We start from the raw sequence: 55,221 nt of genomic DNA, 5'->3' as shown, positions 1-55,221 counted from the left end.
CCCGAGCCTGTGCCTTCCTCGCACCGGCACACGCTGGCTCGCTCAATCGGCCCCATGGCCCACCCCACCGCATGACAGCGCGGGCAAGGACATCCATGAAACAACAACCAAGAATTGGCAACTGGATGGCGCGCAGATAACGCCTCCGTATTGAGGAAACACCGCAACATGAAAACCGAACTGGGATTACCAAAGTTTGTCACCCTTGCATGGGTTCTTTGGCCGGCCATTCTGACGTTGATTCTCCCGAATGCAACCAGAGAATTCTTTTGGCATGCCATAGATCAGTACATATATCGCCCGCCGTCAGTCAGAAACATAACCTCCTACTGGCTCAAAGACTCTTCCGCCTGGAGGCGAATCTACATTGAACTCTGGTTCTTAAACAGTATTTTCATTGCATTGATTTACATAAAATGGATGAAGAATAATGCAGATGATTTAAATAAAATCGACAATGGCATGACCTTTAAAAAACTCCTTCTTCTAGGCTTCACCGGCCTCGTAATAAGCCTAACCTTTTACTCTCCAATAACATTCGACCCACGCCGTGAGTTGACCGAGAAGCTGAGGTTTTTGATATTCAATGATTTGGGATTAACCATACTCACTCCATCACTATTTATTGGCGCATCCTGCTCTTCCATCATAGCCTTCAGTTACCTCTTAGCCGCAGGACAGCGAATCATCAAACCCACAAAAATAACTTGAGATGGATCGCAATACAGAGATTGAAACTACAAAAATAATGGACACCCTATTTACGGCCTCTGAAAACACATATAGATCAGCAATTAAAAGCGCGAATGTCATCAAAAAAAGTGATAAATCCTCAACTTAAAGGAATCATCTTGGACTACACAAAAATTCAATGGTGGGATCGCAACTCGTTTTTCCGCAGCATTGCCACATTTGTTGTCGTGCTAATTGGCTTACTGGGATGGGTTGAGCACATCAAGCCTCCCGAAGAAAAGCCATTTGAACGGCTTCCCATGATTTCCGGCATCTACAAATGCTGTGAAGCAGGTGGACGGTACAGTGCAAGTTGGGTAGGAAGTTCGCAAATCGTATGCGGCCCAACCAGCTACTGGGGAGTTATTGGAACACCCAGAAATGATTGCGGACTGAAGGCCGCCCTTGACGATGAAAGAGTAGAGGTTGAAAGAGTTTTTACCCCACTTGCTTTCGGACCCAATATTTTAGTCAAAAGGATCCGATCGAATTCCAATACATTCTACGAAATTAGCGATCACGAATTACATAGGCGATGGATAAATGAATCACGCAGAGAAGCTTTTAGCATATCAACCATCATCTTTATAGCCATCTATTTTTTCAACCGAATCATCTCAAAAAATAAATAGAGCGAGCTCAAAAATCCACAAAAGACGCACGCCACAGCATAGCCACCCACACGAGTAGTTGAGCATCTGTACGAGTCAACTATCGGGCCTTTATCCCGATGCCGACAAGATATCTTTGCTCAAACCAAGTAATGCAACAACACTCTTCCGAAGCTCCCACGACCTGCATCTGGCGCCTCCTCAGGCTGTGCCTATTGACCTGCCTATTGGTACTACAGGCCTGCACAAACAATCCCCAACTGGTCTACCACAACTTCTCATTTGACGGTCGAAAAGATGGCTGGTACTCAGGACCGGACAGCAACGTGCAACTCCAAGAGTACAGCTATGGTGACCAATACCACATGGTCAGGGCCAAAGTAAAGGCGGATAAAGCCTTTCTTCCACCAGCCACCCACATTTCAGCACCAATGCCGGTGGGTGAATTTCTTTATGTTCGCTGGCGCCTAAAAGATACGGGAGAGATGATCGAGCATCGGGTCGATTTGCGGGGGCGCTTACCCAAGAACATGAGCCTGCAGACTTTGACTTTTGTTATTGAAGGAAAGAATTTGTATGTCTATCTCGTCACCGACAAACCCAAGAAATACTGGGGAGAGCCACCCATCTTAAAAACCTATCGCTCAGAGCCAAATATCACCTACGAAATCTATCCAAAACCTCACCCATTTGACTAAATAAGGCTAAATCACGGGAGCAAGCAATGGCACGGCAGCTATCGGTTAATTTAGGAACATCTACACAACATCCGATGCTGCGGGTGTTGTGCAAACGCTCCCTAGCGCCGATTCTCCTGACGCACTGATGAAAATATCTGAAGATTGGCAGCATGAACATTAAGCTCAATGCAAAAGGAATTTCCGTCATCACACTGGCCATTTGGCCGGCAATCTTTACCTTTTTGCTCCCTCAAAAAATAGGCGAATTAATTTGGCACGCCGCAAATCAATACATACACAACCCTCCATCCATCTGAAACATAATCTTTTTTTGGCTAGCAGAGGAGCCCATCTCAAAGCGAATCTGCATCGAACTATGGTTCCTGAACAGCATATTCATTGCCCTAATATATGCCAGATGGTTGATAAACCATCCAGAGTATCTTATAGAGATGGATGAAAATTCATCTCTATTGAAATCCCTATCCTTAAGCATTGCAGCACTTATATTTTCAATATCCTTGTACTCAGAAATAAGCTTCAGCCCCACGCGGCAACTCTCAGAAAAGGTCGAACTCCTAATAGTAACTAACGCTGGATTATTCGGATTTTTGCCAGCCATATTGATTGGTGCCGCATGCGCACCAGTTGGCGCAATTTGCAGCCTAATAGTTGCGAATAGAAAGGTCAACAGATTATTTAATAAGCATCAAAAATAGGCAACATAAACGCCATCTACAACACAAAATAATGGATATCACATTCACCGTTCCAGGTGGTGTGCATGGCTTCGTCAAAGACAAAGTAAGCAATCTTTACACCATAGGTATCCTACAAGGCGGGCCTCCGAAAGAAGCACTCCTCGCAGGCATCGCATTTGAAACAGCGCTTGGCGCGACATCCACAGATTGGAGAGCGCGAACAGCATGTGCAACTGCAATGAGTTTTTGTTCTGATGCATCCAGGGGTCCCATTGCACGTCCTGCTTCCTGAGCGAGCTGGGTACAGCTATCAAGGCGGTATCCACCACCGTGCCCTGCTTGAACATCAGGCTCTTGGCCGCTAAGCGTGCTGTTGAGCGCCGCGAGGATGCGAATACTCAACCCGTCGACTTCGAGCAAGTGACGAAAGCGCGGGATGGCGCTCTCGCCAGGCAGTCAGTTCGTGCCTACGTCCAGCCCCACGAACTGCTGGAGCAGCGGCATGTCGCACAGCGCCCCTCCAAAACGCAGACGCCCCACACAAGGCAAGCCCAAAACCACAGCCTCGGCGCCCCTGGAACAGAAGGAGCGCCCTGAACGGCGACAGGACTCAGGCGTCTACCGCAGCCTTGAGCAGCATAAAAGTAACTTCAAGAGGCCATTTTTGTCTTATACAAGACAGATATTAGTACTTTGGATTTATAAACACACCACGACAAACATGCGGCATGTGTACCGCACACAGGGGGCAAAACATGGGCATCCACCCACCATCTTCGCGGCAAAGGCCATCAAAACCGCTGGCCTCTCGGGTTTCCAGACGGACGAACGGGCCATCCGGAGAAGCAGTCGACGGCAAAAACAACCGCACCGGCAAGCAGGCTGGGTCCGAGCCTGTGCCTTCCTCGCACCGGCACACGCTGGCTCGCTCAATCGGCCCCATGACCCACCCCACCGCATGACAGCGCGGGCAAGGGCATCCATGAATTCCGGAGCTCTCATGACCTGCATTTGGCGCCTCCTCAGACTGAGCCTATTGACTTTCTTATTGGCGCTGCAGGCGTGTGCCAGCAACCCTCAACTGGTCTATCACCGATTTGCATTCGATGGTTACAACGACCGCTGGTTTTCCGGCCCTAACAGCAACATTGAGCTGCAGGAATACGACTATGGCGGTCAATTCAGCATGGTTCATAGAAAGGCAATGCCTGGTGCCCTCAGACTACCCTCAAACACCAGCATCAATGCGTCCATGCCAGTTGGCGAATTTCTTTATGTGCGTTGGCTATTGAAAGATACGGGAGAAATGGTCGAGCATCGGGTCGATTTGCGTGGGCGCTTACCCAAGAACATGAGCCTGCAGACCTTGACTTTTGTTATTGAAGGAAAGAATTTGTATGTCTATCTGGTTACCGACAAACCCAAGAAATACTGGGGAGAACCACCCATCTTAAGAACCTATCGCTCAGAGCTCTATGTCACCTACGAAATCTACCCAACACCTCACCCATTTGACTAAAGGAAGCATAAATCATGGGAGCAAGCAATGGTACGGCAGTTATCGGTTCATTAACAATCCAACAGCTGCAAGCCGAAGCAGCAAAACAGCAACAAATGGCAGATGCCGGCAGCAAGGTACCTATTGCAGAACGAGGATTTCAGTACTTTGTGGCCTTCGATGGCACAAACAACGATAAGGACAATCTACCTAAAAGCTCCTTCCAAACCAATGTTGCCAATCTTTTTGATCAAGCAGAGGCAGCAAGTCATGCTAGCGCCGAGATACTAAAAGCCAAATATTATCAAGGTATTGGCACAGGCGAGAAGATGGGTTACTTGGTTGAAGCAGGGGTAGCACCCACAACGCCTGCAGAATTCGCCGCCAACTTGGCATACCAAGAATTCGCTTCAGAAGCAATACATTATTTGAAGAACCATCCTGACGCCACCGCAGCCGACATTGGCGTCGCGGCAGTGGGTTTCAGCCGAGGCTCTCCTACCGCTATTCGTTTCGCACAACTGTTGGACGAGCGTGGCATTCAGGACGATACGGGTAAGGTCTGGGCACCTCCCGGAAGCGTTGCAGTGGATGCACTTGCCATCATCGATCCCGTCAACCGTTTCATGACGCAAAACTCGGGTATTCCAGGAAACGTCCGGAACGTTCTGCAGCTCAGCGCACTGGATGAAAACCGCTCCGATTTCCGGGTATTGGACTACGACGCCGACAGCCGGGTAACCGAGGTTTGGCTGCGGGGCAACCATTGCGGCATTGGAGGTGGCTACGATGAGCATGGTACCGCGGCCAATGCATTGGAGGGACTTACCGCCTATTTTCAGAAAAGCGGCTTCGCCATTGAGGATGTCCCCGCAAACAAGCGCTTTGACACCAGTCAACCCGCACTCCTTTACACTGAAATTTACCGGCTTGCCGCCAACGGTGACATATTGGAAGATGAAAATGGTCGGCCGCTCACCCGTTGGATGGTCGACACAGGTCCGAGGCAGACCAAAGTGGCAGACCAGTGGAAAGACCTCGCTAGCGGCGTACAGGAACTGCGCAGCGACACGAACGGCGACAACGTCCTGGACCGCACCACCCTGAACATTGGCAGCGTGAGCTACGACCTGGCCAGCCAGTGGCAGCGGCTGGAGGCCGAGCGGCAGTTGAGGGACATGTACGCCCAAGGCACGCTGGGCAGTGCGCAGTGGCAGGCGTTCACGGCGGAGACGACCCGCGAGCTCATGAACGGCGGTTCGGGCCTGTTGCCGGGTGGCGGGTATGGCTTGCAGGCACCCGCTGGTGGCGCGGGCTGGAGCAACCCGATCGGGGCCTTCTACGAGAGCAGGAACAACAGCCTGGACACTGCGGCGTCGATCGCGGGCAAGACCTTTCGCGTGGTCAACAGCGCGGGCGTGGGCCTGACGGCCGCGCAATTGGCGGCGCTGGACGCCAACAACGATGGGCGGCTCAGCGGCAACGAGTTGAATGGGCTCAACGCCTGGGGCGACCTGAACGAAGACGGTGTGCTCAACCAGGGCGGCACGCCCGCCACCAATGAGCTGACCACGCTGAGCGCGGCGCTGGCGGCGGCCGGCCTCGTGCAACTGCGCGCCGGCGACTACGCCACCTACACCGCAGGCAACGCCGTTTCCCGAACCACGGCACAGAACAACCTGCTGGCGCCTGTGGCGAACCGGGTGGCACCTGCCTCCCCCGCCGCCCTGGCCAGCAACTACGCCGTGCTTCGCGCCACGGACAACCGCTTCACCGTGGCCCCGGGGCTCTGGATCGACTGGAGCGCCTCGCAGATCAAGATTTCGAGCAATACCCTGAACATGGTGGGTACCGAGGGCAACGACAACTTCGACATCAACTACTACCAAGCCTACAACGGCAAGTACTTCAACCTGGCGCTGGTGCAAAACTTCTATGCCGGCGGGGGCAACGATGTCATGGGCGGCAGCACCCGCAACGACAACCTGTGGGGCGGCACGGGCAACGACACGCTGTACGGGTACGCCGGCGCGGACAAGCTCTTTGGCGAAGAAGGCAATGACGTGCTGTCGGGCGATGCCGGCGCGGACACGCTGGACGGAGGTGCGGGTGACGACCTGCTGTTCGGCATGGACGACAACGACATCCTGGTCGGAGGCCTGGGCAACGACGAGCTGCAGGGCGGCGCGGGCAGCGACCAGCTCGATGGCGGAGCAGGCCAGGACAAGCTCTTCGGCCAGGTGGGCAACGACACGCTGGTGGGCGGCGATGGCAACGACATCCTGATGGGGTTCACCGCCAGCAACGACACCAAGCAGACGCTGCTGGCCGGGGAGACCGACAACGACGTCTTGCTGGGCGGGGCGGGGGCGGACCAGATGTACGGCGGCCTGGGCGACGACTACCTCGATGGAGGCGCCGACGACGACCTGCTCAGTGGGGGTGATGGCATGGACACGCTGTTGGGCGCGGCCGGCAACGATGAGGTCTCGGGTGGCGCCGGCAACGACGCTATCGATGGCGGGGCGGGGGCGGACAAGCTCTTTGGCCAGGTGGGCGATGACCAGATCTGGGGTGGGGACGGCGACGACATCCTGGTGGGCTTCACGGCAACCAACGAGGCCAAGCAGTCGCTCCTGGCGGGAGAGACGGACAACGACACGCTGTGGGGTGGCGCGGGCAACGACCTGATCGTCGGGGGCCTGGGCGACGACCAGGCGTGGGGGGGAACCGGCAACGACGAACTGCAAGGCGGTGCAGGCAATGACGCCCTGTACGGCGAGAGCGGCAACGACCGGCTCTTTGGCGGCGTGGGCAACGACCTCCTCTACGGTGGCGACGGAGACGACATCATCGTCGGGTTCACCGCGGCCAACGAGACCAAGCAAAGCCTGAGCGCGGGCGAAACCGACAACGACTTCCTCTACGGCGGGGCCGGACGGGACACCTTGCTCGGCGGGCTGGGCAACGACTACCTCGACGGCGGGGCCGGCGCCGACAGCATGGAAGGCGGCAAGGGCGACGACACCTACGTGGTCAACAGCGTCAACGACGTGATCCTCGAACAGCGCAATGAAGGTTACGACACCGTCATCAGCAGCGCCAACTACATCCTGAACGCCAACATCGAGGAACTCCGCCTGGTCGAAGGCTTCAACATCCACGGCACGGGCAACAGCCTGAACAACCGCATACTGGGCAACAGCCAGGACAACATCCTGGACGGCGTCACCGGCGCGGACACCATGCTGGGCGGCGCCGGCAACGACATCTACTACGTGGACAACGTGGCTGACCAGGTGGTGGAGCTGGCCTCGGAGGGCATCGACACGGTCAAGGCGAGCATCAGCTATGCCCTGGGTGCCCAGGTCGAGAACCTGACCTTGCTGGACTTTTCCAAGGCGGAGAAGGGCCTGGCGGATGGCGTGGACATTCTGGTGTACGGGTACCCCAAGGCGTTCGAACTCGACTACATGCAGGGCGATGCGGTGGCGGGCTACCAGGGCACCTGCGCCCTGACGGCGATTGCCAACCTCAGCACCCAGGCGAACCAGGCGGTGTCTGAAGCGCAGGTGGTGCAGAAGGCCATCGACAACCAGTGGTGCGTGACCGACCCCACGAAAACGGCGTACCAGCGCGGCGGCTCCAACTACATGGGGCAGCAGGCTCTGCTCAACAGCTACGGCATTCGCAACGATGTGCTTCTGGGCTACAACGAGCAAGCCATCGCCAACCTGATCAAGGGAGGCCGGGGCGTGATCATCGGCGTGAACGCCGGCAAGCTCTGGGGTGCCGGCCATCGCGGTGGGTCGCGATGGCGGTTTCTTTCTGCTCGGCAAGGTGGACGCGAGCGCACCCCAGTTGCGGGCGCTGGTGCAACTGCCAGGCCAGCCACCCGCCATCAAGGACCTGGCCAGCCTGCAGGTCCACTGGTCGGGCGAGCTGATCTACTTCACCAGCCAGGCGAGTTTCGCCGCTGAACTGACGAAGTTCGATTTCACCTGGTTCATTCCCGCCATCGTCAAGTACCGCAAGGCCCTTGGCGAGGTGCTTCTGATTTCCCTTGTCTTGCAAATACTGGGCCTCGTCACGCCGATGTTCTTCCAGGTCGTGATGGACAAGGTGCTGGTGAACCAGGCGATGACCACGCTGAATGTGGTCGCCATCGGTCTCGTCGCGGCGACCGTATTCGAAGCCTTGCTCTCAGGCATTCGCACCGCGGTGTTCGCCGGCACCAGCAGCAAGATCGACGTCGAGTTGGGCGCCCGCCTGTTCGGGCACCTGCTGAGCCTGCCCATCAGCTACTTTCAGGCAAGGCGGGCCGGTGATTCGGTGGCGCGCATCCGGGAGTTGGAGAACATCAGGAACTTTCTCACCAGCAACGCCATGACGCTGGTCCTGGACCTGGTGTTCTCCGGACTGTTTCTGGCCGTCATGTTCTGGTACAGCGTGACCTTGACGTGGATCGTGCTGGGTTCGATTCCGGTCTACCTGGTGCTGTCGCTGGTTTTCACCCCCATCCTGCGCAACAGGCTCAACGAGAAGTTCAACAAGGGCGCCGAGAACCAATCGTTCCTGGTGGAGAGTCTGGGCGGAATGGACACCATCAAGTCCATGGCCCTGGAACCCCGTTGGCAGCGCAAGTGGGACCAGCAACTCGCGGCCTATGTGGCCGCGAGCCTCTCAACCACCCATATTTCGCTGGTGGCCAGCGCAAGCGTGACGCTGGTGAGCAAGCTGGTCACGGTGTGCATCATGTGGCTCGGCGCGCTGCTGGTCATCGACAACCAGTTGACGGTGGGGGAACTGGTCGCCTTCAACATGCTGGCGGCGCAGGTCTCGTCCCCCATTCTTCGCATGGCCCAGTTGTGGAACGACTTCCAGCAAGTGGGCATCTCCATGAGCCGGCTGGGCGACATCCTGAATACGCACACGGAATCTGCGTCCAGCAGGAGCCGCATGCCGAGGGTGGCTGGAGCGATCGAGTTCGATCAGGTGTCGTTTCGCTACCAGCCCGATGCGCAAGATGTCATCCGATCGGTTTCCTTGAAGGTTCGTCCGGGCGAAGTCATTGGCATCGTGGGGCGCTCCGGCTCCGGCAAGAGCACGTTGACCAAGCTGGTTCAACGGTTGCACGTTCCCAGCCGTGGGCGGATCTGCATCGACGGACATGACATCGCGGTAACGGACACCGCTTCACTCAGGCAGCAGATCGGGGTGGTTCTCCAGGAAAGCACTCTGTTTTCCTGCTCGGTGCGAGACAACATTGCTTTGAGCGATCCGTCGCTGCCACTGGAATCGATCATGGCCGTGGCCCAACTGGCTGGTGCCCACGACTTCATCTGCGAACTGCCTCAGGGTTACGACACCTGGATAGGCGAAAACGGAACCGGCCTTTCTGGTGGACAGCGACAGCGCATCGCCATTGCACGCGCACTGGTGTCGAACCCGCGCATTCTGATTCTCGACGAGGCCACCAGCGCGCTGGACTACGAGTCCGAACGCATCATCCAGGACAACATGAGCCGCATCGCGGCAGGGCGCACCGTGCTGATCATCGCCCACCGCCTGAGCGCGGTGCGAGACGCCGACCGCATCGTCGTCATGGAAAAAGGGCAGATCGTGGAGGATGGCCACCATGCCGAACTGCTGAAGAACGCCCATGGCATCTACAGCCACCTGAATCGGCTCCAGAGCGGGGAAGGCAAGAACCACCGGTTGGCCGAGGGCATGGCGACATGAACCTGTTTCCACGCTTTCGTGCCTGGATGGAGCTGGTCATGAAGTACGTCGCCCGCTTCTCCTACTTCTGGGGGCAACGGCACACCCTGAAGACCGGGTTCTTCAACCAGGACGAGGCCGAGTTCCTGCCGGCCAGGCTCGCGCTGCAAGAGGCGCCTGCGTCGGCAGGTCTGCGTTGGTCCGGGCGCATCCTCATGGCCTTGGTGCTTGTCGCGCTGCTCTGGGCCATCCTTGGAAAGGTGGACATCATCGTGAGCGCCACTGGCCGGATCATTCCTTCGTCTCGAACCAAGACGATTGGCTCGGTGGACGTTGCCAGCGTGCGGGCGCTGCACGTGACGGAGGGGCAGCGTGTGAAGGCGGGCGACGTCCTGATCGAACTGGACTCCAGCGCCAGCGACGCCGAGAACGACAAGGCAGCGGAAGCCGTGACACAGGCCAGGCTGCAGGTGGCCCGCTCGCAAGCGATGGTGCACGCTGTCGAACAGATGCGCCCACCCACCCTGCCGCCGGTACCGGAGCTTTCCACCGAGGCCAGGCAAGCGGCCGCCTTGCAGTTGCGGGCCCACTTCGAGGATTTCAGGGCCAGGCTGGAACGGCTGGAGGGTGAGATCGCCCGGTACAGCGAGGCCATGCCACTGGCCACACGGCGGGCGGATGATCTGAAATCCCTGCTGGAAGGCAACACGGTGTCTCATCACGCCTGGCTGGAAGCCGAACAGAGTCGTCTCGACACCGCTGGCAGGCTCCTGGATGCCAGGAACCAGCGCGCCGCACTGATCGCCCAGACTCGCAAGGACGCCCTGGATGCGATGACGGAGGGCAATCACATCATTGCCGCTGCGCGACAGGACCAGCGGCGCGCCCAGGCACACAGCCGCCTTCTGAAGCTCACGGCCCCCGTGGACGGCACCGTGCAGCAGCTCACGGTGCACACCGTGGGAGGCGTGGTGCCAGCCGCGCAGCCGCTGATGCAGATCGTTCCACTGGACAACGCCGTGGAAGTCGAGGCACTTGTCGACAACAAAGACATCGGCTTCGTCAGCGAGGGACAAGCTGCCGCCGTCAAGGTCGAAGCCTTCGACTACACGAAGTACGGAACGATCGCTTCAACGGTCCGGCATGTCTCGCAAGATGCTGTACAGGACGAGACGCGGGGCCCCGTCTACACCGCCAGGGTCGTCCTGGATCAGAGCACGATCGCCATCGAGGGCAAGTCGATGCCCTTGTCTGCCGGACTGTCGGTGCAAGTGGACATCAAGACCGGCAAGCGCAGGGTGATCGAGTACGTTCTCTCTCCCGTGATGCGTCACACCAGGGAGGCCCTGCATGAGCGCTGAACACCTGGTCCGCGCGGTGCGATGGGGTTTCTTCGCAGCGGTTGGGCTGGCCTTGTTGGGCGCGGCGCAGGCACAGACCTGGACGGAACGGGTGATCACCCCCTTTCAGGACCCCTTGCTTGCCATGCCGCCACTGTTGAATGGCGCCCAGATGCTCCCGGGAGACGCGGCTCCCTATGAATGCACCGACCCGCCGCCCGTTGCCAAGCTGACACTGACCCAGGCGATTCAGCTGGCCTTGTGTCAGCAGCCACAGATCCGGATCGCTGCGGCGTCCATCACGCGGCAGGCGGCTCAACTCGGAGAAGCCCGCGCCGCCTACCTGCCCTCCCTGAACATCGGCGCCAGTTCCCAACGCCAGATCACACAGCAACCGGAGTCACAGTTCACCTTGCGATCAGACCGGAGAAACACATCACAGTTCGCCACACTCACCTGGCGCCTGCTGGATGGAGGTGGCCGCAACGCCAGCCAGAGCATGGCGCAATCGCTGCTGGGCGCAGCCATGGCCACGCACGATGCCGAACTGCAACGCATCTTCTCGGCGGTCACCGCCGCCTACTTCGAGGCACAGACCGCGGGCGCCAGTCATGCGTTCAGACGAACCAGCGAAGGGCTGGCCAGACAGACTCTGGATATATCGAAACGACTGGAATCCAAAGGCATCGGCTCACAGTCCCAGACACTTCAGGCCCGGGTCGCACTGGCCAAAGCAGAACTGGACAGGGTCGGTGCCGAAGGCCAACATGAGACTGCGATGCTTGCCCTGCAAGCGATCATCTCGCTACCTGCCTCCCAATGGTCAGCCCGGGGTTGGGAACTCGAAGATGAATCGGATGATTCAATTGCTTCAAACGCCGAGCTGCAACAGGGTCTGTCGGAATGGCTGTCCCTGGCGATGCAGCAGCATCCTTCTCTGCGAGCCGCCCGCCTGGAAGCGGAGGCCGCCAGAGACCGGCTTCGTGTCGTTCAGTCCGAAGGACTGCCTACCCTGGAGTTCACGCAGGGTCACTACATCAATGGACGCCCCAACCAGGGTTTGCCGAGTGCCCGCTCAAGAGAATCCGTGACCGGCATCACGTTGAACATCCCCTTGTTCGAAGGGTTTTCCCGAACGTACAAGATGCAGGCGGCACGCGCACAGGTCAGCATCCAAGAAGCCGAGGCCGCGCGGATGGAAGCGCAGGTGCTCAGTGAGATCGCCAAGGCGCATGTGCAAGCCGGTGTCGCCCTGAGAAAACTGGGGTACGCCAAGGCTCTGCTGGAGGCCGCTCAGGAAGCGCTTTCCAGCGTGAAGCGCAAGTTTGAAGCGGGCGTATCCGATGTCTCGGAGATGCTCCAGGCCCAGGCCTCCCTGGCAGACGCCCAGCAGGAATGGGTGCGCACCGCATCCGAGTGGAAGTCCGCACGGCTGCGTTTGCTGGCCCATGCGGGCGTGGCGGGTCTGAAGGACCGTTGACCGTGCGCTGGATCGCCCTGACGCGTGAACAAGACCAGGCCACGAAGCCCCCTCGGACCGCCATGGGGAACTCATGCGACAATACGGGCTGCCGGGCACTTCAGTTGGCTTGGCACCAGCGCTTCGCTGGGGTGCGCGCAACCGCTTGCAGGCACCACTTTCCTGAATCCTCATCGGCCCGTGACTGACCGGGCGTCGTTGCCGCAACCCTGGCAGCGCCTCCGAAGGACCGATGACCCCAGCGCCTCGGAAAGGCGCCTCTTCGCAACATGACCTTTGAAGAACTGAAACTGGCCCCGGCCATCGTGCAAGCCGTGCGCGAGCACGGCTATGAAACACCCACCCCCATCCAGGTCGAGGCCATCCCCGCCGTTCTGGCCGGGCGCGACCTGCTCGGCGGCGCCCAGACCGGTACCGGCAAGACCGCTGCCTTCACCCTACCCATGCTGGACCGCCTGGCCAGTGGCGAACGCGCCAGCAGCCGCTTTGGCGGCGTGGGTATCCGGGCCCTGGTGCTCACCCCCACACGCGAGCTCGCGGCCCAGGTGGAAGAGTCGGTGCGTGTCTATGGCAAGCACCTTTCGCTCACGTCCACCGTGGTGTTCGGCGGTGTCGGCATGAACCCCCAGATCAATGCCATGAAGCGCGGCGTGGACATCCTCGTGGCCACGCCCGGACGCCTGCTGGACCTGCAGCAGCAGGGTTTCCTGGACCTGTCCACCGTGCAGGTGCTGGTGCTCGACGAAGCCGACCGCATGCTGGACATGGGCTTCATCCACGACGTGAAGAAGGTGCTGGCGCTGCTGCCCCAGAACAAGCAGAGCCTGCTGTTCTCCGCCACTTTCAGCGACGAGATCCGCGACCTGGCCAGCAACCTGCTCAAGGACCCGCTGCACATCCAGGTGACGCCGCGCAACAGCACGGTGCAACGCATCACCCAGGTGATCCACCCGGTGGGCCGGGGCAAGAAGAAGGCGCTGCTGGTGCACATCATCAACCAGCACAACTGGAGCCAGGTGCTGGTGTTCACCCGGACCAAGTTCGGCGCCAACAACGTGGCCGAGTACCTCACCAAGAACGGCATCAGCGCGATGGCGCTGCACGGCAACAAGAGCCAGGGCGCGCGCACGCAGGCGCTGGCCGGCTTCAAGAGCGGCGAGATCCGCGCGCTGGTGGCCACCGACATCGCGGCGCGCGGCATCGACATCGACGAGCTGCCGCACGTGGTGAACTACGAGATTCCCAACGTCTGCGAAGACTATGTGCACCGCATCGGCCGCACCGGCCGCGCCGGCAACAGCGGCGAGGCGGTCAACCTCGTGAGCCTGGACGAAGAAGGTTTCATGATGGAGATCGAGCGCTTCACCAAGCAGCAGATCCCGGTGCAGATCTTCCCCGAGTTCATGCCCGAACCCGGCGAAAAGGCGGAGCCCATCGCCATGGGCCGTCAGACCATCTGGGGCGGTGCGGGCAAGCCTCCCAGCCGCGAGGTCATGGCCGCTGCGGCCAAGGCCGCCCGCCAGGAGATGATGCAGCGCATCCGCGAGAAAAAGACCACCGAGGGTCAGGGCCGCGGGCAAGGTGGCGGCCAGCCGCAGCGCCAGCAGCGCTCTGCCCACTCGGGTGACGGCGGCGGCCAGCACACCGAAGGCTCGCGGGGCGGTGAAGGCCGCCGTGGTGGCCAGCGTGGCAACCCCAATGGCCAGCAGCAGCGTCAGCGCAATGGCGGCCAGCAAGGTCAGCCGCGCCAGGAGCGCGGCCCGCGTGAAGACCGCGAGTTCGGTGCCGAGCGCCAGCCTGGCCCCAACGCCCACCTGGGCAGCCTGCGCATCCGCGAGCCGCGTCCGCGCACGGCCAACCCCGGTGGCCAGCCGGACCCGTTGCGCACCAGCATCGATGCCATGCGCACCGGCCGCCGAGGCGGCAAGGGCAAGCGTGGAGGTGGTGGCGGTGGTAGTGGTGGTGGTGGCGGCGGTCAGGCCGATCCGCTGCGCACCAGCTATGGCCGCATCGGCTGACCCCGTGCCGCGCTGACGCGGCGATACCCAATACAGTACGGTCATGACCGCTGACCGTACCGCCCCGAACGACGCCCCGTCCGCCCTGCCCGGCAACGGGGCGTTGCCACGTTATGCCACGCTGATGGTGGCGACCTGCAATGTGCTCAACCTGGCCCAAGCCGGTCGCCATTTCTATGAAGGACAGGCGCCCTACAGCCAGAGCGAGTTCGAGCGCAAGGTGGACTGGCTGGGCGAGCGCTTGCGCACGCTCAACGCCGATGTGGTCGCGGTGCAGGAGGTCTGGGACGAGCTGGCGCTGCGGGCGGCGGTCTCGCGCAGCGGTCTGCAGTACGGCACCGTCAGCGTACCGGGGGCGGAGAACGGCGCGGGCCAGCATGGCGCCCAGGGAACGCCGCGCGTGGGCATCGTCACGCGGCTCAAGGTGGAGTCGGTGCAGTCGCTGACGGATTTTCCGGCGGCGGCCGTGGTGCAGGTGCCTGGCCTGGGCGCGCACGCGAAATTCGAGCGCCCTCCGCTGCTGGCTACCCTGCGGCTGAAGCACGGTCAACCGGTGTGCGTGGTCACCGCGCACCTCAAGAGCAAGCGGCCCAAGTTCCTGGAGGACGCCAGCGGCGCCACCATCGAGGACACCGCCGACCCGGCGGTACAGGCCTTGGGCAGCCTGCGCTCGCTCATCATGCGTGCCAGCGAGGCGATGGCGCTGCGGCTAAAAGTGGTGGAACTGCTGCACCGCACGCGGCTGCCGCTGATCCTCATGGGCGATCTCAATGACGGCCCCCACAGCGTCACCACACAGCTCATTGCCGCGACCTCACAGACCGCGTACGACAAGGGTGCGCTCGATCATGCGCTGTTCAGTGCCTGGGACGTGCAAGGCGAGGCCGCGCTGCGGCGCGACGTGGCCTACTCCCACATCCACCAGGGCTACCCGGAGGTGCTGGACCAGGTATTGGTCAGCGAGGAGTTCGTGGCAACCAGCCGGCGCGCCATCGGTGACGTCCGGCGCGTGGAGGTGTTCAATGACCACCTGCACGAGGGCCGTGACCGCAGCCGCAGCGACCACGGCTTCGTGCGCGCGCTGCTGCGCCTGCGCCTGCCCGACTTACCGGCCTCAGGCCGCTGAAGCGGGAGGGGTGCCCTTGCCGTCCGCCTCGCGGATGCGCTGGGCCAGGTGTGCCAAAGCCTCTTCCACCTGATCGACCAGGATCAGGCAGAGGTCTCCAGGCTGCAGGCGCTGCAGCGCGGTGTCGATGGCGACGAACTCGCCACGGATCTCGGCCACCTCGCGCGTGCGGCTGGCCCCCTCCAGGCCTTGGCGCAGCAGCGCCAGCACCTCGCCGTCCTCGCGTCCGCGCTGGCAGGCATCCTGGAACAGCAGCACTTCGTCGAACGCAGCCCCCAGGATCGCCGTCTGCTCCCGGATGTCCTCGTCGCGGCGGTCGCCGGCCCCACTGATGACCACCATGCGTCGGCGCGCCGGCATGGCCGTGACCGCGTCCACCAGAGCGCGCATGGCATCGGGGTTGTGGCCGTAGTCGGCGATCACGGTGGCGCCCCGGTAGTCCATCACGTTGAAGCGGCCAGGGGCGTTGTCCGCATCGTTGGAGAACGTGGCCAGTCCACGCGCAATCGTGTCCCAGTCCAGACCCGCGCACCAGGCGGCGCCGATGGCGGCCATCACGTTGTCCTTCTGGAAGCCGATGGTGCCGCCGCGCGTGATGGGCACGCCTTGCAGCGGGATCTGTACACGCCAGCTGCCCTCGGTAACCAGGATGCGGTCGCCATCGATGCAGATGGTGCGCTTGCCTTGCACACGGTGTGCGGCCAGCACAGGATGGTCGTGGTCCTGTGCGAAGAACACCACGCCACCAGGGCATTTGGGTGCCATCGCCGCGACGATGGGGTCGGCCGCATTGAGCACCGCATGGCCGGTGGGGGCCACGTTCATCACGATCACGCGTTTGAGGACCGCCAGGTCTTCCACCGTGGTGATGTAGTTCAGCCCCAGGTGGTCGCCCGCGCCGACGTTGGTGACCACAGCCACCTGGCATTGGTCGAAGCCCAGGCCTTCACGCAGCATGCCGCCGCGCGCGGTCTCCAGCACGGCGGCCTCCACGTCCGGGTGCATGAGCACATTGCGCGCGCTGCGCGGACCGGAACAATCCCCACTGTCGATCTGCCGACCGTCGACGTACACGCCGTCGGTGTTGGTCATGCCCACGCACATGCCGCTGGTGGCCATGAGGTGCGCAATGAGACGGGTGGTGGTGGTCTTGCCGTTGGTACCCGTCACGGCAACCACGGGAATGCGGCCGTCGTCCTCGGGCTCGAACATGTGCGACACCACCGCCTCGCCCACCGCGCGGCTCTTGCCGTACGACGGCGACAGGTGCATGCGCAGGCCCGGCGCTGCGTTGACCTCGACCACGCCGCCGTGCTGCTTTTCCAGCGGCACATGCACGCTCTCGCACACCACGTCCACGCCGCAGATGTGCAGGCCCACGGTCTGCGCCGCCGCAACGGCGCGCGCGGCGACGTCCGGGTGCAGGTCGTCGGTGACATCGGTGGCGGTGCCACCGGTGCTCAGGTTGGCGTTGTTGCGCAGCACGACGCGTCGCCCCATTTCGGGCACCGACTCGGGTGAGAGTCCCTGCACGCTCAGGCGCGCCAGGGCGATGTCGTCGAAACGGATCTTGGTGAGCGACGTGGCATGGCCGTCGCCGCGCCGCGGATCGGCATTGACCGCGTCGACCAGTTCACGCACGGTGTGCTCGCCATCGCCGATCACGTGCGGCGGATCGCGGCGCGAGGCAGCCACCACGCGGTCGCCGACCACCAGCAGCCGGAAGTCGCTGCCGGGCAGGTACTTCTCCACCATCACGTCGCCGTACTCGGCCGCGGCCCGGTAGCCCAGTTCCAGGTGCTTGCGCGAGACGATGTTGACCGTCACGCCCTTGCCCTGGTTGCCGTCCTGCGGCTTGACGACCACCGGCAGGCCAATTTCCTGCGCGGCCGCCCAGGCGTCCTCGATGTCGCGCACCGGGCGGCCTTCGGGCACCGGCACGCCAGCCGCCGAAAGCAACGCCTTGGTCAGGTCCTTGTCCTGTGCGATGGACTCGGACACGGCGCTGGTGCTGTCGATCTCCGCGGCCCAGATGCGCCGCTGCCTGGAGCCCCAGCCCAGTTGCACCAGGCTGCCGGCGGTGAGGCGGCGGTAGGGAATGTTGCGCGCCACGGCGGCATCGACGATGCAGCCGGTGCTCGGACCCAGCCGCACTTCTTCGTCGAGCGAGCGCAGCCGCGCGATGGCCTCATCGACATCGAAGGCTTTCGGTTCGGCGGCACCGGCGGCTTCGAGCAGCTCGCGCGCTAGGTCAAAGGCCAGGCGTCCCACGACCTCTTCGCTGTACTGCACCACCACCTGGGAAACCCCGGTTTCGGGCGTGCGGGCAAGCCGGCTGAAGGTGACCGGACAACCGGCCTGTGCCTGCAGCGCGAGGACCGCGTCCTTGAGGACGTGCGCCATGGACAGCGGCTCCTGCGGGTTGCCCGTCTGCAGCGGGCCGACGGCGGGGAAAAGTTCGCGCAGGCGGCGCTCGAAGCCGGGCATCTGCCGCAGGTCGCGCTCCTGCGGCTCGCAGGTCACGACGGCCTCGATACAGGTGTGGCGGCTCCACAGGTTGGGCCCCCGCAGGGGTCGGATACGGGAAACGTCCATGACGGCGTGGGTGATAGGTATTCGGTTCGTTGCGGGCCCGCCTCAGGCGGCCGTCGCGGAAGAAGTGGCGGTGTCGGCGGACGCTGCGCCCAGGTCCAGGCCGCTCGTTTCCAGACCGGCAGCGATCAACTCGGGCGAAACCGCCAGCGCCCAGGCAGCGGCGGCCACCGCCATCAACGTGTGCGGGCCCAGGACCTGGGTCAGCCGTTGGGCGATCGGTGCGTCCAGGCGCACCCGGTGCGTCTTGCGCGAGCCCTCGGCCAGCACCAGGGTGCCCGCTTCGCCCAGCGACACCGTGCGGTGGCCGGCTGCAAGGTGCTGCTTCAAAGGCTCGGACTGGCCGTCCATGCCGTAGAGAATCACGTCGCCATCGCACAGCGCGGCCATCTGCACCACGCCTTCGTCGTCGGCGTTGAGCACGGCCACGCCATCGGGCAGCACCACGTCGACCTGCGTGCGCAGCACGCGGTAGAGGTGGTCCACGTCGTGCACATCGTGGTGCTTGAGGCCGTCTACGCCGTCCAGGTCGGTCACGATGCCCACCGCGCAGCGGTCATAGGGCAGTCCGTCTTCCAGGATGGCCTCGGCCCCGCTCTCCACCACGATGGCATCGACCTCGCGGTTCATCAGCAGGCGCTGACCGGCCTCCCAGTTGGCGCACGGCCGCGAGTCGACGTGGCGGTTGCCCAGGAACAGGCCGTCACGGCAGGCCAGGCCCACCTGGCGCCCGCTGAGGTGCAGCAGCCAGCCCAGGAGGCGCGCGATGGCGTTGCCATGGCGCGAACCCGCCACGCCCACGATGGGCACGCGGCCCTGGCCGTTTTCGTCGAACAGGTGGTCCACGATGGCCCGGCCAACCGGGCGCGAGAGTCCGGTGGCCGGCTTGAGGTGCATGAGCAGGCCGGGGCCGGCATTGACCTCCACGATGGCACCACCCTGGGCTTCCAACGGTTGGCCGATGTCGCGCGCCACCAGATCCACACCCGCGATGTCCAGGCCCACCACGCGGGCCGCCAGCGTCACGGCGTGAGCCACCTCGGGGTGCACCTCGTCGGTGCAGTCGATTGCGACGTTGCCACTGCGCTGGATGAGCACGCGCCGGCCGGCCGCCGGCACCGACTCTCCGCTCATGCCCTGCCGTTCCAGCAGCAGGCGCATGACGGGCTCGCGTTCCAGGCGGATGGTCTCCAGCGGAAACTCCTCTGCATCCCCGCGTCGTGGGTCGCTGTTGAGCTGGACGTCGATGAGCTGCGCCACGGTTGCGTGGCCGTCACCCACCACCGAGAGGCTCTCGCCACGGGCCGCGGCCACCACCCGGTTGCCCACCACCAGAAGGCGATGTTCGTCCCCCGGGATGAAGCGCTCGACGATGACCTCGCTGCCCTCGGCATCCGCCACGGCAAAGGCCTTTTCAATGTCTTCGCGCTGGCTCAGGTCCAGACTGACGCCGCGCGCATGGTTCGCGTCGGAGGGCTTGACCGCCACCGGCAGACCGATGTCCTGAGCCGCTTCCCAGGCATCTTCCGGATCGGCCACGACACGCCCTTCGGGCACGGGCACGCCACAGGCCTTGAGCAAAGTCTTGGTGAGGTCCTTGTCGCTGGCGATGTTGCCGGCAATGGCGCTGGTGCGGTCCGTCTCGGCCGTCCAGATGCGGTGCTGGCGTCGGCCATGGCCGAGTTGCACCAGATTGCCGCCGTTCAGCCTCAGGTGCGGAATGCCCCGGTCTGTCGCGGCCGAGACAATGGAGGCGGTGCTCGGCCCCAGGTAGCTGCGGTCGATCTGCTCGGTGATGCGCGCCACGGCGGCGCCCACGTCGAAGGCCACGTCGCCTTCGCGGAACCGGATGGCTGCCAGCAGCAGGGCATGCGCCTCGGCCAGCGCGGCGCGTGCCACCGCCTCGTCGCGGGCGCGGAACACCATGCGGTAGACGCCGCTGCGGGTGGTCTCCCGGGTCTGGCCAAAGGCGGTGGGCATGCCGGCGAGGTTGAGCAGCTCGATGACGACGTGCTCCAGGATGTGGCCGGCCCAGGTGCCTTCGCGCAGGCGTTCGATGAAGCCGCCCCGTGCGCCGACGCCGCAGTGGTGCTCTTCGAGCGCGGGCAGCCACTGCAGCAGACGGTCCGTCAGCCCGGGCAGCTTGTTCGAGGGAAAGTTCTCGAGGTCGCCGAGGTCCAGCCAGACCTCGAGGACGGGACGGTAAGTCCAGATGTTGGGGCCGCGCAGGTAATTGACGCGCAGCAGCGTGATGTCGTGTTGAGAGCTCATGTCTCCAGCGGGACGCCTGTTACGGAGACCGCCACAAAGGCCGGTCGGATAGTCACGGTGAGTTCGATGCCTTCAGCGATCGTGGGCCCGACATCGGTGAAAATGCGAGGCTCCCGTGTGGGAGCATGCCCGTTCTCGCGGTCGACGCCACGCAGCCATCTTCACCATGCTTTCGCACTTTCCAGCTGAACCTTCAGCTCCAGGGGCCGGCCCTGCACAGGACGCCCCGCGGCCCGCATCAACCCGACTGGGGGGCGATGATAGCGCTGCCGCCACCTTGGTGCTGGACTTGGACGAGCAGTTACATTTCCGCCCCCGCACCCTGTTGTTAAGCCGCCATACCCTCTCCCTCGGGGAACAGGTCTGGCATCTGGCCCCGGACATGGCCTTGCGCCTGAGTGACCATGCCGGCGTCGGGGTTCTGGAACTGGTGGATGGAAAGGGGCGTCTGGCCGTCTGGCACTTCACCATGGGTCTGCACGCGCGCGCCGCGCGGATGGTGGATCTGTTCGGGCGCATGGTCGCCGCGCTGGCGCAGGGCGGTGACGCGCCGGCAGGGCAAGGCCCGCGCACCTGCCCGGACTGCCAGGCGGTGCTGCCGGCCGATACCGAGGACTGTCCCGACTGTGCGCAGGACGCCCCCGAAGAAGCTCCCCCCTCCACCTGGGTGCTGCTGCGGCTGTGGCGGTTCGCGCGGCCGTACCGCTGGCAACTGCTGGCGGGGCTGGCGCTCACCATGGCGTCCACCGCCGCCACACTGGTGCCGCCCTACCTCACCATTCCGCTGATGGACCGCGTGCTGATTCCGTTCCAGAACGGCCAGCGCATCGACACCACCCTGGTCGCCCTGCTGCTGGGCGGTCTGCTGGGCTCGGCGCTGCTGGCCTGGGCGCTGGGCTGGGCGCGCACATGGCTGCTGGCGCTGGTGTCCGAGCGCATCAGCGCCGACCTGCGCACCACCACCTTCGACCACCTGCTCAAGCTGTCGCTGGACTATTTCGGCAGCAAGCGCACGGGCGACCTCATCGCGCGCATCGGCAGCGAGACCGACCGCATCAGCGTCTTTCTCTCGCTGCACGCGCTGGATTTCGCCACCGACGTGCTGATGATCGGCATGACCGCCGCGATCCTGTTTTCCATCAACCCCTGGCTGGCGCTGGTGACGCTGCTGCCCCTGCCCTTCATCGGCTGGCTGATCCACCTGGTGCGCGACCGCCTGCGCACCGGCTTCGAGAAGATCGACCGCGTCTGGGGCGAGGTCACCAACGTGCTGGCGGACACCATTCCCGGCATCCGCGTGGTCAAGGCCTTTGCCCAGGAGCACCGCGAGTCGGGGCGCTTTCGCCGCGCCAACGAGCACAACCTCGCGGTCAACGACCGGCTCAACAAGACCTGGTCGCTGTTCACCCCGACCGTGGCCCTGCTGACCGAGGTGGGCTTGCTGGTGGTCTGGGCCTTCGGCATCTGGCTGATCGCACGGAACCAGATCACCGTGGGTGTGCTGACCGCCTTCATCGCCTACATCGGGCGCTTCTACGGCCGGCTGGATTCCATGAGCCGCATCGTCTCGGTCACGCAGAAGGCGGCGTCGGGCGCCAAGCGCATCTTCGACATCCTCGACCACGTCTCCAACGTGCCCGAGCCGGCCCAGCCCGTGCCGCTGCCCGAGGTGCGCGGCGGACTGCAGATGGAGGGGGTGAGCTTCCGCTATGGCAACCGCGCCGTGATCCGCGACCTCAGCCTGGACATCCGCCCAGGCGAGATGATCGGCCTGGTGGGCCACAGCGGCTCGGGCAAGAGCACGCTGGTGAACCTGCTCTGCCGCTTCTACGACGTGAGCGAGGGCAGCATCCGGGTCGATGGCGTCGACGTGCGCCGCGTCGGCGTGGCCGATTTCCGCCGCCACATCGGCCTGGTGCTGCAGGAGCCCTTCCTGTTCTTCGGCACCATCGCCGAGAACATCGCCTATGGGCGGCCGGACGCCACGCGCGCGGACATCGTGACGGCGGCCCGTGCGGCGCACGCGCACGAGTTCATCCTGCGCCTGCCCCACGGTTACGACTCGCTGGTCGGTGAACGTGGCCAGGGTCTCTCCGGCGGCGAGCGCCAGCGCATCAGCATCGCGCGCGCGCTGCTCATCGACCCGCGCATCCTGATCCTCGACGAGGCCACGTCCGCCGTCGACACCGAAACCGAGAAGGAGATCCAGCGCGCGCTGGACAACCTGGTGCAAGGCCGCACGACGATTGCCATCGCACACCGGCTGTCCACGTTGCGCAAGGCCGACCGCCTGGTGGTGATGGACCGGGGGCGCATCGTGGAAATCGGGTCGCACGACGACCTCATCGCGCGGCGTGGCGCCTATTGGCGGCTGTACGAAGCCCAGGCACGCAAGGAACAGGAGGCCGCAGCGCTGCTCGACGAAGGCCGCACGGACGGAGACCGCGCATGAACGACACCCTCACGCCCACGCTGGACTGGCGCCTGCACCGGGACAACTTCGGCCAACTCGTGTTCACGGATGCGCGCGGTACCGAGCACGCGGGCGTCGCGCCGGTGCGGGCCTTCCCGGTGAGCGCGCCGGACGAGGGCCTGTCCCTGGTCGGCGCCGACGGCCACGAACTGCTCTGGCTGGAGCGGCTCTCCACGCTGCCGCAACCCGTGCGCAGCCTGCTGGAAGAGACACTCTCCCTGCGCGAATTCGCGCCGGTCATTCGGCGCATCCTCGCCGTCTCCACGTTTTCCACGCCCAGCACCTGGACCGTGGACACCGACCGGGGCGAAACCCAGTTCGTGCTGCGCAGCGAGGACGACATCCGTCGCCTCGAAGGCCAGGCGCTGCTCATCCTCTCCAGCCATGGCGTGAGCTTCACGGTCCGCGACCGGCTGGCGCTGGACCGGCCCTCGCGCCGGCTGCTTGAGCGTTTTCTCTAGGGCCTCAGGAGAGGTCCGCCCGGACGAACAAGGTGACCAGGGGCTGGTCACCGGCCTGGCGGCTGCGGTGGCCGTGCACTGCGGGGTCGAAGACAGCGCCCTCGGGCAAGGTGTCGGCCGAACAGAAGTGCTGGCCGGGTCCAAAGGCGCGCCAGCTGCCGTCGCGCAGGCCGATTTCCATGCAGCCCTGCAGCACCACCAACCACTGCGGCGTGGTGGTGCAGTGGAAGTCGCTGCGAAAGCCCACCGGGCTCTCCCGCAGCTGGTAGCCACCGGACTCCATGAGCGGCGAGAGACGGGCCGCTGGGGTGCCCTCGCTCAGGGCGATGGCGTCCTCACGGAACCGGGCGATGCCGTCGGCATCGGTGTAGAGCACCACACGGGTAAAAGTGTTCAAGCGTCGATCCTCGAGTTGTGCGATGGGCGGAAGATTGCCAGATATGCACATGAAATAGCCATGTTGGGGGTGGAAATTTCCGCTTCCGCAACAATCTACCCATTCTTCCTCTTTGTGACCGGAGTTTCCCATGGACCGCCTGGCCTCGATGCGCACCTTCCAGAAAGTGATCGACGAGGGTGGTTTTGCGGCCGCCGCGCGTGCACTGGACGTGTCACCGGCGGTGGTCACGCGGTTGGTGGCGGATCTGGAGGAGCACCTGGGCACGCGCCTGCTGCACCGCACCACACGGCGCGTGTCGCTCACGGACGCTGGCGAGGCCTACCTGGAACGCGTTCGTGTGATCCTGCAGGAGCTTGACGAAGCCCATGCCCTGGTCAGTTCGCAGACCAGCGAACTGGCCGGCGTGCTGCACATCCTTGCGCCACCGGTTCTGGCCACGCACGTACTGGCGCCCTTGGTCAGCGGCTTTCGGGCGGCCTACCCCAAGATCCTGCTGGACATTGACGTCGAGTCCTACCGCGAACCCCCGATCGAGGACTACGACATCACCCTGATCGGCGCGAGCGACAACTTCGATGCCAACGTGATCGCACGCAAGGTGATTTCCACCGAAGCGGTCTTGCTGGCTTCACCAGCCTATATCCAGCGCCGGGGCATGCCCCAGGTGCCCGAGGACCTCTCCCGGCACGATTGCCTTCGCCTCAAGCCTGCCACCGGCCGCACCCGCACCTGGCGGCTGATGCATGCGCTGGAACCTGGACGCGAGGTGGACGTGGAGGTGCAGCCGGTGCTCTGGGCCAACCACAACGACACCCTGATGCACGCCGCCCTGGACGGCGCGGGCATCACCGCCACCACGGTGGAGCTGGCCGCTCCGCTGCTGCAGAACGGCGACCTGGTGCGCGTGCTCAACCCCTGGATCACCGGACGCCTGCAGATGTTCGCCGCCCTGCCCAGCCGCAAGTTCATGCCCCGGCGCACCCAGGTGTTTCTGGACTACCTCATGGAGCAGACCCGCGCTCGCGTGAGCGGTGCCCTGGCCACCTGCGAAAGCTGCTGAAAGACAAGCCGTTACACATTCGCGCCCGCCTGGCAACCCCATCGGCCGGTCCCATTCGTTTCAAGCGGCTCCATCCCTTTTCTGGAGCCTCCATGAAACCCCTGCCGTCCCTCATCCGTGTTTCCCTGCTTCTGAGCGCAGCTCTCGGCGCGCTCGCCGCCCCCGCCGCACACGCGGTGGGCCGCCTGGCCGATATCCAGGTCATCGACCGCGACAGCGGGGAGACGCTCACGGTCTACCGGCACCAGGGCGAGCATTGGGTCGCCGGACGGCCGGGCGCGCGGTATGCGGTCTCGGTGCGCAACGCGTCCGGCGGTCGCGTGCTGGGCGTGGTCTCGGTCGATGGCGTCAATGTGATCTCGGGCGAGACCGCTGCCTGGCACCAGACCGGCTATGTGCTCGCACCCTGGCAGCAGCACGCGATCCAGGGTTGGCGCAAGAGCGACACCGAGGTGGCGGCCTTCCATTTCACGGCCAACGGCCAGTCGTACGCCGAGCGCACCGGCCGGCCGGCGCATATGGGCGTGATCGGGGTCGCGCTGTTCCGGGAGAAACCGCTCCCGCCGCCTCCGGCCGTTACGTCCTGGCCGTCCTCGCGCGAACAGGATGCGGCTGAAGGGCCTTCTTCTTCCTCCGCCGCACCGGCCGCCGAGTCCGAGGCCCTGCGCGACCGCGCCGAACCCCTTGCGTCCCGCCGCATGGCCCCGGCCGCACCGGCACCGGCGCCGCGCCTGGGCACCGGCCACGGCGAGCGCGAGTCCTCGGTGGTCACCCACACCACCTTCGAACGCCGCAGCGCGCGACCCGACGAACTCGTCCGCATCCGCTACGACAGCCGGGACAACCTTATCGCCATGGGCGTGATCCCCACCTTGCCGGTTCCCCCCCGGCCCAACCCCTTCCCCGGGGGGGTGCCCCCCGGCTACGCGCCCGACCCGAGTTGAACTGCGGGAGCCTCTCCATAATCCACGCATGACCCAGGAGGCCGTGCCCGCCGACGAAACGCTCATGCAGGCATTCGCCTTGGGCGACGCGCGCGCCTTCGAGACCCTGTACGACCGCCACGCCCTGCCAGTCTGGCGCTTCGTGCAGCGCAGCGTGCGCGACGGCGCCCTGGCCGATGACCTGGTGCAGGACGTGTGGCTGTCCCTGGTGCGGCAGGCGCCGAGCTACCAGCCCCGCGCGCGCTTTCGCACCTGGCTTTTCACCCTGGCCCATCACCGCCTGGTCGATCACTGGCGCACGCACAAGCGCCACGCCAGCCTGGACGCCAGCACGGCAGAAGGCGCGGCGCTGGCCGATACGCTCGCGGCCGACTCCGGCTTTGGCCCGCTGCGCCAGGTGCAGTCGCGCGAACAGGCACAGGCCCTGCTCGATGCGTTGGCCGCCTTGCCCGACGTGCAGCGCCAGGCTTTCCTGCTGCAGGCCGAGGGGGGCCTGAGCGTCGCCGAGATCGCCCGGGCCACCGGCGTGAACGGCGAGACCGCCAAGAGCCGCCTGCGCTATGCACGCGAACGCCTGCGCCAGACCCTGGAGGCCTTTGCATGAACACCGACGACCCGTTGCTGCAGCGCTACCACGAGGCCAACGCGTTCGATGCCGCGCGCCCTGGCCCGGCCCTGCGCGAAGCGGTCCTGGCGCACGCTCGCGCGGCTGCGGCACGGGCGGCCATGGCTCCTGGCGCAGGACGCCCAGACGCGGCGAACGCCTCAAGCTGGCGCTGGCGCGCCGCCGCCAGCCTCGCCGTGCTGGGACTGGCCACGCTGGTGGTGCTGCAATTCGACCGCAGCGCGCCGCAAGAACAGGCCGTTGCGCTCGGCGAATCGCGCGCCCCTGCGTCCGCCGCACCTGCACCTGCACCAACGCCATCACCGACGCCCGCACCCGCTGCAGCGCCTGCGCCTCCTTCCGCTGCCGAAACCGAAAGCGCCCGCACCTCTGCGCCCGCCCCCTCCCGGCCACCGGCGGCTCCTCCGGCACCGGCCCGCTCGGCCGAGCCATCCTCCGCGCGTGCGGCACCCTCGCCCGCACCACCGCCCTTGCAGTCCGCACCCTCTGCCACCGAAATACGCACCGAAACGCCCGCCGAGAGGCAGTCGGCCGAGGCCCTGGCAGACCGGGCCGCCGCAGTGACCGCGCCACGCGCCCGCGCGCGGGCATTGGAAGGAGCGGCGCCCGTGCCCTCCCTGCTGGCCGCGGCGGCACGCGGCCATGTCGCGGCGGTGCGCGAGGCGTTGGCGTGGGGCGCGGACGTGAACGGCACCGATGGACTGGGTCGCAGTGCGTTGATGGTGGCGGCTCAGCGGGGCGACACGGTCCTGCTGCGCGTGCTGCTGGATGCCGGCGCGGACCCAGGCCTGCGCGACCGCGATGGGCTGACCGCCGCCGACCTGGCGCGTCAGGCGGGCCAGACCGAACTGCTGCCGCTGCTGGAGGCGCGACCGCCCCGTTGACGCCGGGGACGCCCGCTCTCAAGCGGGCTGCGCGCGCGGCAGAGGCGCCTCCCGGATCGGCAGATGGATGAGCGCGGCGCCCACCGCCAGCAGGATATCGATGTACCAGACCCAGTCGTAGCTGCCCGTGGCCTCGAACACCTGGCCGCCCAGCCAGGCGCCCAGGAAACCGCCCACCTGGTGCGACAGCATCACCAGACCGAACAGCATGGCCATGTTGCCGGTACCGAAGAACTTGGCCACCAGGCCCACGGTGGGGGGCACCGTGGACAGAAAGGTCAGCCCCATGACGGCCGCGAAGGTCAGCATCACCGCCTCCGTCTTGGGCGCCAGCAGGAACAGCAGCACCGCCAGTGCGCGCGAGGCATAGACCAGCGAGAGCAGCGACTTCATGCGCCATCGACCCACCGCCCAGCCCATGGCCAGACTGCCGACGATATTGAACAGACCGATCACGCCCAGGGCCCAGGCACCCACTGGCGCCGGCAGGCCACAAGAGGCCACCACACCTGGCAGGTGCGTGGCCAGGAAGGCGACATGGAAGCCACAGACAAAAAAGCCCGAGCCCAGCAACAGGTAGCTGGGCGTGCGCAGCGCGCGGGCAATGGCCTCACGCGCCGGCAGCGCGACAGGCGCCGCGGTGGCACCCACCGCCGGCGACGGCCCCGGCCCGCGCAGCACCCAGGCCGCCGGCAGGGCGAGCAGCACGACCAGGCCCAGCGCCTGCAGCGCGCCCACCCAGCCCAGCCCCACGGTGAGCGCAGCCGCCAGCGGCGCCATGAGGAACTGGCCAAACGAGCCTCCCGCGTTGACGATGCCAGTGGCCATGCCGCGCCGCTCGGGCGGCATCAAGCGTGCGGTGGCGGCCATCAGCACCGAGGGTCCGGCCATGCCGGCGCCACCGGCGGCCAGCACACCGATGGCCAGGATCAGGCCCCAGGTGCTCGTCATGAAGGGCGTGATGAACGTGCCCAGCGCCACCAGCGCCACGCCGATGAAGAGCACGCGGCCGGCACCGATACGGTCTGCGAACGCGCCCGCGAAGGGTTGCGTGAGGCCCCACCACAGTTGGCCGAAGGCAAACGCCAGGCTGATGCTGCCGACGCCCAGGCCGGTGGCCGTGTTCAGGGGCGAGAGGAAAAACCCCATGGTCTGGCGCGTGCCCATGGTGAGCGCAAAGGCCCCCGCAGCCGCGAGCAGCACCAGCCACCAGGCCATGGGCGAGACCGCGGCGCGGGTCGGTTCATTCTTCGTCATGCAGATCTCCTTCATGGAACGCGGCCAGCGACTGGTCAAGCAAGGCGTGCAGGGCCACCACCGTGGCATCGCCCAGCAGGGCGTTGAGCGAAAGCTGGGCCGCCTTCCAGCGCCGACGCGCCTGGTTGCGCAGCTCACGGCCCGCGTCGGTGATGTGGATGAGCCGGCTGCGCGCATCGGCCCCCTCGCCCAGCGCCAGCCAGCCCGAGGCCAGCAAAGGCTGCAGGTTGCGCGACAGTGTGGAGGCACTCATGTCCATGCGCCGCGCCAGTTCCCCCGGCGGCAGAGGGCCGAGCCGATCCACGTGGGTCAACAACGAGTACTGCGTGATCTTCAGGCCACTGCCGGCCAGATGCTGGTCGTAATGCTGGGTCACGCGCCGGGTGAGCTGGCGCAGCTTGAAGTTGGTGCAGCCGGCCGGTGCGCTGCTTGACGCATGGGTGTCAGTGCTCATGAGATGATTGTATCTACAATAATTGCATATACAAACTTTGGAGCCCGACATGACCCTTGAAGAAACCCTGACAAGCTGGCAGCGTGACCATGAAGAAGCGCTGGAGCGCCTGCGTGCCGGCGCCGGCCCTGGTGTGGCGAGCCCCGCGGCGATCACCGGCCTGACTGGGCTGCAGCAGATGCAGGCCCTGCTCGAGGGGCGGTTGCCCTACCCCCATATCGCCGACACCCTGGATTTCACGCTGGTCGAGATCGGCGAAGGCCGCGCCGTGTTCCAGGGTCAGCCACAACTCAAGCACTACAACCCCATGGGCACGGTGCACGGCGGCTGGTACGCCACGCTGCTGGACTCGGCGGTGGGCTGCGCGGTGCACACCACCATGCCGGCCGGCCGCGCCTACACCACGGCCGAACTCAGCGTGAACATCGTGCGTGCCGCTTCGATCCACAGCGGTCCGCTGCGCGCCATCGGCACGGTGCTGCACACGGGCCGCCAGCTCGCGACCGCGGAGGGCCGCATCGTCGGTGCCGATGGCAAGCTCTACGCCCATGCCACAACGACCTGCCTGGTCTTTGAAATGCCCGCAAAATAGGCCGCATGCGAATCCTCCACACCATGCTGCGCGTGGGCAACCTCCAGCGCTCCATCGACTTCTACACCCAGGTCCTGGGCATGCAGTTGCTGCGCACCTCGGAGAACCCCGAATACAAGTACTCGCTGGCCTTCGTGGGCTATGAAGGCAACCCCGCGCAGGCGGAGATCGAGCTCACCTACAACTGGGGCACCGAGAGCTACGAACTCGGCACGGCCTACGGCCACATCGCGCTGGGCGTGCCAGACGCCTACGCGGCCTGCGAGAAGATCAGGGCAGCAGGCGGCAACGTGACGCGCGAGGCCGGCCCGGTCAAGGGCGGCACCACGGTGATCGCCTTCGTGACCGATCCCGACGGCTACAAGATCGAACTGATCCAGCGCGCGGAGCACGCTGGCGGCGCAGGCCTGCGCTGAGCCCGCGGGCCCACTGGGAGGCCCTGCTTTTCTCATCCCGGGTCGCGCAGCCGCGCACGTCACCGGGGGCCAGTTTTCAGCCTTTAAACTTGACCCCCGATGACCTTGCCGTCCCTGCCTCTTCTCACCCTCATCCTTCTCCCCTTCGCGGGCAGCCTTGTCGCGGCCCTGCTTCCCTCCAACGCCCGCAACACCGAATCCACGCTGGCGGGCGCCATCGCGCTGTTCTGCGCCGTACAGGCGGCTCTGCTGTTTCCCGAGGTCTCGTCGGGCGAAGTGATCCGGCAGGAGATCGTCTGGCTGCCTTCCCTGGGGCTGAACTTCGTGCTGCGCATGGACGGCTTTGCGTGGATGTTCTCCATGCTGGTGCTGGGCATCGGTGCGCTGGTGGTGCTGTACGCGCGCTACTACATGTCGCCGGCCGATCCGGTGCCGCGCTTCTTCTCGCTGCTGCTGGCCTTCATGGGCTCCATGAGCGGCGTGGTGCTCTCCGGCAACCTGGTCCAGCTGGTGCTGTTCTGGGAACTGACCAGCCTGTTCTCTTTTCTGTTGATCGGCTACTGGCACCACCGCAAGGACGCGCGCCGGGGCGCGCGCATGGCGCTCACGGTGACAGGCAGCGGGGGCCTGTGCCTGCTGGCCGGCGTGCTGGTGCTGGGCCACATCGTGGGCAGCTACGACCTGGACGTGGTTCTGCAAGCCGGCCAGGTCGTTCGCGCGCATCCGCTGTACGTCACCGCCCTGGTGCTGATTCTGCTGGGCGCGCTGACCAAGAGCGCGCAGTTCCCGTTCCACTTCTGGCTGCCGCACGCCATGGCGGCGCCGACGCCGGTCTCGGCCTACCTGCACTCGGCCACCATGGTGAAGGCCGGTGTGTTCCTGCTGGCCCGCCTGTGGCCGGTGCTGGCCGGCTCCGAGGAGTGGTTCTGGATCGTGACCACCTCGGGCCTGCTCACCCTGCTCATCGGCGGCTTCGCGGCGATCTTCCAGAACGACCTCAAGGGCCTGCTGGCCTACTCCACCATCTCGCACCTGGGGCTGATCACCACCCTGCTCGGCCTCAACAGCCCGCTGGCCGCGGTGGCCGCTGTCTTTCACATCATCAACCACGCAACCTTCAAGGCCTCGCTGTTCATGGCGGTCGGCATCATCGACCACGAGACCGGCACACGCGACATGCGCCGGCTCAGCGGCCTTCGCCGCTACATGCCAATCACCGCCACGCTGACCATGGTGGCCGGCGCGGCCATGGCGGGTGTGCCCCTGCTCAACGGCTTCATCTCCAAGGAGATGTTCTTCTCGGAGGCGGTGTTCGTGAACGCGGCACCCTGGTTCGACCGCCTGTTGCCCGTGGCCGCGGTGATCGCCGGGGCCTTCAGCGTGGCCTACTCGCTGCGCTTCACGGTCGACGTCTTCTTCGGCCCCGACACCTGCAATGGCCTGCCACGCGTGCCGCACGAACCCCCGCACTGGATGCGCGTGCCGATCGAATTGCTGGTGCTGGCCTGCCTGCTGGTCGGCGTGCTGCCGCACTGGTCGGTGCAGGCCATCCTCTCCACGGCGGCCACGCCGGTGGTGGGCGGCGACCTACCCAGGTTCGACCTGGCCGTCTGGCACGGCTTCAACATCCCTCTGTGGATGAGCCTGCTCGCGCTGGCAGGTGGCATCGCGCTGTACCTGTTGCTGCGCCGCCCCATGGAGGCAGGCCGCCTCGCGCGCACGCCCGTGCTCAGTCTGGTCAGCGGCAAGCGCCTGTTCGAGGGCCTGCTGGCGCTGCTCACCGCCCTCAGCCGCAAGGCCCTGCGGTTGCTGGGCACGCGGCGCCTGCAGCCCCAGGTGGTGCTGCTGATGCTGGTCACGGTGGCAGCGGCCTGGCTGGCGTTGCGCGCAGCCAGCCTGCCTGTCTGGCTGCACAGCGGCAACCGTGCGGCGCTGCCGTTCTCGCCGATGTTCGCGCTGCTCTGGCTGGTCGGCATCGGGGCGGCCATCGGCGCCTCCTGGCAAGCCAAGTACCACCGCCTCACCGCGCTCGCCCTCATGAGCGTGGCCGGTCTGGTCACGGTGGTCACCTTCGCCTGGTTCTCGGCGCCTGACCTGGCGCTCACCCAGCTCTCGGTGGAGGCCGTCACCACCGTTCTGATCCTGCTCGGGCTGCGCTGGCTGCCCAAGCGTGTCGAAGACATGGACCGCGGCCTGGCACTGGGCACACGCGTGGCCAAACGCATACGCCGCGTGCGCGACCTGGCGCTCGCGCTGGCCGCCGGCAGCGGCATGGCGGCGCTGTCCTACGCCATGATGACGCGCAGCTTTCCGCAGAGCATTTCGCCCTTCTTCCTGGAACGGGCCTTGCCCGAGGGTGGCGGCACCAACGTGGTCAACGTCATGCTGGTGGACTTCCGCGGTTTCGACACGCTGGGCGAGATCACGGTGCTGGGCATCGTCGCGCTCACCGTGTATGCGCTGCTGCGACGCTTCCGCCCCGCGCCGGAGAGCATGGACCTGCCCTCGCAGCAGCGCGCGCTGCCGGCCGACCTGGCCACGGACCTGGTGAACGCGCAGACCGCAACCGACACCGCGCGCGGCTACCTGCTGGTGCCAGCCGTGCTGGTGCGGCTGGTGCTGCCGATCGCGGCCGTCATCGGCGTCTACCTGTTCATGCGCGGCCACAACGAACCCGGCGGTGGCTTCGTCGCCGGCCTGGTGCTCTCCACCGCCTTCATCCTGCAGTACATCGTCTCGGGCACGCAGTGGGTGGAAGCCAACATGCGGCTGCTGCCGGTGCGCTGGATCTCGGCAGGCCTGCTGATCGCCACCGCCACCGGCCTGGGCTCCTTCGTCTTCGGCTACCCCTTCCTCACCACCCACACCGCCCACCTGCACCTGCCCGTACTCGGCGACCTGCACGTGGCCAGCGCGCTGTTTTACGACATCGGCGTGTTCACCCTGGTGGTGGGCGCAACCCTGCTGATCCTCACCGCGCTGGGCCACCAGTCGGTGCGCGGCCACCGCCGCGCCAGCAGTGAAGCACGAGAAACCGAAGAACCCGTGCGGGGAGGCACCTGATGGAACTCGTTCTGGCCATTGCGATTGGCGTGCTCACCACCTGCGGCGTCTGGCTGATGCTGCGTCCGCGGACCTACCAGGTGATCATGGGCCTGGCGCTGCTGGGCTATGGCGTCAACCTGTTCATCTTCAGCATGGGCCGCCTGGCCGTGGACAGCGAACCGGTGCTGCTGCCCGGCGTGCCCACCACGCTGTCCTACTACACCGACCCCCTGCCCCAGGCCCTGGTGCTCACGGCCATCGTGATCGGCTTCGCCATGACGGCGCTGTTCCTCGTGGTGATGCTCGCGCAGCGCGGCTTCTTCGGCAATGACCATGTGGATGGCCGGGAGGACGGCGAATGAGCGATCTCGCCCAGATGCTCATGCCCCACCTGATGGTGGCACCCATCCTGCTGCCGCTGCTGACAGCCTGCGTGCTCATGGTCGTGAGCGAACGCCTGCACCGCACCAAGGCCACGCTGAGCCTGGCTTCCACGGCGGCCAACCTGGTGGTCGCCGTGCTGCTGCTGGTGTGGGCCAAGAGTGGCAACCAGCCCAGCGCCTACGGCGTCTACCTGCCCTCGAACTGGGACATGCCCTTTGGCATCGTGCTGGTGCTCGATCGCCTTTCCGCGCTCATGCTGGTGATGGCCGCGCTGGTGGCCCTGATGGCGCTGCTGTTCGCACTGGCGCGGTGGCACAAGGCGGGCGCCCATTTCCACCCGCTATTCCAGATCCAGATCATGGGACTCAACGGCGCCTTCCTCACCGGCGACCTGTTCAACCTCTTCGTGTTTTTCGAGGTGATGCTGGCCGCATCCTACGGCCTGCTGCTGCACGGCTCCGGTCCGGCACGCGTGAAGGCCGGGCTGCACTACATCACCATCAACCTCGCGGCCTCCTCGCTGTTCCTGGTCGGCGCGGCGCTGATCTACGGCGTGACCGGCACGCTCAACATGGCCGACCTGGCCGCCCGCATTCCCACCGTGGCGCCGCAGGACCGCGCGCTGCTGCACGCGGGCTGCGCCATCCTGGCGGTGGCCTTCCTCGCCAAAGCCGCCATGTGGCCGCTGAACTTCTGGCTGGTGCCTGCCTATGCCAGCGCCAGTGCGCCCTCGGGCGCGGTGTTCGCGCTGCTGACCAAGGTCGGCATCTATGTGCTGCTGCGGCTGTCCACCCTGCTCTTTTCGACCCAGGCCGGCGATTCCGCCGGCTTTGGCAGCAACTGGCTGCTGTGGGGTGGCCTGGCCACACTGGTGTTCGGTGCCATCGGCATCCTGAGCGCGCAACGCCCGGCGCGAATGGCCGGGTTCGCCGTGCTCATATCCTCGGGCACGCTGATGGCCGTGCTGGGTCTGGCGCGCCCGGAGGTCACCGCCGGCGCGCTGTACTACCTGCCGGTCTCCACCTTTGCGGTGGCCGCCTTCTTCCTGCTGACCGAGCTCATGGACCGCTCCCGCCAGGACGATCCGAATGCACGGCGCGCGCCGGAAGACGAAGAAGACCATCTGCCCTTCTCGCTCGCGGACCTCGAACTGCACGCCGGCGCCAACCTGGACGAAGACGAGGAGCCCCTGATTGGCCGGGCCATACCAGCGTCCACCGCGCTGCTGGGACTGGCCTTCATCGCCTGCACGCTGCTGCTTGCCGGCCTGCCGCCGTTCTCGGGCTTCATCGGCAAGTTCGCCATGCTCTCCACCCTGCTGCAACCGGCCGCGGGGCCAGTGGCCATGGTGAGCTGGGTGCTGATGGCCTGCGTGATCGTCTCCGGCCTGTTTGCGCTGCTGGCCCTCTCGCGCGCCGGCATCCGCTTCTTCTGGGCGCCAGTGGACCGGCCCGCACCGATGCTGCGCGTCATCGAGTACCTGCCCATCGCCCTCCTGGTGGCCGTCTGCGTGCTCTTCACGGTGCGTGCTGAAGCGGTGCTGCGCTACACCAGCGCCACGGCCGCCGCCCTGTACGAGCCGCGCCACTACATCGACGCCGTGCTCTCCAGCCGTCCGCTGCCGTCGCCCACCAATGCCGAGCGCCTGGGCGCACAACCCGCGGGGATGGGACGGTGATGCGCGCGCTCTTTCCCGCTCCGCTGCTGTCGCTGGCGCTGGTTGGCCTGTGGCTGCTGCTCAACGGCTTCAGCCTGGGCCAGTGGCTCATGGGCCTGCTGCTGGGCTGGCTGGTGCCCTACCTCACGCACACCCTGCGGCCCACGCCCGTGCGTTTCAGCCACCCATTGGTGGCGCTGCGCCTGTTCTTCCAGGTCGGCGCCGACGTCATCGCCTGGAACTGGCGTGTGCTGCGCGGCACGCTCGCCAGCGCCGAGCGCGTGCCCAAGGGCGGTTTCGTGGTCGTTCCGCTGGACATGCGAGACCCCAACGGCCTGGCCGTGCTGGCGGCCATCATGTGCGTGATCCCCGGCACCATCTGGTCCGAGCTGGCCCTGGACCGCAGCGCGCTGCTGGTCCACATGTTCGACATGGAAGACGCCCAGGCCGAGATCGACCTGATCAAGCGCCGCTATGAACAACCCCTGATGGAGATCTTCGAATGAGCATCGTCCTCTTCGCTGCCATCGTCTTCGCGCTGGCCTGCTACGCGCTGGGCATGCTGCTGTCGCTGCTGCGCCTCTTTCGCGGCCCCTCGGCCCAGGACCGCGTGCTGGCCATGGACCTCATCGCCACCATCGTGATGCTCATGCTCATGGTGCTGGCCATCCGGTACCGCAGCGCCGTGTACTTCGAGGCCGCGCTGCTGATCGCCATCTTCGGCTTCGTGAGTTCGGCGGCCATGGCCAAGTTCCTCCTGCGCGGCGAGGTGATCGAATGAATGTCGACATCTCTGCCTGGGTGGAATGGCCGGTGGCCGTGCTGCTGGTGCTCAGCGGCGTCTTCACACTGGCGGCGGCCGTGGGCGTGGTGCGCTTCAAGACCTTCTTTCAGCGCATGCATCCGCCCGCCCTGGCCTTCAGCTTCTCCGCCTGGTGCGTGACGCTGGCCAGCATCATTTTCTTCTCGGCACAGGACGAAAAGCTCACGCTGCACGCGTGGCTGATCATCATCTTTCTCTCGCTGACGGTGCCTGTCACCACCATCCTGCTGGCGCGCACCGAGCTGTTCCGGCGCCGCATCGCTGGCGATGGCGGAAACGACATACCGCCATCGCTGATCCACGAAGTGGTGGAACCACCCCGGGCCGCCGAAGGCGGGCAGCCTCAGGGTGAGTGAACGGTCGTCGCGCGCTCAGGGCGCGATGACCACTTCCACGCGACGCGCTTCGGCGTTGTTGCCGCTGCCAGTGGTCTGCTCGGGCTTCCTGAGTTCCAGCACGGCTTCGGCCACGCCCGCGCCCACCAGCGCGTCACGCACCACAAAAGCGCGCTGTTTGGCCAGTTCGGCGTTGAAAGCCGGATCACCGGTGGCGTCGTGGAAGCCGGAGATCACCAGCTTCTTGCCGCCCTGCGCCGCCTTGATGGCATCGGCCAATGCATCGAGCGCGCCGGAAGCCAGGTCGGACTTGCCGGTGGCGAAATAGAACCTCACCACGCCGTTCTCCACCACCACGCTGGCATCGTCCGCACCCAGCACCGTAGTGGTGGTGCTGACGACGGCCGTGGCCGTGGGCGCCCCGGAGGCGGCAGCGGCACCGCTGCGCGACTTGTGGATGCCCACCCCCAGCGCCAGGCCCACGGCCAATATCACCGCGGCAATCAGTACAAAGGCCGCAACGCGGAACTCGGGTTCGTCATCCTGAGAGGACATGAGGCAACACTCCGTGAAGAATAATGAGAAGGAAATTCGCTCCGGATTGTAAATGCCCCCCTGCGTACCTTCCCTGGCCTGGCCCACCGACCCCGCGCAACGCGATGGCGCGCGCATGATGGCCCACACCCTGGCGCAATGGCGTGCGCAAGGACCGCGCCCCGATCTCTGGGTCTTTGCCTACGCCTCGCTGGTCTGGCGCCCCGAGTTCGAGGCCGCCGAGCAACGGCCGGCGCGGGTGCATGGTTACCACCGCTGCCTGCAGATGTGGAGCCGCGTCAACCGTGGCACGCCCGAGTGCCCGGGCCTGGTTTTCGCGCTCATGGCCGGCGGCAGTTGCACCGGTCTGGCGCTGCGTGTGCCGCACGAACAGGTGGAGCACATCATGCCCCTGCTGTGGGCGCGTGAGATGCCCAATCCGGTGTACGACCCCCGGTGGCTCACATGCCAGACCGACCAGGGCCCGGTCAGCGCACTGGCCTTCACCCTTTCCCGGCGCAGCCCCAGCCACACCGGCACGCTGAGCGACGAGCGCTACCGCGAGATCTTCGCGCGCTCCTGCGGCCGCTACGGCACCACGCTGGACTACGCGCGCAAAACCTTCGAGGGGCTGCTGCACCACGGCATCCACGACCGTGCCCTGGAACGCCTGCTTCGCCTGGCGCAAGAGCCCTCGGTGCCACCCGCGGCCTGAGCACCGCACCCGCCTGCCTATACTGCCTCCATGAACATCGCCGACCTGCGCAAGAGCTACGAAAAGGCCGAACTCAGCGAGACGGCCTCGCATGCGGACCCGCTCCAGCAATTCGACCAATGGCTGCAGGAAGCCATCCGTGGCGAAGTGCCCGAACCCAACGCCATGACCCTGGCCACCGTGGGTCCGGACCTGCGGCCCAGCACGCGCGTGGTGCTGATCAAGGGCTACGACGAGCGCGGCGTCGTCTGGTACACCAACTACCAGAGCCGCAAGGGCCGCGAGCTGGCGGGCAACCCATTCGCGGCGCTGCAATTCCATTGGGTCGAACTCGAGCGCGTGGTGCGCATCGAGGGCGTGGTGGAAAAGGTCAGCGAGCAGGAGAGCGATGCGTACTTCCACAGCCGCCCGCTGGACAGCCGCATCGGCGCCTGGGCCAGCCCGCAGAGCGAGGTGATCGACAGCCGTGCGGTGCTCGTGGCCAATGCCGCGAAGTACGGCGCGCAGTTCCTGCTCAAGCCGCCGCGCCCACCGCACTGGGGAGGCTACCGGCTCAAGCCCGACACCTGGCAGTTCTGGCAAGGCCGCAAGAGCCGCCTGCACGACCGCCTGCGCTACGCCGCGCAGCCCGATGGAAGCTGGCTGCGCGAGCGACTGGCCCCCTAGGATCTGTTCACCCTAGAACCGCGCGACCCGCTGGTCTGCCACGGCCTGCAACTGGGCGGGCGCGACCCACTCTGGCGCGATCTCCGCCAGCGGCACAAGCACGAAAGCACGCTGCCCCATGCGGGGGTGCGGCACCACGAGCCGGGGCGAGGCGATGCGGCCCTCGCCATACAGCAGCAGGTCCAGATCGAGCGTCCGTGGCGCATGGTGGTAGGGGCGCTCGCGGCCAGCCCCGTGTTCTATCGCCTGCAGGCAGTCGAGCAGCTCCAGCGCATTCAGGGTCGTGGCGACTTTCGCGACGGCATTGAGGTAGTCCGGTCCGCCCGCGTCCACCGGCGCGGTGCGGTACAGGCTGGAGGCACGGACGAGACGCAGGCCCGGCGCCTGGTCCAGGGCCACGAAGGCCTCGCGCAGCGCCCGCGCCGGCTGACCGAGGTTGGCCCCCAGGGCCACGTAGGCGGTGGTCTCAGGGCGCATCGGGGCTGCTGCCGCCGGCAGGGCTCACTCGGGTGCGCTGCCTTCGGCGCGCCCCGCACCGGAAGGCTTGCGCCGACGCCGGCGGCGCTTCTTGGCGGGCGCGGCGGCACCCTCTTCTCCGTGCGCAACGCCCGCGGTGTCATCGGCTCCGGCCTCATCGCCATCCCCGTCCTCGTCCTCTTCATCGGACGCCACGCGAAAACGCGGGTCGGGCTGAGGTGCGTTCGCCGGGTGGTCCGGATCGTCGCGCCGCACGCGGCGGGCTTTGCCCGCGCCAGGGCGCGACTGGCTTTCGCGGCGCTGCGCGTCCACCATGTCCTGGCGACGCTCGTCGCTGGCGGTGCTGAATGTTTCCCACCAGTGCGCCAGTTCCTCGTCCACTTCACCCACCTGCGAGCGCAGCCGCAGGAAATCGAAGCCGGCCCGGAAACGTGGCTGCTCCACCAGGCTGAACGGCGTGCTGCCCACGCGCTTGTCGAAGCGCGGCTGCATCATCCAGATCTCGCGCATGTCGGTGCCCAGCTTGCCACGGCCGGAGACGTCGCCGATGCGGGCGTCGAAAGCCTCGTCCACGGCGTCGTGCAGCGCCGCCACCGGCGGCGCTGGCCGCTGGCCCGGGCGCGGCTGCAGGCGCTGGTTCCAACCCTTGCGCACGTCGGCCCAGAGCACGCAGGCCAGCAGGAAGCTGGGCGCCACCGGCTTGCCCTCGCCCACACGGCGGTCGGTGTCCTGCAACGCGAGCTTCACGAATTCGTCGTCGGCGCGCTGGACCACCACGTCCAGCAACGGGTAGATGCCGGTGCCAAGCCCCACCGTCTTGAGTTGCTCGATGCTGGCCAGTGCGTGGCCCGTCTGCAGCAGCTTGAGCATCTCGTCGAACAGGCGGCTCTGGGGCACATCGGCGAGCAGGGAGCGCGAGGAGGCCAGCGGCTCCAGCGTGCGGGCATCGAACTGAAAACCCAGGCGGCTGAGCTTTGCGCCGAAGCGCACCGCACGGATGATGCGCACCGGGTCCTCGCGGTAGCGTGTGGCGGGGTCGCCGATCATGCGCAACACGCGCTTCTTCGCATCGCGGATGCCGTGGTGGAAGTCCACCACGGTCTGCGTCTGCGGGTCGTAGTACATGGCGTTGATGCTGAAGTCGCGGCGCGCGGCGTCCTGCTCGATCGGTCCCCAGACGTTGTCGCGCAGCACGCGCCCGCTGGCGTCGACGGCGTGCTTCATGCCCGCGAGTTCGCCCTTGCTGGTGCGCTCGTTGCCCGCTACCTGTTCGGCCGCCGCGCTGTCGAGGTAGGCGCGGAAGGTGGACACCTCGATGACCTCGTGCTCGCGGCCGCGCCCATAGATCACGTGCACGATGCGAAAGCGCCGGCCGATGATGAAGGCGCGGCGGAACAGCCCCTTGACCTGCTCGGGCGTGGCGTTGGTGGCGACGTCGAAGTCCTTGGGCCGCAAGCCCAGCAGCAGGTCGCGCACCGCGCCACCGACGATGTAGGCCTCGAAGCCGGCCTGCTTGAGCGTGTTCACCACGTCCAGCGCACGCTGGTCAACCAGCGCGCGGTCGATGCCGTGCACATCCACCGGCACGTCCTCGCGTTTGCCAAAGGGGTTGGCGCGGCGCGAGCCAGTGGCCTCGGCCTTGCCGAGCAGCCTGTTGATGAGTTTCTTGATCATTCGAATAAATGGAGTATGCGCCAGCCCTTGTCGAGGGCCACGGCGCGCAGCCGGGCGTCCGGATTGGTGGCCACGGGCTCGTGCACCTTCTCCAGCAGCGGCAGGTCGTTGATCGAGTCGCTGTAGAAGGTGCTGTGCTGCACGCGCGACCAGTCCAGCCCGCGAGCGGCCAACCATTGTTCCACACGCGCCACCTTGCCTTCGCGGAACGAGGGCACGCCCTTGATGTCTCCGGTGAATTCCCCCCGGGCGTCGGTCTGCAGCTCGATGGCGATGAGCTCGTCCACACCGAAGGCATGGGCGATCGGGCGGGTCACGAACTCGTTGGTCGCGGTCACGATGACCACCTCGTCGCCGGCGGCCTGGTGGGCCCGCACCAGGGCGGTTGCGGTGTCCGTCATGGCAGGCCGGATCACCTGCTGCATGAAACGTTCGTGCGCCTGGCGCGCCTGGGCCTGGCCGTGCTCACGCACGGCGCCGGTGGCAAAGCGCACGTAGGCATGGATGTCCAGCGTGCCCGCCTTGTAGTCGGCGTAGAAGCCATCGTTGGCGCGGGAGAAGCTGTCTGCATCGCGCCATCCGAGGTCGACGGTGAACTCGCCCCAGGCGTGGTCGGAATCGAGAGGGATCAGGGTGTGATCGAGGTCAAACAGGGCCAGCCGCATGTCTATTCGTTTTCCAGCATCGACTTGATCAGGGGAATGGTGATGGCGCGCTGGGTCCGCAGGGCATAGGCATCGAGCTGGTCCAGCAGGTCCATGAGGCTGGAGAGGTCTCGCGAGAAGCGGCTGAGCATGTAGTCCATGACCTCGTCGCCCAGGAACACGCCGCGCTCGTCGGCGGCGCGGCGCAGCACCGAGCGGCGCTCGGCCTCGCCCAGGGCCTGGAGCTGGAAGACGTGGCCCCAGCCCAGGCGCGTGCGCAGGTCCTCGCGCAGGCGCAGGTCGGCCGGCGGGCAGGTGGCGGCCGCGAGCACCCAGCGGGAGGGCCCGTGCGCCGGGTTTTGCGCATTGACGAACCAGTTGAACGCAGCCGCCTGCTGCGCGGCGGTGTACAGGTGGCAGTCGTCCAGCAGGATGGCATCCCACTGGTCGTCGAAGTCTCCCGGGTCCAGGGTCGACGCGTCCATCCAGCCCACCCGGCTGCCCTGCTCGCGCAAGGCTTCGCGCGAAGCACGCAGCAGGTGCGTCTTGCCGCTGCCGCTCTCGCCCCACAGGAAAGTCGGCACCGGCGAGCGCAGCGGGTTGCCGGTCCACAGCTGTAGGTGCTCCAGCGCAGCTTCGTTGCCGGCAGGGATGAAATTGGAGAACGACGGCACCGAAGCCAACCCGATGTCCAGCGCCATCTGCTTCATGGGAGTCGGGCCATTGCTCATGGTGTCTCGTCCGGCGGCGCGGCGGCCGGCGCACCGTCCAGGTACAGCCGGCTGGCCATGTAGGCCGTGCGGGCGCGGCGGATGCCCACCAGCAGCACCGCGCTGGCGGGCAGCGCGATCAGCACGCCCACGAAGCCGAAGAGGTGACCGAAGGCCAGCAGCGCGAAGATCACCGCGATGGGGTGCAGACCGATGCGTTCGCCCAGCAGCCGGGGCGTGAGGTACATGCTCTCCACCACCTGCCCGACCAGGTAGACCATGCCCACCAGCGCCACGCCGAGCACGCTCTGGAACTCCAGCAGCGCGGCCACCAGGGCCATCACCAGTCCCAGGCCAAAGCCGAGGTAGGGCACGAACACCGCCAGCCCGGTGAACACGCCGATCGGCAGCGCCAGATCCAGCCCCACCAGGGCCAGGCCCACCGCGTAGAACACCGCCAGGATGCCCATCACCAGCACCTGGCCACGCAGGTACTGGCCCAGAACCTCGTCGGTCTCGTCCAGGAAGCTCTGCACGCTCTCCTGCCAGCGCGGCGGGATCAGCGACTTGGCGCGCTCGACCAGGTTGGCCCAGTCCAGCAGCAGGTAGTAGGCCACGATGGGCATGAGGAACAGGTTGCCGAACACCGCCGCCAGCGCGCTGCCGCCGATGCGCAGCGAGGACAGCAGCCCGTCGATGATCTCCCCCTCGTGACCAGAGATGAGCTTGCCCAGGCCCTCACGCACAAAGCTCACGTCCACGGCCAGGTTGACGCCGAAGCGCCCGGCCAGTGGCTTGAGCCAGGCATTGAGCCGGTCCAGCAGCTCCGGCACCTGTTCACGCAACAGGGGAACCTGCTTGGTGATGACCGGCACGATCAGCAGCACCACCGCAGTCAGCACCAGCATCAGCCCGGCGATGGCCAGGCCGGCACCCAGCCAGCGCGGCACGCGCCGCGCATGCAGGCGCTCCACCAGCGGGTGCAACGCGTAGGCCAGCACCGCCGCCAGCACGAAAGGCATGAGCACCGGCGCCAGCAGTGACAGCAACAGCCCGCTCACCACGGCGATGGTGATCCACAGCAGGGCGCGTATCTGGTTGGCGGTCAAGGGCATGAGTGGGGGCGAGGCCGGCCGGCACAGGGCAACAATCCCCGGGCGGCCTGGGCGGATTCTATCGGGCCATCCGCAGAGGTATGGCAAACCCCTGATGCGCGCGTTGCCCGCGCGGGCTCACAGCAGGACCTCCGAGGGCAATACATGCACGCCCGGCGCTCCCACCAGCGCTGCCTGCAGCAGGTGGTGCGCGATGCGCTCGGCCGGCACCACGCGCAAGCGCCGCGGCAGCAGCGGCCCAAGGCCCTGCGAGAGCCGCACCGCAAACTGCTCCGCCGGCCGGCGCTGCTCCCGCTGGCCACCGATGAGCCCCGGGCGCACCAGCGACAGCGAGGGGTAGCCCACGGCCTGCAGATCGCGCTCGGTCTCGCCCTTGGTGCGGGAATAGAACACCCGCGATCCGGTGTCCGCGCCGAGCGCCGAATTGAAGGCAAAGACCTGCGCGCCATGGCGGCGCGCCAGGTAGGCCACCTCCAGCGGGTAGTCGTGGTCGACCTTGTAGAACGCCGCCTGCGACCCCGCGACCCGGATGGTGGTCCCCAGCGCGCAGACCACGGCATCCACGCGCCACCATTCCGCGTCCTGCGGCAGGCGGTCGAAATCCACCAGCGGATTGAGCAGCTTCGCGTGCGGCACCAGCGAGCGGCGGGTCGGCGCCACCACCTGCGCCACCGCGGGGTCGGCCAGCGCCTGGCGCAGCACATGGCCGCCGACCAGCCCCGTGGCCCCCACCAGCAGCAGCCGCTTCAAGGTGTCCTCCCAGGTACGCGGGCCTGGCGCTCGACCTCCTGCAGCAAGGCCCGGTAGTCCGGCAGCCGCAGGCCGCCCAGCGCCACCGCGCGTGCCGCCGCTTGCCGCGCCTCGTCCAGGCGCCCTTGCTCCATGCGGACCTGCGCCAGGTTGTTCCAGGCGTCGGCAAATGCGGGATGCGCCTCCACGGTGCGTTCATAGGCCGAGGCGGCGGCCTCGGGCTGCCCCAGGGCGTAGGCGGTGTTGCCCAGCCCCAGCATCAGGGTCTGCTGGTGCGGCCAGCGGGCCAGCCCGCTGCGGTACGCCTCGTGTGCGGCCCGCACGTCGCTGCGCTCCAGCGCTGCCGCGGCGACCGCCCAACCGTCCGGACGCGCCGTCACCGGCAGCGCCTGCGGCGGCGTCACCCGCACGGCCCAGTGGTCGGAGCGCGCCCAGGTGTGCTCGAACGTGGTCAGGGGCATGACCAGGCGCTCGGTGGTGCCCGAGTGCAGCGTGAGGGTACCGGCTTCGCGGTCGTAGCCCACCACCACCGCGTAGTGCCACATCGGTGAAAACGGCAGGGCCAGGTTCTGCAGCACCAGCACCGGGTGGCCGCTGGCCACCTCCGCCAGCACGGCCTGCAGCGTGGGTGCCAGCAGGTAGGCCACCAGCCCCTGGCGGCGCGCGGCAGCCAGCATCTCAGTCTGCAGCGCGCCCTCGCGCCCGGGCAGGTAGACCTGCGGCGTGAGCTGGGCCGGCGTGACCGGGCGGCCCGCCGCCTGCGCCACCATGGCCAGCGTGGCCGGGCCACAGAGCCGGTCGTCCTGGGGAAAGAACGGCACCTGTGTCAGCAGCACACGGGGAGTCAACTGCGCCGGCCAGGCCTCGCGCAGCGCGGCCGTCTGCGGTGGCGTGGCGCAACCCGCCAGCAGCAGCGCGCAAAGAAGAACCCCCGCCAGGGCGGGGGTTTTCCAGCGTGGCCGCCCGAGGGTCATCGGATGCTGCGCGTGAACGGGAAGACCTTGGTGAGACCCAGGATGTCGGTCACCAGCAGGATAAGGAAGACGGTGAACAGCACACCCACCACGCCGGCGCCGGCCGGGGCCTGGTCGACGCGGTCGGCCAGTTGGGCCACTTCCGCGTCGGACATGGCCTGCACGCGCGCGATGGCCTCGTCCGCGCTCACGCCCTGCGCCTGCAGCGCACCGCGCACGTCCTCGCGCTCGAAGAACGCGCTCACGCGCTCGCGGTGGGCATCCCCGGCGGCGGTGACCATGGACTGCTCGGTCGACACGATGCCTGCCTGCGCCACCAGCGGCATGCCGGCCAGGGTCATGCAGGGGATGAGGACGAGGGCGACGGAGCGGTAGAGTTTTTTCAGCATGGCGATGGCGGAAATGTGGATCGGATGCCTACCCCCAGGGGTAGCCAGACAGGCCCGCATGTTCGCCGTGCACGCCCGGCGGCGTCAACCGGAATTACATGCCGACACACAAGGACAGCGGCGCGCCGCCCGCTCGGCGCGGGCATCAGTTCAGCGCCCGGCGCAGTTCCTGCAGGCGCAGGGAGATGGTCTCGCGCTCCAGGGTGTCGTCGGTGTGCGCGACGAATATCTCCAGGTCGCTCACCGCCAGCCGCAGGTCCCCCATCTCCGCCCAGGCCAGGCCACGGTCACGGTACTCGACCCAGACGTCGGGCAACAGGATGAGCAGCCGATCCTGCACCGCGATCAGCCGCAGCCAGTCCTGCTGGTTGCGGTGGATTTCCTTGAGGTTGCGCAGCAGCCGCGCCAGGATCTCGCGCGGCGTGGCCGCCTGCAGGTAAAGGCCGACCGGCACGTCGAAATCGTCCACCAGCCCATTGCGGCGCTTGTAGGGCTCCAGCCGCTCGGACAGGTCTTCCCGGCTCAGCGACTGGCCCGTGAACGGATCAATCACCACCTGCCCGTTGGGCAGGTTGATCTTGACCATGAAGTGCCCGGGAAAGTTGATGCCCCGCGCCTTCAGGCCCAGCCCATGGGCCAGCTCCAGCCAGAGCACGGCCAGCGAGATCGGAATGCCGCGCCGCGTGCGCAGCACGGCATTGAGGTAGCTGTTGTCGGGGTCGTAGTAGTTGTTGACGTTGCCGCCAAACCCCATGTCGCGGAAGAAGAACTGGTTGAGCGTGCGCAGGCGCTGCAGCGGGCCCGCGTCGGCGGCGCAGCGGCGGCGCACGCGCGCCAGCATCTGGTCCACGTCGCCCAGCACCTGCTGCACGTCCAGATCAGGGTACTCGTCCTGCGCGATCGAGGCCGCAGCCTCGAACAGCGGCAAGGCATCGTCATCGCGCACCAAGGCAGCGAAGTAGCCCAGCGGACTGGCCTCCGGGATCTGGAACGGGATGGACGACATAGGGTCTGGGCGGTCTTTGGCGCGGGTGGCCTCATTTTCGGAGGAACTGGCGCAAGTTCAAGCCCGAAAGCAGCAAGGTGACGAAATACACCAACACCCCACCGAACACGCACAGGGTGAGCAAGCTCACCCGCCGCAGCGCCCGCCCCTCGAAACCCAGCCAGTCGATGTTCAAGGACACCGCGGTGAGAAACAGCGCCAGCAGCGCGCTGGCCGCCACCACCTGGAGGATGAAACGCCCCCAGCCAGGCGAAGGCCGGTAGGCACCCCGGCGCAGCAGCCCCAGCAGCAGCAGCAGGGCATTGACCAGCGCGCCGATGCCGATGGCCAGCGCCAGGCCGGCATGCGCCAGGTAAGGAACCAGGAGGAAGTTCAGCGCCTGGGTCAGCGCCAGCACCCCGATGGCGATCTTCACCGGCGTGCGGATGTCCTGGCGGGCGTAGAAACCGGGGGCCAGCACCTTGATGGCGATCAGCCCGATCAGCCCGGCGCCGTAGCCCATGAGGGCGGTGGCCGTGCGCTGCACGTCGGCGGCGGTGAAGGCACCGTAGTGGTAGAGCACCGCCACCAGCGGGTAGGCAAAGGTGAACAGCGCCACCGCGCAGGGCACGGCCAGCAGCACCACCAGGCGCAACCCCCAGTCCAGCAAGCCGCTGTAGCGCTCGCCGTCGTCGGCCGCCTTGGCCGCCGCCAGTTGCGGCAACAGCACCACCCCAAGAGCCACGCCCAGCAGCGCGGTCGGGAACTCCATCAAACGGTCCGCGTAGGTCAGCCAGCTCACGCTGCCCACCGCGAGGTGCGAAGCGATCTGCGTGTTGATCAGCAGCGAGACCTGCGCCACGCTCACGCCCAGCAGCGCCGGCAGCATCAAGGTCGTCACCCGGCGCGTGCCGGGGTGGTTCCAGGCCGCCTTCAGGCTGGACCAGCGCAACCGCACGCGCGGCAGCAGGCCCAGTCGCCGCAGGGCGGGCACCTGCACGCCCAGTTGCAGCGCACCGCCCACCAGCACGCCCGCGGCCATGGCGTAAATGGGCGGAATGCCCAGGCTGCCGAACCAGGGGGCACCCCAGGCCGCCGCGCCGATCATGGCCACGTTCAACAGCACCGGCGTGGCCGCCGGCACGGCAAAACGCTTCCAGGTATTGAGAATGCCGGCCGACAGCGCCACGAAGGACATGAAGCCGATGTAGGGGAACATCCAGCGCGTCATGAAGACGGCGGCCTCGAAACCTTGGGGGTCCTGCTTGAGCCCAGCGGCCATGGCCCAGACCAGCACCGGCGCACCGGCCACGCCCAGCACGCAGGTCAACGTCAGGGCCCAGGCCAGCACGGTGGCAATCTGGTCGACCAGGTCGCGGGTGGCGTCGTCACCCTCCTTCTCCCGCACACTGGCCAGCACCGGCACGAAAGCCTGGCTGAACGCCCCTTCGGCGAACAGGCGCCGCAGCAGGTTGGGAATGCGGAAAGCGACGTTGAACGCGTCGGTCAGCGCGCTGGCGCCGAAAGTGGCCGCCACCAGCAGCTCACGCACCAGCCCCGTGATGCGGGAAACCAGGGTCAGCAGCGAGACGAGGGAGGCGGACTTGAACAGCGACACGCCGGGAGTGTAACGACCCGCCCCATGCCGGCCGGCGCCCCGGATGGGCCGGACACCCCTGCCGTGCTAAAATCGCGGGCTTTGCTGGCATCATCCCCAAACATCGCATAGGAATTCCACCATGGCAACCAAGCCGAAGAAAAAGAACCCCCGCCTGGCATCCGGCCGCAAACGCGCCCGCCAGGACGTCAAGCTCAACGCAGCCAACACCTCGCTGCGCTCCAAATACCGCACCGCCGTCAAGAACGTCGAAAAGGCCGTTCTGAGTGGCGACAAGGCCAAGGCCACCGAACTCTTTGCCAAGATGCAGAAGGTCGTGGACACCGTGGCCGACAAAGGCATCTTCCACAAGAACAAGGCCGCGCGCGACAAGAGCCGCCTGTCGGCCAAGGTCAAGGGCCTCGCAGCAGCCGCTGCCTGACCCGCTACCCTCACCGGCCTGACCCGCTCAGGCCATCAGCCCGGGCCGCACCGGCCCGCCGTTTGAAACGGTGCGCTGCCAGCAAAAGCAAAAAGCCGTCGCAAGACGGCTTTTTTGTTTCCGAAGCCAGCGCACCGAGACCCAACCCCGTCAGCCCAAGGAACACCCTCCCCCACAAGGCCGCGCAGCGAGGCCGCAGCCCCCAGAGGCACCGAGGGTCCGGCTCCGCCGGCCCAAGGTGCCGTCCCCCCTCGAAGCGCCGAAGGCGCGCCACGGAGGGGGGAAGCCGCGCAGCGGCGCAGGGGGGAGCTCTCTACTTCTCCGGCAGCAGGCAGCCCTCGGCCACCTGCAGGTCGTTGTCGCGCGCGAAGTTCATGCAGAAGTCCCAGGCCATGGGCTCGGCTTCACGCAGGTCCGAATGGACCACCACGCACTTGACGCCGTTGATGGTGTTGGGCACGCACCAGGGGGAGTAGCTGAGGTGGCTGCCCGGCTGGGCGCCACCGGGCCGGAAGCTGCTCATCACGCCGGCCAACCGCTCTGCCCAGTCGCTCGGACGAAACGTGCGTCCATCCCGGGTGATGCCTTGAATGAAGACTTGTTTGGCGGAGGGTGAGACCATCGGGAAGCGCCTTCGGGTGGAGGGCCTGCAGGGAAAGCGGCAGCGCCTTGGCGAGGGTGGCTCGCCGGGCGTGGCAGACAGGTATTCTATCTTATATAAGACTCAAGCCCGGAAAACCGCCGCACCCGGACACCGCGGGCCGCCCGCATGGCAGCGATGCCCAACAAGCAATGATGATGCCTGCGCGAGCGCCTAGAATCGTGCTTCAACGGCTCAACCTGCGTTGAGCCGCTTTCTTTTGCGGGCTTTCTGTCCGCGCCAGCCACCCACCACGGAGTCACCGCATGAACGCCGCCTTGAACCCCGCCACCTCGCCCCACGTGATGAACACCTACGGTCGCCTGCCGATCGCGATGTCGCACGGTCGAGGTGTGCGCGTCTGGGACGTCAACGGCAAGGAGTACCTGGATGCGCTGGCCGGCATCGCCGTCAACACCCTGGGGCACGGCCACCCCAAACTGGTGCCCGCCCTGCAGGACCAGGTAGCGAAGATGATCCACTGCTGCAACTACTACCACGTGCCCGACCAGGAGCGCCTGGCGCAGATGCTGGTGGAGCGCTCCGGCCTGACCAACGTGTTCTTCTGCAGCAGCGGCCTGGAAGCCAACGAGGCCGCGCTCAAGCTGGCGCGCAAGTACGGCCATGACAAAGGCATCGAGAAGCCGGAGATCGTGGTCTACGAGAAGGCCTTCCACGGCCGCTCCATCGCCACCCTCTCCGCCACCGGCAACCCCAAGGTGCAGGCCGGCTTCGGCCCACTGGTGGAAGGTTTCATCCGGGTGCCGCTCAACGACATCGAAGCCCTGAAGAAGGCCACCGTGGGCAACCCGAACGTGGTCGCCGTGTTCTTCGAGACGATCCAGGGCGAGGGTGGCATCAACCCCATGCGCGCGCAGTACCTCAAGGACGTGCGTGCCCTGTGCGACGCCAACGACTGGCTCATGATGATCGACGAAGTGCAGTGCGGCATGGGCCGCACCGGCAAGTGGTTCGCCCACCAGTGGGCCGGCATCCAGCCCGACGTGATGCCCCTGGCCAAGGGTCTGGGCTCTGGCGTGCCGATCGGCGCGGTGGTGGCCGGCCCCAAGGCCGCGCAGATCTTCCAGCCCGGCAACCACGGCACCACCTTTGGTGGCAACCCGCTGGCCATGCGCGCCGGTGTGGAAACCATTCGCATCATGGAAGAAGACGGCCTGCTGGACAACGCCGCGCGCGTGGGTGCCCACCTGCACGCCCTGCTGGACAAGTCCCTCGCCGGCAAACCTGGTGTCAAGGAAGTGCGCGGCCAGGGCCTGATGATCGGCATCGAACTGGCCAAGCCCTGCGGCGTGCTCACCCAGCGCGCGGCCGATGCCGGCCTGCTGCTCTCGGTGACGGCCGACACCGTCATCCGCCTGGTGCCGCCGCTGATCATGACCACCGCCGAAGCCGACGAAGTGGCCGCCATCCTGCTGCCGCTGATCCACGCCTTCCTGGCCGAATGACGGGCGCCGCCTCATGAGCAGCATCAAGCACTACCTGCAGTTCAAGGACCTCACGGCCGACGAGTACGCCTACCTGCTCGGCCGTGCCGCGCACATCAAGAAAAAGTTCAAGGCGTTCGAGAAGTACCAGCCCTTCGCCGACCCGGACCGCACCCTGGCCATGATCTTCGAGAAGGCCAGCACGCGCACCCGCGTGAGCTTCGAGGCCGGCATGTACCAGATGGGCGGCTCCGTGGTGCACCTCACCACCGGCGACAGCCAGCTCGGCCGCGCCGAGCCCATCGAGGACAGCGCGCGCGTGATCAGCCGCATGGTCGACATCGTGATGATCCGCACCTTCGAGCAGCAGAAGATCGAGTCCTTCGCGGCGCACTCGCGCGTGCCGGTCATCAACGGCCTCACCAACGAGTACCACCCCTGCCAGATCCTGGCCGACATCTTCACCTACAACGAATACCGCGGCGACATCCGCGGCAAGGTCGTGGCCTGGGTGGGCGACGGCAACAACATGGCCAACACCTGGCTGCAGGCGGCCGAGGTCCTGGGCTTCACGGTGCACGTGAGCACGCCCAGCGGCTACGGCATCGACACCGCCGTGGCGGGCGTGAAGAACACGGCCTGCTACAAGACCTTCAAGGACCCGCGCGAAGCCTGCCGGGGCGCCGACCTCGTCACCACCGACGTCTGGACCAGCATGGGCTTCGAGGCCGAGAACGAAGCCCGCCGCAAGGCCTTTGCCCAGTGGTGCGTGGACGAGGACATGATGCGCCTGGCCAAGCCCGACGCGCTCTTCATGCACTGCCTGCCCGCGCACCGTGGCGAAGAGGTCAGCGCCGAAGTCATCGACGGCCCGCAGTCGGTGGTGTGGGACGAGGCCGAGAACCGCATGCACGTGCAGAAGGCCCTGATGGAGTACCTGCTGCTCGGCCACCTCACCTGAGCCGAGCTCCATGCAGGCCCTGCTCGACGCCATCGCGCGCATCGAGCCGTCGGCGGATGCGCGGCGCATCTTCCACGGCCGGGGCGGACGATTCCCTGGCTGCGAACAGTGGGCACTGGACGCCTTCCCACCGGTCTGGGTGCTGACCAGCTTCCTGCCGGTGGACGACACCACGCTGGCACTGCTGCACGACGCACTGCAGCGGCGCTGGGCGGCCATCGCGCCCGAAGGCGCGACGCTGAACTGGGTCTTCCAGTGCCGGCACGAGGGCCGCACCGAAACCCGCCTCATGGCCGGCAGCGTGCCCGATCCGCACGTGGTGCACGAAGGCGGCGCGCGCTACCTGGTGCATGTGCTCCGGGGCCAGAACCACGGCCTGTTCCTCGACATGGCCACGGGCCGCCAGTGGGTGCGGGAGAACGCGCGCGGGCAGACCGTGCTCAACCTCTTCGCCTACACCGGCGCCTTCTCGGTGGCGGCACTGCAAGGCGGTGCCAGGCAGGTGGTGAACGTGGACATGAGCAGCGGCGCCATGGCCATCGGCCAGCAGAACCATGCACTCAACGGCCTGGGCGGCGGCGCGAGTTTCCTCGCGCACGACATCTTCAAGACCTGGGGCCGCATCACGCGCGGCGGCCCCTACGGCCTAGTCATCGTCGACCCGCCCAGCTACCAGAAGGGCAGCTTCGTCGCCACCAAGGACTACGCGCGCCTCATGCGCCGCCTGCCCGATCTGCTGCGCCCCGGAGGCCGCGCGCTGCTCTGCCTGAACGCCCCCGAACTGGGCCCCGACTTCCTGCAAGACCTCGTGCGCGAAGCCGCGCCGGAACTGGCGTTCGAGCAGCGCCTGCCCAACCCCGAAGCCTTCACCGACGCCGCGCCCGAGCGCGCGCTCAAGGTGCTGCTGTACCGCGCGCCCGCGCTCGGCGCACAAGCCACGCCATGAGCGCCTGCACCGATTGCGGCGCCTGCTGCGCCTGCTTCCGCGTCGACTTCTCGGTGCACGAGGGCGAGGACATGGGCGGCACGGTGCCCACCGGGCTGGCGGTGGAGGTCACCCACAGCACGCTGCGCATGCGCGGCACCGACCACTCGCCCCCGCGCTGCGCGGCGCTCTCCGGCAAGGTGGGCACGCACGCCGTCTGCGGCATCTACGAGTGGCGACCCTCCCCCTGCCGCGAATTCGAGGAAGGCAGCGAAGCCTGCGCACGCGCGCGCCAGCGCCACGGCCTACGGCCGTTGCCGACTTGAGCATTTGATTCAGGCCTGAACTATTTTCAGGGCCTGTTGGGATTAACCGACACCACGGCTTTTTTTGCGGTGCTACCTTCACCGCACCATGAAGAAGCAGCTCTGGGACATCTCCCCCCCCGTGCACGCGGGCTCACCGGTTTTCCCGGGAGACACGCCCTACGCGCAGCAATGGGCCGCCACCATAGGCCCAGGCTGCCCGGTCAACGTCAGCGCCATCACGCTCTCGCCCCACGTCGGCGCGCACGCCGACGCCCCCCTGCACTACGACCCCGAAGGCGCGGCCATCGGCGCCGTCGCGCTCGACGCCTTCATCGGCCCCTGCCGCGTCATCCACGCCATCGGCTGCGGCCCGCTGGTGCAGCCGCACCACATCGCCCACGCGCTGGACGCCAGCCTGCCACCGCGCGTGCTGGTGCGCGTGTACGACACCCAGCCGCAAGACCGCTTCGACCACGCCCTGCCCGCCTTCGCGCCCGACACCGTGGCGCAACTCGCCCGCCTCGGCGTGCTGCTCATCGGCATCGACAGCGCCAGCATCGACCCCGCCGACAGCAAGACCCTGGACAGCCACCAGACCATCCGCCGGCTCGGCCTGCGCGTGCTGGAGAACCTGCTGCTCGACGGCGTGCCCGAGGGCGACTACGAACTCATCGCCCTGCCCCTGAAACTCACCACCGCCGACGCCAGCCCCGTGCGCGCCATCCTCCGCGAACTGCCCACCCACCACACGAGCTGAGCCCATCCACCGCACGAGCTGAGCCCACCCACCACACGAGCTGAGCCCACCCACCGTTCGGGCTGAGCCTGTCGAAGCCCCTCCCAACACAGCACCATGACCACCACAACCACCCTGCAAGACTGCCGCGCCCTGGACGCACAAGACCCCCTGCGCCCCCTGCGCGAACTCTTCCACATCCCCGAAGGCACCCTCTACCTGGACGGCAACTCCCTGGGCGCCATGCCGCGCAGCACCCCCGCGCGTGTGGCCCAGGTGGTGACCCAGGAATGGGGCCAGGACCTCATCCAGAGCTGGAACAAGCACGGCTGGTTCTCCCTGCCGGGCCAGGTGGGCGACAAGATCGCGCGGCTGATTGGCGCCCCCCCCGGCACCGTGGTGGCCACCGACAGCACCTCGGTCAACCTCTTCAAGGTGCTCTCCGCCGCCCTCAGCCTGAGCGCGGCCGACCACCCGGGGCGCAAACGCATCGTCAGCGAACGCAGCAACTTCCCCACCGACCTCTACATCGCCGAAGCCCTGTGCAAGGAACGTGGCTTTGAACTGGTGCTGGTGGAGCCCGAAGACATCGCCGCCGCGCTCACGCCCGAACTGGCCGTGCTCATGCTCACCCACGTGAACTACCGCACCGGCGCCATGCACGACATGGCGGCCGTGACCGCCGCCGCCCACGCGGTGGGCGCGCTCGTGGTGTGGGACCTGGCGCACAGCGCCGGCGCCGTGCCGGTGGACCTGGGCAGCGCTGGCGCCGACTACGCCGTGGGCTGCGGCTACAAGTACCTCAACGGCGGTCCCGGCGCGCCCGCCTTCGTCTGGGTCCACCCGCACCACGCCGACCGCTTCTGGCAACCCCTGGCCGGCTGGTGGGGCCACGCCACCCCCTTCGAATTCACGCCCGACTACCGTCCCGCCCCCGGCATCACCCGCTACCAGTGCGGCACTCAGCCCATGATCAGCCTGGCCGCGCTGGAATGCGGCGTGGACACCCTGCTGGCCGCCGAAGCGCACGGCGGCATGGCCGCACTGCGCCGCAAATCCCTTGCGCTCACCGACCTCTTCATCTGCCTGGTACAGAACCGCTGCCAAGGCCACGGCCTGGGCCTGGCCACCCCCATGGACCACACCCAGCGCGGCTCACAGGTCTGCCTCACGCGCGACGAAGGCGCCTACGCCATCGTGCAGGCCCTCATCGCCCGCGGCGTCGTCGGCGACTTCCGCGCCGGCGACCCTTCGACAGGCCCGGGGCGAACGGGCACCAAAGACATCCTGCGCTTCGGCTTCACCCCGCTCTACATCGGCTTCGAAGACGTGTGGAATGCCGTGGAACACCTGCGCCAGGTGCTGGAAAGCGGCGAATGGCGGCGCCCCGAATTCAACCGGAAACACGCGGTGACCTGACCCCCAACCGTGCAAGCCAGCCCAACGCCCCTTCCGACCAAGCCCACTCCCCTCCAATCGGACAGAGCCCACCCCATCCTTTCGGGCTGAGCCCCCATCCTTTCGGGCTGAGCCCCCACCCGTTCGGGCTGAGCCTGTCGAAGCCCTTCCCACACAAGCCCCACAGGCACAAGACAAACCAGAGCGCAACATGCACAGCAAACCCGAAGACATCGTGCGCCAGGAAGGCGCGCAACTCGACTTCAGCCGCGACATGAGCTACGGCGACTACCTCCAGCTCGACGCCATCCTCGGCGCGCAGAAACCGCTCTCCCCCGCGCACGACGAAATGCTCTTCATCGTGCAGCACCAGACCAGCGAACTCTGGATGAAGCTCATGCTGCACGAGCTGCATGCCGCCATCGCCCACATCGCGCGCGACGAACTCCCGCCCGCCTTCAAGATGCTCGCGCGCGTCAGCAAGATCATGGAACAGCTCGTGCACGCCTGGGACGTGCTCGCCACCATGACCCCGCCCGAGTACAGCGCCATCCGC

The 55,221-nt window shown here is 66.3% G+C and carries 50 protein-coding genes and 2 pseudogenes; 34 read left to right on the top strand and 18 right to left on the bottom strand.

The genetic code is table 11. The annotated features are described in order from the left end of the window. Nucleotides 1-168 precede the first annotated feature (168 nt). From KIT53_RS18565 to KIT53_RS18555, 3 genes are all read left to right on the top strand, one after another. Nucleotides 169-711, top strand: coding sequence for a hypothetical protein (locus KIT53_RS18565; protein WP_297755825.1), 543 nt, complete (start codon nt 169-171; stop codon nt 709-711). 140 nt (nt 712-851) lie between these two features. Next, nucleotides 852-1,364 (top strand): hypothetical protein, encoded by a 513-nt coding sequence (locus KIT53_RS18560; protein ID WP_297755824.1) that lies wholly within the window; start codon nt 852-854, stop codon nt 1,362-1,364. A gap of 305 nt (nt 1,365-1,669) precedes the next feature. Continuing rightward, nucleotides 1,670-2,041, top strand: a complete 372-nt coding sequence (locus KIT53_RS18555; protein WP_297755823.1) for a hypothetical protein — start codon at nt 1,670-1,672, stop codon at nt 2,039-2,041. A gap of 268 nt (nt 2,042-2,309) precedes the next feature. Here KIT53_RS18555 and KIT53_RS18550 read toward each other — a convergent pair whose 3' ends face one another. Further along, nucleotides 2,310-2,714 carry a hypothetical protein gene (locus KIT53_RS18550; protein ID WP_297755821.1) on the bottom strand — a complete coding sequence of 135 codons (405 nt, stop codon included), beginning with the start codon at nt 2,712-2,714 and terminating at the stop codon, nt 2,310-2,312. Between the two features lie 512 nt (nt 2,715-3,226). On the opposite strand from KIT53_RS18550, the gene KIT53_RS18545 reads away from it, so the two are divergent. The 7 genes and pseudogenes from KIT53_RS18545 (at nt 3,227) to KIT53_RS18515 (ending at nt 15,907) form a co-directional block, all read left to right on the top strand. Further along, nucleotides 3,227-4,243 (top strand): hypothetical protein, encoded by a 1,017-nt coding sequence (locus tag KIT53_RS18545; RefSeq protein WP_297755820.1) that lies wholly within the window; start codon nt 3,227-3,229, stop codon nt 4,241-4,243. Between the two features lie 14 nt (nt 4,244-4,257). After that, nucleotides 4,258-7,482: pseudogene (locus tag KIT53_RS18540) on the top strand (DUF2235 domain-containing protein); the annotation flags it as partial. Between the two features lie 523 nt (nt 7,483-8,005). Continuing rightward, nucleotides 8,006-9,964: pseudogene (locus KIT53_RS18535) on the top strand (type I secretion system permease/ATPase); the annotation flags it as partial. Then, complete coding sequence (locus KIT53_RS18530) at nt 9,961-11,304, top strand: HlyD family type I secretion periplasmic adaptor subunit (protein ID WP_297755818.1); 1,344 nt, start codon at nt 9,961-9,963, stop codon at nt 11,302-11,304. The pseudogene KIT53_RS18535 and the gene KIT53_RS18530, both read left to right, overlap by 4 nt. Then, entirely contained in the window at nt 11,294-12,763 is a 1,470-nt protein-coding gene (locus tag KIT53_RS18525; RefSeq protein WP_297755816.1) for a TolC family protein, read from the top strand. The genes KIT53_RS18530 and KIT53_RS18525 overlap by 11 nt, the downstream gene beginning before the upstream one ends. 269 nt (nt 12,764-13,032) lie before the next feature. Continuing rightward, nucleotides 13,033-14,781 carry a DEAD/DEAH box helicase gene (locus KIT53_RS18520; RefSeq protein ID WP_297755815.1) on the top strand — a complete coding sequence of 583 codons (1,749 nt, stop codon included), beginning with the start codon at nt 13,033-13,035 and terminating at the stop codon, nt 14,779-14,781. A 124-nt stretch (nt 14,782-14,905) separates the two neighbouring features. Beyond that, nucleotides 14,906-15,907 carry an endonuclease/exonuclease/phosphatase family protein gene (locus tag KIT53_RS18515; protein WP_297755832.1) on the top strand — a complete coding sequence of 334 codons (1,002 nt, stop codon included), beginning with the start codon at nt 14,906-14,908 and terminating at the stop codon, nt 15,905-15,907. On the opposite strand, the gene cphA (KIT53_RS18510) is transcribed toward KIT53_RS18515, so the two are convergent. Together cphA (KIT53_RS18510) and cphA (KIT53_RS18505) are read right to left on the bottom strand one after the other, a co-directional pair. Beyond that, nucleotides 15,896-18,502 carry a cyanophycin synthetase gene (cphA, locus tag KIT53_RS18510; RefSeq protein WP_297755813.1) on the bottom strand — a complete coding sequence of 869 codons (2,607 nt, stop codon included), beginning with the start codon at nt 18,500-18,502 and terminating at the stop codon, nt 15,896-15,898. The two genes, KIT53_RS18515 and cphA (KIT53_RS18510), sit on opposite strands and share 12 nt — an antisense overlap. 42 nt (nt 18,503-18,544) lie before the next feature. Continuing rightward, nucleotides 18,545-20,770 carry a cyanophycin synthetase gene (gene cphA / locus KIT53_RS18505; RefSeq protein WP_297755812.1) on the bottom strand — a complete coding sequence of 742 codons (2,226 nt, stop codon included), beginning with the start codon at nt 20,768-20,770 and terminating at the stop codon, nt 18,545-18,547. 322 nt (nt 20,771-21,092) lie between these two features. On the opposite strand from cphA (KIT53_RS18505), the gene KIT53_RS18500 reads away from it, so the two are divergent. Both KIT53_RS18500 and KIT53_RS18495 read left to right on the top strand, forming a co-directional pair. Then, nucleotides 21,093-23,222 (top strand): ABC transporter transmembrane domain-containing protein, encoded by a 2,130-nt coding sequence (locus KIT53_RS18500; RefSeq protein ID WP_297755831.1) that lies wholly within the window; start codon nt 21,093-21,095, stop codon nt 23,220-23,222. Beyond that, a complete protein-coding gene (locus KIT53_RS18495; protein WP_297755810.1) occupies nt 23,219-23,704 on the top strand; it encodes a DUF1854 domain-containing protein in 486 nt (161 codons plus the stop codon). The genes KIT53_RS18500 and KIT53_RS18495 overlap by 4 nt, the downstream gene beginning before the upstream one ends. A gap of 4 nt (nt 23,705-23,708) precedes the next feature. Here the strand turns inward: KIT53_RS18495 and KIT53_RS18490 are convergent, their stop codons facing one another. Beyond that, nucleotides 23,709-24,101, bottom strand: coding sequence for a hypothetical protein (locus KIT53_RS18490; RefSeq protein ID WP_297755809.1), 393 nt, complete (start codon nt 24,099-24,101; stop codon nt 23,709-23,711). A gap of 130 nt (nt 24,102-24,231) precedes the next feature. On the opposite strand from KIT53_RS18490, the gene KIT53_RS18485 reads away from it, so the two are divergent. The 4 genes from KIT53_RS18485 (at nt 24,232) to KIT53_RS18470 (ending at nt 27,617) form a co-directional block, all read left to right on the top strand. Beyond that, nucleotides 24,232-25,164, top strand: a complete 933-nt coding sequence (locus KIT53_RS18485; RefSeq protein WP_297755808.1) for a LysR family transcriptional regulator — start codon at nt 24,232-24,234, stop codon at nt 25,162-25,164. Nucleotides 25,165-25,256: 92 nt separating this feature from the next. Further along, nucleotides 25,257-26,108 carry a hypothetical protein gene (locus KIT53_RS18480; RefSeq protein ID WP_297755807.1) on the top strand — a complete coding sequence of 284 codons (852 nt, stop codon included), beginning with the start codon at nt 25,257-25,259 and terminating at the stop codon, nt 26,106-26,108. 28 nt (nt 26,109-26,136) lie between these two features. Then, nucleotides 26,137-26,712, top strand: coding sequence for a sigma-70 family RNA polymerase sigma factor (locus tag KIT53_RS18475; protein ID WP_297755805.1), 576 nt, complete (start codon nt 26,137-26,139; stop codon nt 26,710-26,712). Further along, nucleotides 26,709-27,617 carry an ankyrin repeat domain-containing protein gene (locus KIT53_RS18470; protein WP_297755803.1) on the top strand — a complete coding sequence of 303 codons (909 nt, stop codon included), beginning with the start codon at nt 26,709-26,711 and terminating at the stop codon, nt 27,615-27,617. The genes KIT53_RS18475 and KIT53_RS18470 overlap by 4 nt, the downstream gene beginning before the upstream one ends. 18 nt (nt 27,618-27,635) lie before the next feature. On the opposite strand, the gene KIT53_RS18465 is transcribed toward KIT53_RS18470, so the two are convergent. Both KIT53_RS18465 and KIT53_RS18460 read right to left on the bottom strand, forming a co-directional pair. Continuing rightward, nucleotides 27,636-28,874, bottom strand: a complete 1,239-nt coding sequence (locus KIT53_RS18465) for an MFS transporter (RefSeq protein WP_297755801.1) — start codon at nt 28,872-28,874, stop codon at nt 27,636-27,638. After that, entirely contained in the window at nt 28,861-29,328 is a 468-nt protein-coding gene (locus KIT53_RS18460; protein WP_297755799.1) for a MarR family winged helix-turn-helix transcriptional regulator, read from the bottom strand. Before KIT53_RS18460 ends, KIT53_RS18465 begins: the two co-directional genes overlap by 14 nt. Before the next feature lie 49 nt (nt 29,329-29,377). Here KIT53_RS18460 and KIT53_RS18455 point away from each other — a divergent pair, with 49 nt between their 5' ends. From KIT53_RS18455 to KIT53_RS18420, 8 genes are all read left to right on the top strand, one after another. After that, nucleotides 29,378-29,920 (top strand): PaaI family thioesterase, encoded by a 543-nt coding sequence (locus tag KIT53_RS18455; RefSeq protein WP_297755797.1) that lies wholly within the window; start codon nt 29,378-29,380, stop codon nt 29,918-29,920. Nucleotides 29,921-29,925: 5 nt separating this feature from the next. Next, complete coding sequence (gene gloA, locus KIT53_RS18450) at nt 29,926-30,336, top strand: lactoylglutathione lyase (RefSeq protein WP_297755796.1); 411 nt, start codon at nt 29,926-29,928, stop codon at nt 30,334-30,336. A gap of 114 nt (nt 30,337-30,450) precedes the next feature. After that, on the top strand, nt 30,451-33,399 hold the full coding sequence (locus tag KIT53_RS18445) for a monovalent cation/H+ antiporter subunit A (RefSeq protein WP_297755830.1): 2,949 nt from the start codon (nt 30,451-30,453) through the stop codon (nt 33,397-33,399). Continuing rightward, nucleotides 33,399-33,743: a Na+/H+ antiporter subunit C gene (locus tag KIT53_RS18440; RefSeq protein WP_297755795.1), complete on the top strand. Its 345-nt coding sequence runs from the start codon at nt 33,399-33,401 to the stop codon at nt 33,741-33,743. The genes KIT53_RS18445 and KIT53_RS18440 overlap by 1 nt, the downstream gene beginning before the upstream one ends. Next, nucleotides 33,740-35,443, top strand: coding sequence for a monovalent cation/H+ antiporter subunit D (locus KIT53_RS18435; protein WP_297755793.1), 1,704 nt, complete (start codon nt 33,740-33,742; stop codon nt 35,441-35,443). The genes KIT53_RS18440 and KIT53_RS18435 overlap by 4 nt, the downstream gene beginning before the upstream one ends. Next, nucleotides 35,440-35,928, top strand: a complete 489-nt coding sequence (locus tag KIT53_RS18430) for a Na+/H+ antiporter subunit E (protein WP_297755791.1) — start codon at nt 35,440-35,442, stop codon at nt 35,926-35,928. Before KIT53_RS18435 ends, KIT53_RS18430 begins: the two co-directional genes overlap by 4 nt. Further along, a complete protein-coding gene (locus KIT53_RS18425; RefSeq protein WP_297755789.1) occupies nt 35,925-36,203 on the top strand; it encodes a K+/H+ antiporter subunit F in 279 nt (92 codons plus the stop codon). The genes KIT53_RS18430 and KIT53_RS18425 overlap by 4 nt, the downstream gene beginning before the upstream one ends. After that, a complete protein-coding gene (locus tag KIT53_RS18420; protein ID WP_297755787.1) occupies nt 36,200-36,601 on the top strand; it encodes a Na+/H+ antiporter subunit G in 402 nt (133 codons plus the stop codon). The genes KIT53_RS18425 and KIT53_RS18420 overlap by 4 nt, the downstream gene beginning before the upstream one ends. 15 nt (nt 36,602-36,616) lie before the next feature. On the opposite strand, the gene KIT53_RS18415 is transcribed toward KIT53_RS18420, so the two are convergent. Beyond that, the gene (locus KIT53_RS18415) at nt 36,617-37,135 is read right to left on the bottom strand and encodes an OmpA family protein (RefSeq protein WP_297755785.1); all 519 of its coding nucleotides are present in this window, start codon (nt 37,133-37,135) and stop codon (nt 36,617-36,619) included. A 115-nt stretch (nt 37,136-37,250) separates the two neighbouring features. Here KIT53_RS18415 and KIT53_RS18410 point away from each other — a divergent pair, with 115 nt between their 5' ends. Further along, a complete protein-coding gene (locus tag KIT53_RS18410) occupies nt 37,251-37,829 on the top strand; it encodes a gamma-glutamylcyclotransferase (protein WP_297755828.1) in 579 nt (192 codons plus the stop codon). Nucleotides 37,830-37,859: 30 nt separating this feature from the next. Then, a complete protein-coding gene (pdxH, locus tag KIT53_RS18405; protein ID WP_297755782.1) occupies nt 37,860-38,495 on the top strand; it encodes a pyridoxamine 5'-phosphate oxidase in 636 nt (211 codons plus the stop codon). Between the two features lie 12 nt (nt 38,496-38,507). Here the strand turns inward: pdxH and folK are convergent, their stop codons facing one another. From folK to murJ, 10 genes are all read right to left on the bottom strand, one after another. Next, entirely contained in the window at nt 38,508-38,972 is a 465-nt protein-coding gene (gene folK, locus KIT53_RS18400) for a 2-amino-4-hydroxy-6-hydroxymethyldihydropteridine diphosphokinase (protein WP_297755780.1), read from the bottom strand. Nucleotides 38,973-38,996: 24 nt separating this feature from the next. After that, nucleotides 38,997-40,646 (bottom strand): polynucleotide adenylyltransferase PcnB, encoded by a 1,650-nt coding sequence (gene pcnB / locus KIT53_RS18395; RefSeq protein WP_297755778.1) that lies wholly within the window; start codon nt 40,644-40,646, stop codon nt 38,997-38,999. Beyond that, nucleotides 40,643-41,311, bottom strand: a complete 669-nt coding sequence (locus KIT53_RS18390) for an HAD family hydrolase (protein WP_297755777.1) — start codon at nt 41,309-41,311, stop codon at nt 40,643-40,645. Before KIT53_RS18390 ends, pcnB begins: the two co-directional genes overlap by 4 nt. A gap of 2 nt (nt 41,312-41,313) precedes the next feature. Next, the gene (gene hda / locus KIT53_RS18385) at nt 41,314-42,000 is read right to left on the bottom strand and encodes a DnaA regulatory inactivator Hda (protein WP_297755826.1); all 687 of its coding nucleotides are present in this window, start codon (nt 41,998-42,000) and stop codon (nt 41,314-41,316) included. A gap of 17 nt (nt 42,001-42,017) precedes the next feature. Beyond that, nucleotides 42,018-43,115 carry an AI-2E family transporter gene (locus KIT53_RS18380; RefSeq protein ID WP_297755764.1) on the bottom strand — a complete coding sequence of 366 codons (1,098 nt, stop codon included), beginning with the start codon at nt 43,113-43,115 and terminating at the stop codon, nt 42,018-42,020. Nucleotides 43,116-43,232: 117 nt separating this feature from the next. Further along, nucleotides 43,233-43,865 (bottom strand): NAD-dependent epimerase/dehydratase family protein, encoded by a 633-nt coding sequence (locus KIT53_RS18375; protein WP_297755763.1) that lies wholly within the window; start codon nt 43,863-43,865, stop codon nt 43,233-43,235. Further along, complete coding sequence (locus KIT53_RS18370; protein WP_297755762.1) at nt 43,862-44,839, bottom strand: PA2778 family cysteine peptidase; 978 nt, start codon at nt 44,837-44,839, stop codon at nt 43,862-43,864. The genes KIT53_RS18375 and KIT53_RS18370 overlap by 4 nt, the downstream gene beginning before the upstream one ends. Then, nucleotides 44,836-45,228, bottom strand: coding sequence for a PA2779 family protein (locus tag KIT53_RS18365; RefSeq protein ID WP_297755760.1), 393 nt, complete (start codon nt 45,226-45,228; stop codon nt 44,836-44,838). Before KIT53_RS18365 ends, KIT53_RS18370 begins: the two co-directional genes overlap by 4 nt. A gap of 145 nt (nt 45,229-45,373) precedes the next feature. After that, nucleotides 45,374-46,234 carry a tetratricopeptide repeat protein gene (locus tag KIT53_RS18360; protein WP_297755759.1) on the bottom strand — a complete coding sequence of 287 codons (861 nt, stop codon included), beginning with the start codon at nt 46,232-46,234 and terminating at the stop codon, nt 45,374-45,376. Between the two features lie 31 nt (nt 46,235-46,265). Beyond that, complete coding sequence (gene murJ / locus KIT53_RS18355; protein WP_297755757.1) at nt 46,266-47,831, bottom strand: murein biosynthesis integral membrane protein MurJ; 1,566 nt, start codon at nt 47,829-47,831, stop codon at nt 46,266-46,268. 121 nt (nt 47,832-47,952) lie between these two features. On the opposite strand from murJ, the gene rpsT reads away from it, so the two are divergent. Beyond that, complete coding sequence (rpsT, locus tag KIT53_RS18350; protein WP_297755755.1) at nt 47,953-48,252, top strand: 30S ribosomal protein S20; 300 nt, start codon at nt 47,953-47,955, stop codon at nt 48,250-48,252. Between the two features lie 313 nt (nt 48,253-48,565). Here rpsT and KIT53_RS18345 read toward each other — a convergent pair whose 3' ends face one another. Continuing rightward, complete coding sequence (locus KIT53_RS18345; RefSeq protein ID WP_297755753.1) at nt 48,566-48,874, bottom strand: DUF3579 domain-containing protein; 309 nt, start codon at nt 48,872-48,874, stop codon at nt 48,566-48,568. Nucleotides 48,875-49,158: 284 nt separating this feature from the next. Between KIT53_RS18345 and KIT53_RS18340 the strand changes: the two genes are divergently transcribed. The 7 genes from KIT53_RS18340 to KIT53_RS18310 form a co-directional block, all read left to right on the top strand. Then, the gene (locus KIT53_RS18340; protein ID WP_297755751.1) at nt 49,159-50,358 is read left to right on the top strand and encodes an aspartate aminotransferase family protein; all 1,200 of its coding nucleotides are present in this window, start codon (nt 49,159-49,161) and stop codon (nt 50,356-50,358) included. 13 nt (nt 50,359-50,371) lie between these two features. After that, nucleotides 50,372-51,298 (top strand): ornithine carbamoyltransferase, encoded by a 927-nt coding sequence (gene argF, locus KIT53_RS18335; RefSeq protein ID WP_297755750.1) that lies wholly within the window; start codon nt 50,372-50,374, stop codon nt 51,296-51,298. Nucleotides 51,299-51,308: 10 nt separating this feature from the next. Then, the gene (locus KIT53_RS18330; protein ID WP_297755748.1) at nt 51,309-52,244 is read left to right on the top strand and encodes a class I SAM-dependent methyltransferase; all 936 of its coding nucleotides are present in this window, start codon (nt 51,309-51,311) and stop codon (nt 52,242-52,244) included. Then, nucleotides 52,241-52,549 (top strand): YkgJ family cysteine cluster protein, encoded by a 309-nt coding sequence (locus KIT53_RS18325; protein WP_297755746.1) that lies wholly within the window; start codon nt 52,241-52,243, stop codon nt 52,547-52,549. The genes KIT53_RS18330 and KIT53_RS18325 overlap by 4 nt, the downstream gene beginning before the upstream one ends. Nucleotides 52,550-52,637: 88 nt before the next feature. Continuing rightward, nucleotides 52,638-53,288 carry an arylformamidase gene (kynB, locus tag KIT53_RS18320; RefSeq protein ID WP_297755744.1) on the top strand — a complete coding sequence of 217 codons (651 nt, stop codon included), beginning with the start codon at nt 52,638-52,640 and terminating at the stop codon, nt 53,286-53,288. A gap of 96 nt (nt 53,289-53,384) precedes the next feature. Continuing rightward, a complete protein-coding gene (kynU, locus tag KIT53_RS18315; protein ID WP_297755742.1) occupies nt 53,385-54,686 on the top strand; it encodes a kynureninase in 1,302 nt (433 codons plus the stop codon). A gap of 190 nt (nt 54,687-54,876) precedes the next feature. Then, the coding region (locus KIT53_RS18310; RefSeq protein ID WP_297755740.1) for a tryptophan 2,3-dioxygenase family protein at nt 54,877-55,221 on the top strand (345 nt) is incomplete at its 3' end.

The sequence above is a fragment of the Hydrogenophaga sp. genome (assembly GCF_026125785.1).
In the GTDB taxonomy this organism is placed as follows: Bacteria; Pseudomonadota; Gammaproteobacteria; order Burkholderiales; family Burkholderiaceae_C; genus Hydrogenophaga.
This window is presented reverse-complemented; position numbering and strand designations above follow the sequence as displayed.

What these genes read in the sequence shown, in the direction of transcription:
- KIT53_RS18565 (WP_297755825.1), top strand. Translation starts at nt 169, where the DNA reads ATGAAAACCGAACTGGGATTACCAAAGTTTGTCACCCTTGCATGGGTT.
- KIT53_RS18545 (WP_297755820.1), top strand. Translation starts at nt 3,227, where the DNA reads ATGTCGCACAGCGCCCCTCCAAAACGCAGACGCCCCACACAAGGCAAG.
- KIT53_RS18530 (WP_297755818.1), top strand. Translation starts at nt 9,961, where the DNA reads ATGAACCTGTTTCCACGCTTTCGTGCCTGGATGGAGCTGGTCATGAAG.
- KIT53_RS18525 (WP_297755816.1), top strand. Translation starts at nt 11,294, where the DNA reads ATGAGCGCTGAACACCTGGTCCGCGCGGTGCGATGGGGTTTCTTCGCA.
- KIT53_RS18520 (WP_297755815.1), top strand. Translation starts at nt 13,033, where the DNA reads ATGACCTTTGAAGAACTGAAACTGGCCCCGGCCATCGTGCAAGCCGTG.
- KIT53_RS18515 (WP_297755832.1), top strand. Translation starts at nt 14,906, where the DNA reads ATGGTGGCGACCTGCAATGTGCTCAACCTGGCCCAAGCCGGTCGCCAT.
- cphA (WP_297755813.1), bottom strand. Translation starts at nt 18,502, where the DNA reads ATGGACGTTTCCCGTATCCGACCCCTGCGGGGGCCCAACCTGTGGAGC.
- cphA (WP_297755812.1), bottom strand. Translation starts at nt 20,770, where the DNA reads ATGAGCTCTCAACACGACATCACGCTGCTGCGCGTCAATTACCTGCGC.
- KIT53_RS18495 (WP_297755810.1), top strand. Translation starts at nt 23,219, where the DNA reads ATGAACGACACCCTCACGCCCACGCTGGACTGGCGCCTGCACCGGGAC.
- KIT53_RS18485 (WP_297755808.1), top strand. Translation starts at nt 24,232, where the DNA reads ATGGACCGCCTGGCCTCGATGCGCACCTTCCAGAAAGTGATCGACGAG.
- KIT53_RS18480 (WP_297755807.1), top strand. Translation starts at nt 25,257, where the DNA reads ATGAAACCCCTGCCGTCCCTCATCCGTGTTTCCCTGCTTCTGAGCGCA.
- KIT53_RS18475 (WP_297755805.1), top strand. Translation starts at nt 26,137, where the DNA reads ATGACCCAGGAGGCCGTGCCCGCCGACGAAACGCTCATGCAGGCATTC.
- KIT53_RS18470 (WP_297755803.1), top strand. Translation starts at nt 26,709, where the DNA reads ATGAACACCGACGACCCGTTGCTGCAGCGCTACCACGAGGCCAACGCG.
- KIT53_RS18465 (WP_297755801.1), bottom strand. Translation starts at nt 28,874, where the DNA reads ATGACGAAGAATGAACCGACCCGCGCCGCGGTCTCGCCCATGGCCTGG.
- KIT53_RS18460 (WP_297755799.1), bottom strand. Translation starts at nt 29,328, where the DNA reads ATGAGCACTGACACCCATGCGTCAAGCAGCGCACCGGCCGGCTGCACC.
- KIT53_RS18455 (WP_297755797.1), top strand. Translation starts at nt 29,378, where the DNA reads ATGACCCTTGAAGAAACCCTGACAAGCTGGCAGCGTGACCATGAAGAA.
- gloA (WP_297755796.1), top strand. Translation starts at nt 29,926, where the DNA reads ATGCGAATCCTCCACACCATGCTGCGCGTGGGCAACCTCCAGCGCTCC.
- KIT53_RS18440 (WP_297755795.1), top strand. Translation starts at nt 33,399, where the DNA reads ATGGAACTCGTTCTGGCCATTGCGATTGGCGTGCTCACCACCTGCGGC.
- KIT53_RS18435 (WP_297755793.1), top strand. Translation starts at nt 33,740, where the DNA reads ATGAGCGATCTCGCCCAGATGCTCATGCCCCACCTGATGGTGGCACCC.
- KIT53_RS18425 (WP_297755789.1), top strand. Translation starts at nt 35,925, where the DNA reads ATGAGCATCGTCCTCTTCGCTGCCATCGTCTTCGCGCTGGCCTGCTAC.
- KIT53_RS18420 (WP_297755787.1), top strand. Translation starts at nt 36,200, where the DNA reads ATGAATGTCGACATCTCTGCCTGGGTGGAATGGCCGGTGGCCGTGCTG.
- KIT53_RS18415 (WP_297755785.1), bottom strand. Translation starts at nt 37,135, where the DNA reads ATGTCCTCTCAGGATGACGAACCCGAGTTCCGCGTTGCGGCCTTTGTA.
- KIT53_RS18410 (WP_297755828.1), top strand. Translation starts at nt 37,251, where the DNA reads ATGATGGCCCACACCCTGGCGCAATGGCGTGCGCAAGGACCGCGCCCC.
- pdxH (WP_297755782.1), top strand. Translation starts at nt 37,860, where the DNA reads ATGAACATCGCCGACCTGCGCAAGAGCTACGAAAAGGCCGAACTCAGC.
- folK (WP_297755780.1), bottom strand. Translation starts at nt 38,972, where the DNA reads ATGCGCCCTGAGACCACCGCCTACGTGGCCCTGGGGGCCAACCTCGGT.
- pcnB (WP_297755778.1), bottom strand. Translation starts at nt 40,646, where the DNA reads ATGATCAAGAAACTCATCAACAGGCTGCTCGGCAAGGCCGAGGCCACT.
- KIT53_RS18390 (WP_297755777.1), bottom strand. Translation starts at nt 41,311, where the DNA reads ATGCGGCTGGCCCTGTTTGACCTCGATCACACCCTGATCCCTCTCGAT.
- hda (WP_297755826.1), bottom strand. Translation starts at nt 42,000, where the DNA reads ATGAAGCAGATGGCGCTGGACATCGGGTTGGCTTCGGTGCCGTCGTTC.
- KIT53_RS18380 (WP_297755764.1), bottom strand. Translation starts at nt 43,115, where the DNA reads ATGCCCTTGACCGCCAACCAGATACGCGCCCTGCTGTGGATCACCATC.
- KIT53_RS18370 (WP_297755762.1), bottom strand. Translation starts at nt 44,839, where the DNA reads ATGACCCTCGGGCGGCCACGCTGGAAAACCCCCGCCCTGGCGGGGGTT.
- KIT53_RS18365 (WP_297755760.1), bottom strand. Translation starts at nt 45,228, where the DNA reads ATGCTGAAAAAACTCTACCGCTCCGTCGCCCTCGTCCTCATCCCCTGC.
- KIT53_RS18360 (WP_297755759.1), bottom strand. Translation starts at nt 46,234, where the DNA reads ATGTCGTCCATCCCGTTCCAGATCCCGGAGGCCAGTCCGCTGGGCTAC.
- rpsT (WP_297755755.1), top strand. Translation starts at nt 47,953, where the DNA reads ATGGCAACCAAGCCGAAGAAAAAGAACCCCCGCCTGGCATCCGGCCGC.
- KIT53_RS18345 (WP_297755753.1), bottom strand. Translation starts at nt 48,874, where the DNA reads ATGGTCTCACCCTCCGCCAAACAAGTCTTCATTCAAGGCATCACCCGG.
- KIT53_RS18340 (WP_297755751.1), top strand. Translation starts at nt 49,159, where the DNA reads ATGAACGCCGCCTTGAACCCCGCCACCTCGCCCCACGTGATGAACACC.
- argF (WP_297755750.1), top strand. Translation starts at nt 50,372, where the DNA reads ATGAGCAGCATCAAGCACTACCTGCAGTTCAAGGACCTCACGGCCGAC.
- KIT53_RS18330 (WP_297755748.1), top strand. Translation starts at nt 51,309, where the DNA reads ATGCAGGCCCTGCTCGACGCCATCGCGCGCATCGAGCCGTCGGCGGAT.
- KIT53_RS18325 (WP_297755746.1), top strand. Translation starts at nt 52,241, where the DNA reads ATGAGCGCCTGCACCGATTGCGGCGCCTGCTGCGCCTGCTTCCGCGTC.
- kynB (WP_297755744.1), top strand. Translation starts at nt 52,638, where the DNA reads ATGAAGAAGCAGCTCTGGGACATCTCCCCCCCCGTGCACGCGGGCTCA.
- kynU (WP_297755742.1), top strand. Translation starts at nt 53,385, where the DNA reads ATGACCACCACAACCACCCTGCAAGACTGCCGCGCCCTGGACGCACAA.